At 74.9% G+C, this 55,993-nt stretch carries 48 protein-coding genes (2 of these 48 only partly in view); 29 read left to right on the top strand and 19 right to left on the bottom strand.

Annotated elements, in window-relative coordinates; genetic code table 11:
- The 4 genes from acs to AMPC_RS18840 form a co-directional block, all read left to right on the top strand.
- On the top strand, positions 1-525 hold the 3' portion of the coding sequence (acs, locus tag AMPC_RS18855) for an acetate--CoA ligase (RefSeq protein WP_248343086.1). It extends 1,371 nt beyond the left edge of the window; only the last 525 of its 1,896 coding nucleotides appear in the window; its start codon lies beyond the left edge, outside the window; its stop codon occupies positions 523-525.
- 20 nt (positions 526-545) lie between these two features.
- The gene (locus AMPC_RS18850) at positions 546-986 is read left to right on the top strand and encodes an FKBP-type peptidyl-prolyl cis-trans isomerase (protein WP_404800620.1); all 441 of its coding nucleotides are present in this window, start codon (positions 546-548) and stop codon (positions 984-986) included.
- A 104-nt stretch (positions 987-1,090) separates the two neighbouring features.
- Positions 1,091-1,729, top strand: a complete 639-nt coding sequence (gene yfcF, locus AMPC_RS18845) for a glutathione transferase (protein ID WP_248343085.1) — start codon at positions 1,091-1,093, stop codon at positions 1,727-1,729.
- Between the two features lie 33 nt (positions 1,730-1,762).
- The gene (locus tag AMPC_RS18840) at positions 1,763-2,455 is read left to right on the top strand and encodes a hypothetical protein (RefSeq protein ID WP_248343084.1); all 693 of its coding nucleotides are present in this window, start codon (positions 1,763-1,765) and stop codon (positions 2,453-2,455) included.
- Here AMPC_RS18840 and AMPC_RS18835 read toward each other — a convergent pair.
- Positions 2,412-3,017 (bottom strand): hypothetical protein, encoded by a 606-nt coding sequence (locus tag AMPC_RS18835; protein WP_248343083.1) that lies wholly within the window; start codon positions 3,015-3,017, stop codon positions 2,412-2,414. The two genes, AMPC_RS18840 and AMPC_RS18835, sit on opposite strands and share 44 nt — an antisense overlap.
- Before the next feature lie 144 nt (positions 3,018-3,161).
- Here AMPC_RS18835 and AMPC_RS18830 point away from each other — a divergent pair, with 144 nt between their 5' ends.
- Positions 3,162-3,638 (top strand): hypothetical protein, encoded by a 477-nt coding sequence (locus AMPC_RS18830; protein WP_248343082.1) that lies wholly within the window; start codon positions 3,162-3,164, stop codon positions 3,636-3,638.
- A gap of 35 nt (positions 3,639-3,673) precedes the next feature.
- On the top strand, positions 3,674-5,218 hold the full coding sequence (locus AMPC_RS18825; RefSeq protein WP_248343081.1) for a type IV pilus twitching motility protein PilT: 1,545 nt from the start codon (positions 3,674-3,676) through the stop codon (positions 5,216-5,218).
- Positions 5,219-5,235: 17 nt separating this feature from the next.
- On the opposite strand, the gene AMPC_RS18820 is transcribed toward AMPC_RS18825, so the two are convergent.
- The 3 genes from AMPC_RS18820 to AMPC_RS18810 form a co-directional block, all read right to left on the bottom strand.
- On the bottom strand, positions 5,236-6,690 hold the full coding sequence (locus tag AMPC_RS18820; RefSeq protein WP_248343080.1) for a B12-binding domain-containing radical SAM protein: 1,455 nt from the start codon (positions 6,688-6,690) through the stop codon (positions 5,236-5,238).
- A 79-nt stretch (positions 6,691-6,769) separates the two neighbouring features.
- Positions 6,770-7,945, bottom strand: coding sequence for a sensor histidine kinase (locus AMPC_RS18815; RefSeq protein ID WP_248343079.1), 1,176 nt, complete (start codon positions 7,943-7,945; stop codon positions 6,770-6,772).
- A gap of 91 nt (positions 7,946-8,036) precedes the next feature.
- Complete coding sequence (locus tag AMPC_RS18810) at positions 8,037-8,933, bottom strand: DMT family transporter (protein ID WP_248343078.1); 897 nt, start codon at positions 8,931-8,933, stop codon at positions 8,037-8,039.
- Between the two features lie 234 nt (positions 8,934-9,167).
- On the opposite strand from AMPC_RS18810, the gene AMPC_RS18805 reads away from it, so the two are divergent.
- Positions 9,168-9,941, top strand: coding sequence for an acetoacetate decarboxylase family protein (locus AMPC_RS18805; protein WP_248343077.1), 774 nt, complete (start codon positions 9,168-9,170; stop codon positions 9,939-9,941).
- A gap of 87 nt (positions 9,942-10,028) precedes the next feature.
- Positions 10,029-12,590, top strand: coding sequence for a DEAD/DEAH box helicase (locus tag AMPC_RS18800; protein WP_248343076.1), 2,562 nt, complete (start codon positions 10,029-10,031; stop codon positions 12,588-12,590).
- Positions 12,591-12,605: 15 nt separating this feature from the next.
- On the opposite strand, the gene AMPC_RS18795 is transcribed toward AMPC_RS18800, so the two are convergent.
- Both AMPC_RS18795 and AMPC_RS18790 read right to left on the bottom strand, forming a co-directional pair.
- Positions 12,606-13,340, bottom strand: coding sequence for a hypothetical protein (locus AMPC_RS18795; protein ID WP_248343075.1), 735 nt, complete (start codon positions 13,338-13,340; stop codon positions 12,606-12,608).
- 94 nt (positions 13,341-13,434) lie between these two features.
- Positions 13,435-14,025, bottom strand: a complete 591-nt coding sequence (locus AMPC_RS18790) for a DUF488 domain-containing protein (protein ID WP_248343074.1) — start codon at positions 14,023-14,025, stop codon at positions 13,435-13,437.
- Between the two features lie 95 nt (positions 14,026-14,120).
- Between AMPC_RS18790 and AMPC_RS18785 the strand changes: the two genes are divergently transcribed.
- On the top strand, positions 14,121-15,182 hold the full coding sequence (locus tag AMPC_RS18785) for an AI-2E family transporter (RefSeq protein ID WP_248343073.1): 1,062 nt from the start codon (positions 14,121-14,123) through the stop codon (positions 15,180-15,182).
- A 19-nt stretch (positions 15,183-15,201) separates the two neighbouring features.
- Here AMPC_RS18785 and AMPC_RS18780 read toward each other — a convergent pair whose 3' ends face one another.
- Positions 15,202-15,891 (bottom strand): HAD family hydrolase, encoded by a 690-nt coding sequence (locus tag AMPC_RS18780; protein ID WP_263009624.1) that lies wholly within the window; start codon positions 15,889-15,891, stop codon positions 15,202-15,204.
- Positions 15,892-15,985: 94 nt separating this feature from the next.
- Between AMPC_RS18780 and AMPC_RS18775 the strand changes: the two genes are divergently transcribed.
- Positions 15,986-16,348, top strand: a complete 363-nt coding sequence (locus AMPC_RS18775; RefSeq protein ID WP_248343072.1) for a hypothetical protein — start codon at positions 15,986-15,988, stop codon at positions 16,346-16,348.
- 6 nt (positions 16,349-16,354) lie between these two features.
- Here AMPC_RS18775 and AMPC_RS18770 read toward each other — a convergent pair whose 3' ends face one another.
- Complete coding sequence (locus AMPC_RS18770; RefSeq protein ID WP_248346360.1) at positions 16,355-16,735, bottom strand: peptide chain release factor family protein; 381 nt, start codon at positions 16,733-16,735, stop codon at positions 16,355-16,357.
- Between the two features lie 48 nt (positions 16,736-16,783).
- Between AMPC_RS18770 and AMPC_RS18765 the strand changes: the two genes are divergently transcribed.
- Together AMPC_RS18765 and kbl are read left to right on the top strand one after the other, a co-directional pair.
- Positions 16,784-17,950 carry a zinc-binding dehydrogenase gene (locus AMPC_RS18765; RefSeq protein ID WP_248343071.1) on the top strand — a complete coding sequence of 389 codons (1,167 nt, stop codon included), beginning with the start codon at positions 16,784-16,786 and terminating at the stop codon, positions 17,948-17,950.
- A 24-nt stretch (positions 17,951-17,974) separates the two neighbouring features.
- Positions 17,975-19,165 (top strand): glycine C-acetyltransferase, encoded by a 1,191-nt coding sequence (gene kbl / locus AMPC_RS18760; RefSeq protein ID WP_248343070.1) that lies wholly within the window; start codon positions 17,975-17,977, stop codon positions 19,163-19,165.
- A 2-nt stretch (positions 19,166-19,167) separates the two neighbouring features.
- Here kbl and AMPC_RS18755 read toward each other — a convergent pair whose 3' ends face one another.
- Positions 19,168-20,175 (bottom strand): LysR family transcriptional regulator, encoded by a 1,008-nt coding sequence (locus tag AMPC_RS18755; protein WP_248343069.1) that lies wholly within the window; start codon positions 20,173-20,175, stop codon positions 19,168-19,170.
- Between the two features lie 62 nt (positions 20,176-20,237).
- Between AMPC_RS18755 and AMPC_RS18750 the strand changes: the two genes are divergently transcribed.
- Both AMPC_RS18750 and AMPC_RS18745 read left to right on the top strand, forming a co-directional pair.
- Positions 20,238-20,555 (top strand): hypothetical protein, encoded by a 318-nt coding sequence (locus AMPC_RS18750; RefSeq protein WP_248343068.1) that lies wholly within the window; start codon positions 20,238-20,240, stop codon positions 20,553-20,555.
- Positions 20,552-20,884 (top strand): DUF2917 domain-containing protein, encoded by a 333-nt coding sequence (locus tag AMPC_RS18745; RefSeq protein WP_248343067.1) that lies wholly within the window; start codon positions 20,552-20,554, stop codon positions 20,882-20,884. The genes AMPC_RS18750 and AMPC_RS18745 overlap by 4 nt, the downstream gene beginning before the upstream one ends.
- A 93-nt stretch (positions 20,885-20,977) precedes the next feature.
- Here AMPC_RS18745 and AMPC_RS18740 read toward each other — a convergent pair whose 3' ends face one another.
- Positions 20,978-21,862: an alpha/beta fold hydrolase gene (locus AMPC_RS18740; protein ID WP_248343066.1), complete on the bottom strand. Its 885-nt coding sequence runs from the start codon at positions 21,860-21,862 to the stop codon at positions 20,978-20,980.
- A gap of 237 nt (positions 21,863-22,099) precedes the next feature.
- Here AMPC_RS18740 and ric point away from each other — a divergent pair, with 237 nt between their 5' ends.
- On the top strand, positions 22,100-22,780 hold the full coding sequence (gene ric / locus AMPC_RS18735; protein ID WP_248343065.1) for an iron-sulfur cluster repair di-iron protein: 681 nt from the start codon (positions 22,100-22,102) through the stop codon (positions 22,778-22,780).
- A gap of 66 nt (positions 22,781-22,846) precedes the next feature.
- Entirely contained in the window at positions 22,847-23,515 is a 669-nt protein-coding gene (locus AMPC_RS18730) for an alpha-ketoglutarate-dependent dioxygenase AlkB (protein WP_248343064.1), read from the top strand.
- A 3-nt stretch (positions 23,516-23,518) separates the two neighbouring features.
- On the opposite strand, the gene AMPC_RS18725 is transcribed toward AMPC_RS18730, so the two are convergent.
- From AMPC_RS18725 to AMPC_RS18710, 4 genes are read right to left on the bottom strand one after another with little or no spacing between them, the layout of a single operon-like run.
- On the bottom strand, positions 23,519-24,637 hold the full coding sequence (locus AMPC_RS18725; protein WP_248343063.1) for an ABC transporter permease: 1,119 nt from the start codon (positions 24,635-24,637) through the stop codon (positions 23,519-23,521).
- Positions 24,634-26,862, bottom strand: a complete 2,229-nt coding sequence (locus AMPC_RS18720) for an ABC transporter permease (protein WP_248343062.1) — start codon at positions 26,860-26,862, stop codon at positions 24,634-24,636. The genes AMPC_RS18725 and AMPC_RS18720 overlap by 4 nt, the downstream gene beginning before the upstream one ends.
- A complete protein-coding gene (locus AMPC_RS18715) occupies positions 26,859-27,614 on the bottom strand; it encodes an ABC transporter ATP-binding protein (protein WP_248343061.1) in 756 nt (251 codons plus the stop codon). The genes AMPC_RS18720 and AMPC_RS18715 overlap by 4 nt, the downstream gene beginning before the upstream one ends.
- A complete protein-coding gene (locus AMPC_RS18710; RefSeq protein WP_248343060.1) occupies positions 27,614-28,654 on the bottom strand; it encodes an HlyD family secretion protein in 1,041 nt (346 codons plus the stop codon). Before AMPC_RS18710 ends, AMPC_RS18715 begins: the two co-directional genes overlap by 1 nt.
- A gap of 303 nt (positions 28,655-28,957) precedes the next feature.
- Between AMPC_RS18710 and AMPC_RS18705 the strand changes: the two genes are divergently transcribed.
- From AMPC_RS18705 to AMPC_RS18695, 3 genes are all read left to right on the top strand, one after another.
- The gene (locus AMPC_RS18705; protein ID WP_248343059.1) at positions 28,958-30,262 is read left to right on the top strand and encodes a TolC family protein; all 1,305 of its coding nucleotides are present in this window, start codon (positions 28,958-28,960) and stop codon (positions 30,260-30,262) included.
- A gap of 64 nt (positions 30,263-30,326) precedes the next feature.
- Complete coding sequence (locus AMPC_RS18700) at positions 30,327-31,628, top strand: sensor histidine kinase (RefSeq protein WP_248343058.1); 1,302 nt, start codon at positions 30,327-30,329, stop codon at positions 31,626-31,628.
- Positions 31,625-32,980 carry a sigma-54-dependent transcriptional regulator gene (locus AMPC_RS18695; RefSeq protein WP_248343057.1) on the top strand — a complete coding sequence of 452 codons (1,356 nt, stop codon included), beginning with the start codon at positions 31,625-31,627 and terminating at the stop codon, positions 32,978-32,980. The genes AMPC_RS18700 and AMPC_RS18695 overlap by 4 nt, the downstream gene beginning before the upstream one ends.
- A 78-nt stretch (positions 32,981-33,058) precedes the next feature.
- On the opposite strand, the gene AMPC_RS18690 is transcribed toward AMPC_RS18695, so the two are convergent.
- Positions 33,059-34,603: an OmpA family protein gene (locus tag AMPC_RS18690; RefSeq protein ID WP_248343056.1), complete on the bottom strand. Its 1,545-nt coding sequence runs from the start codon at positions 34,601-34,603 to the stop codon at positions 33,059-33,061.
- A 137-nt stretch (positions 34,604-34,740) separates the two neighbouring features.
- Between AMPC_RS18690 and AMPC_RS18685 the strand changes: the two genes are divergently transcribed.
- The 8 genes from AMPC_RS18685 (at position 34,741) to AMPC_RS18650 (ending at position 46,425) form a co-directional block, all read left to right on the top strand.
- Positions 34,741-36,765 (top strand): ABC-F family ATP-binding cassette domain-containing protein, encoded by a 2,025-nt coding sequence (locus tag AMPC_RS18685; RefSeq protein WP_248343055.1) that lies wholly within the window; start codon positions 34,741-34,743, stop codon positions 36,763-36,765.
- A gap of 54 nt (positions 36,766-36,819) precedes the next feature.
- Positions 36,820-37,665, top strand: coding sequence for a formate/nitrite transporter family protein (locus AMPC_RS18680; RefSeq protein ID WP_248343054.1), 846 nt, complete (start codon positions 36,820-36,822; stop codon positions 37,663-37,665).
- Positions 37,666-37,678: 13 nt separating this feature from the next.
- Positions 37,679-38,539 (top strand): formate dehydrogenase accessory sulfurtransferase FdhD, encoded by an 861-nt coding sequence (fdhD, locus tag AMPC_RS18675; RefSeq protein WP_248343053.1) that lies wholly within the window; start codon positions 37,679-37,681, stop codon positions 38,537-38,539.
- Positions 38,540-38,616: 77 nt separating this feature from the next.
- Complete coding sequence (fdh, locus tag AMPC_RS18670) at positions 38,617-41,904, top strand: formate dehydrogenase (RefSeq protein ID WP_248343052.1); 3,288 nt, start codon at positions 38,617-38,619, stop codon at positions 41,902-41,904.
- A 99-nt stretch (positions 41,905-42,003) separates the two neighbouring features.
- Positions 42,004-42,930: a 4Fe-4S dicluster domain-containing protein gene (locus tag AMPC_RS18665; RefSeq protein ID WP_248346358.1), complete on the top strand. Its 927-nt coding sequence runs from the start codon at positions 42,004-42,006 to the stop codon at positions 42,928-42,930.
- Positions 42,927-44,093: an NrfD/PsrC family molybdoenzyme membrane anchor subunit gene (nrfD, locus tag AMPC_RS18660; protein ID WP_248343051.1), complete on the top strand. Its 1,167-nt coding sequence runs from the start codon at positions 42,927-42,929 to the stop codon at positions 44,091-44,093. The genes AMPC_RS18665 and nrfD overlap by 4 nt, the downstream gene beginning before the upstream one ends.
- On the top strand, positions 44,068-45,075 hold the full coding sequence (gene moaA / locus AMPC_RS18655) for a GTP 3',8-cyclase MoaA (protein ID WP_248343050.1): 1,008 nt from the start codon (positions 44,068-44,070) through the stop codon (positions 45,073-45,075). The genes nrfD and moaA overlap by 26 nt, the downstream gene beginning before the upstream one ends.
- Before the next feature lie 12 nt (positions 45,076-45,087).
- Positions 45,088-46,425: an OFA family MFS transporter gene (locus tag AMPC_RS18650; protein ID WP_248343049.1), complete on the top strand. Its 1,338-nt coding sequence runs from the start codon at positions 45,088-45,090 to the stop codon at positions 46,423-46,425.
- Between the two features lies 1 nt (position 46,426).
- Here AMPC_RS18650 and AMPC_RS18645 read toward each other — a convergent pair whose 3' ends face one another.
- Complete coding sequence (locus AMPC_RS18645) at positions 46,427-47,932, bottom strand: sensor histidine kinase (protein ID WP_248343048.1); 1,506 nt, start codon at positions 47,930-47,932, stop codon at positions 46,427-46,429.
- Positions 47,929-48,966, bottom strand: a complete 1,038-nt coding sequence (locus tag AMPC_RS18640; protein ID WP_248343047.1) for an ABC transporter substrate-binding protein — start codon at positions 48,964-48,966, stop codon at positions 47,929-47,931. Before AMPC_RS18640 ends, AMPC_RS18645 begins: the two co-directional genes overlap by 4 nt.
- Before the next feature lie 203 nt (positions 48,967-49,169).
- Between AMPC_RS18640 and AMPC_RS18635 the strand changes: the two genes are divergently transcribed.
- Positions 49,170-49,619 carry a glycosyltransferase family 39 protein gene (locus tag AMPC_RS18635; RefSeq protein WP_248343046.1) on the top strand — a complete coding sequence of 150 codons (450 nt, stop codon included), beginning with the start codon at positions 49,170-49,172 and terminating at the stop codon, positions 49,617-49,619.
- Between the two features lie 24 nt (positions 49,620-49,643).
- On the opposite strand, the gene AMPC_RS18630 is transcribed toward AMPC_RS18635, so the two are convergent.
- Complete coding sequence (locus tag AMPC_RS18630) at positions 49,644-51,131, bottom strand: glutamate synthase subunit beta (protein WP_248343045.1); 1,488 nt, start codon at positions 51,129-51,131, stop codon at positions 49,644-49,646.
- Between the two features lie 3 nt (positions 51,132-51,134).
- Positions 51,135-55,766, bottom strand: coding sequence for a glutamate synthase large subunit (gene gltB / locus AMPC_RS18625; RefSeq protein ID WP_248343044.1), 4,632 nt, complete (start codon positions 55,764-55,766; stop codon positions 51,135-51,137).
- A gap of 136 nt (positions 55,767-55,902) precedes the next feature.
- Between gltB and AMPC_RS18620 the strand changes: the two genes are divergently transcribed.
- Positions 55,903-55,993 carry the beginning of an ATP-dependent DNA ligase gene (locus AMPC_RS18620; protein ID WP_248343043.1) on the top strand. Its footprint extends 965 nt past the window's final position, so the window shows 91 of its 1,056 coding nt (coding positions 1-91); it begins with the start codon at positions 55,903-55,905; its stop codon lies off the right edge, out of view.

Raw genomic sequence — 55,993 nt, 5'->3', positions numbered from 1 at the left:
GGCGAGGAGGGCTACCTCGTCCTCAGGAACCCCTGGCCGGCGATGATGACCACCATCTTCAAGGACCCGGACCGGATGGTGAAGCAGTACTGGTCGAAGTACCCGGGGAAGTACCAGGCCGGCGACGCCGCCAAGCGGGACAAGGACGGCTACTTCTGGATCATCGGCCGCACCGACGACGTCATCAAGGTCTCCGGGTACCGGCTCGGCACCGCGGAGATCGAGAGCGCGCTGGTGGCCCACCCGGCCATCGCCGAGGCCGCCGTGATCGGCCTGCCGCACGAGGTGAAGGGGCAGTCGATCCACTGCTACTGCCTCCTGCGCCAGGGCTTCAAGCCGTCGGAGGACCTCGCCGACGAGGTGAAGAACCACGTGGCGCAGCACATGGGCCCCATCGTGCGGCCGGAGAAGGTGGTCTTCGTCGAAAGCTTGCCCAAGACCCGCTCCGGAAAGATCATGCGGCGCGTCCTCAAGGCGCGCGCCCAGGGCCTGCCCGAGGGCGACGTCTCCACGCTCGAAGAGTGAGCCTCACCGGAAGGAACCCCATGCGCCGACTCATCGCCCTCGCCGCCGCCGTCCTCGTCACCCTCCCCGCGCTCGCCCGCGCCGCCGCCGACTCGGCCATCGACGCCGCCGCCAAGGAGAAGGGCGCCGTGAAGACCGGCTCCGGCCTGGTGTACCTCTCCGTCAAGGAGGGCACCGGCCCGAGCCCCACCGCCAAGGACACCGTCAAGGTGCACTACGAGGGCAAGCTCCCCGACGGGAAGGTCTTCGACAGCTCCTACCAGCGCGGCGAGCCGGCCGAGTTCCCGCTCAACCAGGTCATCCCCTGCTGGACCGAGGGCGTGCAGAAGATGAAGGTCGGCGGGGTGGCGAAGCTCACCTGCCCGTCCACCATCGCCTACGGCCCCCGCGGCGCCCCGCCGGTCATCCCGCCGTACGCCACGCTCATCTTCAAGGTCGAGCTGCTCGGCGTGAAGAAGTAGGCCGGGAGCGCCGGCCCCCGGCCGGACGTCGTCTGAGCGGGGGCGCATGGCGAGAGCCGTCCGCCCCCGCTCCTTTTTTCGCCCCGCAACGCAGGAGGAAGGTCATGTCCGAGCTGGTCCTGTACGGCGACGCCAACTGGCACAGCCCCTACGCGTTCTCGTGCTACGTCGCGCTGCGCGAGAAGGGGCTCCCGTTCGAGTACCGCACCCTCTCGCTCGAGGCCGGCGAGCACCGGGCGCCCGACTACCAGCGCGAGTCGCTCACCGGGCGCGTGCCGGCCCTGCGCCACGGCGAGTTCTGGCTCTCCGAGTCGTCCGCCATCGACGAGTACCTGGAGGACGTCTTCCCGCCGCCCGGCCACGCCGGGCTCTACCCGGCGGAGCCGCGCCAGCGGGCCCGGGCGCGCCAGCTCCAGGCCTTCCTGCGCAGCGATCTCCTGCCGCTCCGGGTGGAGCGCCCCACCTCGACCGTCTTCGGCCGCGAGGCGGTCGAGCCGCTCACGCCCGCCGGCGAGGAGGCGGCGCGGAGGCTCGTGGCCGCGGCGGAGCGGCTCCTCTCGCCCGGCGCCGCCGCCCTGTTCGGCGACTTCGGCATCGCCGACGCCGACCTCGCGCTGATGCTCCAGCGGCTCGCCGCGAACGGCGATCCGCTGCCGGAGCGGCTCCTCGGCTACGCCGCCGGGATCTGGCAGCGCCCGTCGGTGAAGGGGTTCATCGCCCGCGAGCTGCCCCCGGGCCGGTAGCCCGGGACCCTGCCGCCGCGCCATCCTCCCGCCGTGGACCGCCCGCGCCCGCCTCGCGCCGCCGCCCTCGCCTGCGCCGCCGCGCTCGCCTGCGCCGCCGCGCTAGCCGGCTGCGGCCACGCCGCGCCCGTCACCCGCTTCCGGCCGGCCGCGGGGGGCGCGCCCGGCGACGCGGCGTCGGGCGAGGCGGCCGGGGCGCGCCTCCTCGCCCGCGCCGGTGGCTGGCACGGCTGGCCCGCCGACCTCGAGGAGCGGCTCACGCCGGTCTGGATCCGGCTCGAGAACCGGAGCCCGCGGGTGCTGCGGGTCGGCTACGAGGACCTCCGGCTCGAGACCGGCGACGGAGGGGCGTCCATCGCCCTGCCGCCGGAGGCGGTGAGCTACCTGCTCGGCCTGAAGGCGCAGGCGCCCTCCCCGGCGTTCCCACCGTCCGCGCCGCCCGGCCTCGTCGGGGCGCCCCCGGCCGCGGCGGCGCGCCCGAGCTCGCTCCCCACCCCGGAGGCCGACGCGCTGCCGCTCGACGCGCAGCTCCCGCCAGGCGGCACGCTCGAGGGGACGGTGTTCTTCCGCGCCGCCGCGACGCGGCTCGAGCGGATCGAGCTGCGGGCCGAGCTCGTCGAGGACGGCACCGGCGAGCGGCTGGGGCGGATCCGGCTCGCGTTCGACCGCGCCGGCCCGGGCGCTACGCCTCCACCTGCGCCCGCAGCTCCACCGCCAGGGCGTTGAGCGCCTCGGCCTGCTCGGCCACCTGGCGCGTCACCCGGGCCGCGTCCTCCACCGTGAGGAAGATCCCGTTCATCGAGCGCAGCACGCGGTCGATGCCCTGGTCCTGCTGCTGCGCCACGGTGGCGATCTCGCGGGCCGCGGAGGAGGAGTCGCGCAGCGCCTGGGTGAGCCGGCGGATGGTCTCCGCGGCCTCGGGCGAGTCGGTGGCGCGCCGGCCGCCCTCCACCCCCTGCAGCGCCGAGAGCGAGTGGAGCGCCAGCCCCACCACCGACTCCGCCGTCAGCGCGGCGCGCATGGCGGTGTGCGAGAGGAGCCCCATGGTCTCGGTCGCCTCCTTCACCGAGCCGGCGGCGTGGGCGCTGCGCTCGCCGTAGGCGGCGACGCTCGCGAGGATGGCGTGCGCGGCCGCGCCCAGCGCGTCGGCGGTCGCGAGCAGCCGCTCGGCCCGCCCGCGGCGGAGCGCGGCCTCGCGCCGGCCGAGGAGGAAGCCTCCGGCGCCGGCCGCGATGGCGACGAAGAGGGACAGGGCGGCGCCCGCCGCCCCCGGTGGAATCGCGGACATCCGGCTGACCTCGCTGCGGGGAGGCGCACATTCTCGCCCATGCGGCGCGCCTTGACCAGCCGGACCCACCTCGCGCGCGGAAACGGCGGCCGGCGCATTCCGCCGCTCGCCCCCGCGCGGCCGGGCGTGCGAGGATGGCGGGGCATGACGGAAGAGCTCAGGGTGCCCAAGCGGAAGGTGCCGGTCGAGGTCGGGCTCTCGGGCGGGGGGACGCGGCGGGTGGCGGTGTTCCTGGCGGAGTACGCCTCGCACCACACCGGCGCGGAGCGGCTCGGGGACCTCCTCAACGGCGAGGGCGAGTTCATCCCCGCGCTCGACGAGGAGGCGAAGGCGATGACCTTCGTGAACCGCGCCGGGGTGGCCTTCGCGCGCGTCTCGCGGGCCGTCGAGGCCGGCGGCGACGGCGAGCTCACCATCCCCACCGAGCACACCGTCGAGGTGGCGCTCGTGGACGGGCGGACGCTGCGCGGGCTGGTGAGCTACGTGCTGCCGCCGGAGCGCTCGCGCCTCGTGGACTACCTCAACGACGGCCCGCCGTTCTTCCCGCTGCTCGAGGCGGACGCGGTGGTGCTCGTGAACCGCCGGCTCGTCTCCCGGGTCGTCGCCCTCCGGGATCCCTGACCCGCCGCCCCACCGCTCCAGGACCACCCCCGCTCATGGCCAGGCTCGACCCGTTCTTCGATCGTCTCCAGCAGTCCCCCGCCGCCGAGCTGCTCTTCGAGAGCGGCGCCGGCGCGCTCCTCCAGCTCCCCGGCGCGGCGCCCCAGCGGCTCATCCAGCAGCCGCTCACGACCGCGCAGATCGCCGGCGCCTTCTCCGAGCTGGTCCCGCCCGAGCTGCGAGCCGGCTTCCCGCAGCCGGGGCTCACCACCTTCACGCACCGCGCGCCGGCCGGGCCGGTGCAGGTGACGGTCGAGAACTCGGGGGTGTCGCTCCGGGTCACCGTGGTGGCCGGCGCGGACGCGGCGGAGGAGCTCGCCGCCGCCAACGACCCCGACGACGGCGCGGACCTGGCCGGCGCCGCGGGCGCCCCCGCGCCCGAGCTCGCGGCGCCGCCCGCGGCCGCGCCGGCGCGGGCCTTCCCCGAGGCGCGGGCCGGGGACGCCGGCGAGCCGCGCCAGGCCATGGAGGCGCTCCTCCAGCTTATGCTCGAGCGGCGCGCCAGCGACCTCCACCTCACGAGCGGCTGCCGCCCGATGCTGCGCGTGGACGGCGACATCACCGTCCTCCAGGACCTCGCGCCGCTGCCGCACGAGCGGCTCAAGGAGCTGCTGTTCTCGATCGCGCCGGAGCGCAACCGGGAGGAGTGGGAGCGGCGCAAGGACACCGACTTCGCCCACGAGAACCCGGACGCGCGCTTCCGCGTCAACGTCTTCGCCGACCGCTCCGGCATCGGGGCGGTGATGCGCCAGATCCCGGCCAAGATCCTGTCTGCCGAGGACATGGGGCTCTCGAAGCACATCCTCGACCTCTGCTACCTGACGAAGGGGCTCGTGCTCGTCACCGGGCCGACCGGCTCGGGCAAGTCCACCACCCTCGCGGCGATGATCGACTTCATCAACCGCAACCGCGAGGACCACATCATCACCATCGAGGATCCGATCGAGTTCGTGCACCCCAACAAGCGCTGCCTCGTGAACCAGCGCGAGATCGGGGTGCACACCGACGGCTTCAAGAGCGCGCTCCGGGCCGCGCTCCGCGAGGATCCGGACATCGTCCTCGTGGGCGAGCTGCGCGACCTCGAGACCATCGCCATCGCCATCGAGACCGCCGAGACCGGCCACCTCGTCTTCGGCACCCTGCACACCAACACCGCGCCGTCCACGGTGGATCGGATCATCGACCAGTTCCCCACCGACCGGCAGGCCCAGATCCGGATGATGCTGTCGGAGTCGCTGAAGGGCGTCATCGCCCAGACGCTCTGCAAGAAGATCGGCGGCGGCCGCGCCGCGGCGCAGGAGGTGCTGCTCTGCCCCTCGTCGGTCTCGAACCTCATCCGCGAGGGCAAGACCTTCCAGATCCCGAGCGTCATGCAGACCGCCCGGGGCCAGGGGATGGTCACCCTCAACGACGCCCTCTTCGAGCTCGTGAAGGCGAAGAAGGTCGAGCCCAAGGAGGCCTGGATGAAGGCGGTCGCCAAGTCCGAGTTCAAGGCGCTGCTCGACCGCGGCGGGTTCCCGCTGGAGCTCGCCGGGGCGTAGCCGCCGCCGGACCGGCGCTAGGCGTCGCCGCGGTGCATCCTCGGCATCTTCAGGCCGAGGAAGGAGAAGTGCTGGCGGTAGCCCTTCATCATGGCCCGGAACGCGCTCAGCATGTAGCGCCGCTTGAAGCCGTCGGGCAGCGCGACGATCTGGGGCATCTTCCGGGCGTAGAACTCCATGTAGCACCGGCCCAGCGCCACCGAGACGTCCTCGAGCGACAGCTCGAACGGCTCGACGATGGGCGTCGCCAGGTTGTACTTCGACCAGTCGGTGACCCGGATCCGGTCCTTCATCTGCGCGTGGATGGGCGTGAAGGGCATCGGGGTCAGCACCGGGAAGACCGCGATGTCCGGATCGACCCGGATCGCCTCGGCGATGGTCCGCTCCACCGAGGCCCAGGTCTCGGTGGGGCCGCCGATCATGAACGACGCCTCGGTGACGATGTCGTGCGCGCGCGCCAGGTCCACGGCCCGCTTGTTCACGTCCACGGTGGTGCCCTTGTTCAGGCTGACGAGCATCTCGTCCGAGCTGCCCTCCGCGCCGAGGTACATGTGGATCACGCCCGCGTCCCGGTACTTGGGGAGGAGGGCCTCGTCCCGCAGCACGTCCTCCACGCGCGTCTCCATGAGGAGCTTCACCGGGAGCCGCGCGGCGATGAGCAGGTCGAGGATCCGCTCCCAGCGCTCGCGGTCGTGGGTCGGGTACGGGTCGATGAGCGTGATGAACTCCACGCCGTGGACGTGGACCAGCTCGCGCACCTCGCGCAGCACGTCCTCCGGGTGCCGCGCGCGCCAGTCGCCCCGCCAGAACTGGCGGTGGCTGCAGAACGAGCAGCCCATCATGCAGCCGCGCGAGGTGAGCATGGCCGCCATGCGCCCGTAGGGCTCCACCTTGTAGTGGTAGTCCCGCCAGTCCACGAGGTGCCAGGCCGGCCGCAGCGCGTCGAGCTCGGCGACGTGCGGCCGGAGCGGCGTGGCGACCACCTCGCCGCCCCGGCGGAAGGCGATGCCCTGCACGCCGTCGAGCCCGCCGGACGGCAGCAGCGGCACCAGCTCGGCGAAGGTCTCCTCCACCTCCCCCCGGAGCACCACGTCCACCCGGTTGGCCGGGTCCTTCAGGATCTCGGAGAACAGGAAGGTGGGGAGCGGGCCGCCCAGGACGGTCGTGACCCGGGGGTCGAGCTCCTTGGCGAGCCGGAGGGTCTCGAGGGCCGCCGGCACCGTCGCCGTGCTGATGGCCCCGGTGACCGGGAGGAAGTCGAAGGTCACCACCACGTCCGGCCGGTACGACGCGAGCTCGGCACGCACCTCGTCGAAGGTGGTCCCCTTGCTCATGGCGTCGTAGATGCGCGCCTCGCACCCGGCGCGCTCGGCCGCGGCCGCCAGGTACGCGATCTGCAATGGGGGCCAGGTGCCGATCACCTGGACACCCCAGCAGTCGTAGGGCGGGACGACGAAGAGGACCCTGCTCATGCCGTGGCTGCTCCCTCGGGCGGGGGCCGGCAGCTGGCCTGCCGAGCCCTTTTAGGGTCATACCACGACCGGTGGCCCGCTAGGCAGGGCGGGCCGGCGCGCGGCGAGGGAGCACCAGCTCGAACCAGGTCCCCTCCCCGGCCGCGCTGCTGAACCCGACGCGCCCGCCGAGGAGCTGCTCGCCGAAGAGCTTCATCGACCAGGTCCCCTGCCCGCGCCCCTCGCCCGGCTTGGTGGTGAAGTGGCGCTGGAAGATCCGCGGCGCCACCGCGGCCGGGACCGCGCCCGCGTTCCAGACCCGGAACGCGATCGACTCGGGCCCGGCGAGGGCGACGAGCCGGACCAGGCCGCCAGGCCGGGTGGCCTCGAGGGCGTTCACGAGCATGTTCGCGAGCACGTGCTGGAGCGGCACCGGATCGGTGACCACCTCCTCGCCCTCGGCCGCGGGCTCGACCGTCACCGTCTTGCCGGCCGCCGCGGGGTGGCCGGCCGCGGCCCGCCGCGCCAGCTCCAGGGCGGCCGCGACCCCGACCGCGGCGCGGCTCGCGACGTACCCCTCGGCGCCCCCGTCGAGCAGCGCCCGGTGGAGGCGCACCTCGGCCACGAGCTGGTGGCTGAGCAGCTGGACGTCGGCCGCGGCCGGCCCCGGCGCGCCGCCGCGGTCGAGGGCCCCGGTCGCGCCCTCCAGCCCGACGGCGAGGTTGGCGAGGTCGTGCAGGAGCACCCGCTGCACGTACGCCCGCTGGACGTCGCGGGTGACGTCGGTGAAGCTCACGAGCTGGAACCCCTGCGCGCCGTCGAGCTCCAGGGGCGCGGCGCGGACCCGGAAGGCGCGCTCCTCGGCGCGCCCGTCCCATCGGCGCGCCAGGTGGCAGAGCCGCTCCTCGACCTTCCCGCCGCGGTGGGAGACGAGCAGGGCCGCGGCGAGGCCGCAGCTCGCGCAGGCGGCGCCCGTCCCGCACCCGTCGGGCCCCTCGTCGGCGTGCGCGCAGGAGAGCGACTCGCCCGGCCGGAGCCCCAGCGCCTCCGACGGATCCTGGAACCCCAGGAGCTCGAGGTAGGCGCCGTTCAGCGTGACGATCTGCCGGTTCCCGTCGATCACGGCGGCGGCGCTCCCGATCGAGCGCAGCACCGCCGTGATCACCGGGCTCGCGGCGGCGCGCGCCACCTCCGACGCCAGGTCGCCGGGAGCGGTCCGTCCCGCGGGCAGGTACCGCGTCTCGGCGCGACCGCGACCCCACGGGATCCTGATCATGGCCCGGAGCGTAGCACCGGAGGCGCGCGGCGAGTACGGCCGGGACCGCGGGCGCCCCTCCCCCGTGGCCCCGAGGCGGCGCCGACCCCCTTCAGCGCCGCCGCAGGGTGAGCGCGATCCCGGCCAGGATGGCGGCGCCGGACGCGGCGACGCGCGGCGTCAGCCGCTCGCCCAGGAAGGCGGTCGCACCCAGGCCGGCCAGCACCGGGACCGCCAGCTGGACGGCCGCGGCGCGGGTGGCGCCGAGCGCGGGCACCACCGCGTACCAGAGGCTGTACCCGGCCCCCGAGGCGAGCGCGCCCGAGGCGGAGGCGAGCAGGACGCCCGGCCAGCTCAGGGTGAGCTCGCCGTGCAGCGCGGCGCTCACCGCGACCGCGAACGGCAAGGCGCGCAGGAAGTTGTCGGCGTTCTTGGCCACGGGATCGCCGTCCGACCGGCCCAGGAGCGAGTACGCGCCCCAGGCGGCGCCGGCCACGACCATGAGCAGCGCCGGGGCGAGCGGCGGCGCGCTGGCCCCCGGGAGCCCGAGCGAGGCCAGCCCCGCGAGCGCCACCCCGAGCCCGAGCCACTGGACCGCGCCGGGCCGGGCGCCGCGGGCCACGCTCCACCCGACCATGGTGACCTGCACCGCGCCGAAGAGGAGGAGCGCGCCGACCCCGGCGCCCATCCGGACGTAGGCCAGCGAGAAGGCGACGGCGTAGGCCACGAGCGCCACCGCGGCCGCGAGGCTCCCGCCGCGCGGGCGCTCGCGCCGCCGCGCCACGGCGATGAGCGTCAGGGCGGCGGCGCCGGAGAGGAGCCGGACGGTGGTGAAGGTGGCCGCGTCCAGGAGGCGGGGCCGGAGCGCGGCCCGGCAGAGGAGCGAGTTCCCGGCGAAGCAGACCAGCGTCGCCGCCGTGAGCGCGAAGGTGCGCCAGGGCGGCGGTGAGGCCGCCCGGGGGCCGCCAGGGCGGGCCGGCGCCGTCGCTCGCGTCTCGGTGAGGCTCATCGGCTCCCCCGCGCCTTCCAGGACCGTGGCGGGACCGGCCGCGCGCCGGGTGGCCGACTCGGGGCGGCCCGCTCCGCTCGGCGCCGGGCGAGTGCCCCGCCCGGCGGTGATTCCCGGACGCGTGGCGCGGCGCCGGTGACGCCTCCGGGCACTGGAGAGCGACCCGGCGAGCGAGTTCTAGCGGGGCGCGGCCCTCCGCGGCGGTAGGATGTCACCTCCGCCCAGGAGGGCTCCATGCTTCGAGGTCTCACGCCGCCGTTCACGCCCCGCGGGGCGGCCAGCCTGGTCGCCCCCCCTCCCTGGCACTACGCGGGGTGGCTCCTCAACGTCGAGTTCGAGTGCGACCGGGACCGGGCGGCGGCCTTCGTGCCGCGGGAGCTCGGGGCGGCGACCGGCCGGGGCACGGTCCACTTCGCCGACTGGCAGGCCACCACCGACGGCTCGGAGCTGATCGACCCGATCCTCTCGCAGTACCGCGAGACGATCGTCCTGCTCGAGCTCGCCCGCCCCGACGGTCCAGCCGCCAACTTCTGCCCGCTCATCTACGTCGATCAGGACGTGTCGATGCTGCGCGGGCTCCTCCAGGGCTGGCCCAAGAAGTTCGGCAGCACCTGGCTCACCCGCTCGTTGCCGCTCGACCACCCCGCCGCCGCGCCGCTGCGCGCCGGCACGCGGCTGGGGGCGTCGCTGGCAGTGAAGGACCGCCGGCTGGTCGAGGCGCGGCTGGAGCTGACCGGTCGCGAGGGAGCGCCCCTCGGCTTCCTGGCGCGCCCGACCTATGGCACCGTCGGCTGGGCCGACCTGACCGCCCCGGAGCGCCCGCCGGAGCTGCGGTACGTGCGGCCGGCGGTCACCGGCGCCGTGTCGACGGGGTGGAGCGAGGCGCGCGCCGAGCTCACCTTCCTGCCCGACGCGCGCGAGGAGCTCTCGGACCTGGGGCTCATCGGGGCCACCCGGGCGAGCGCCGGCTACGCCGGGGTGACCATCACCGGCGCCACGCCGGCCTGAGGGGTCCGCCAGGACGTCACGAGACCGCCTTCGTGCCCGCGGTCCCGGCCCGTGACCGGCCGGCCCGGATGCGGTACGTACTGCCCGATGCCGCCCCCCTCCACCGCGCCCCTCGCCGCCCGGCTGCCCGCGCCGGGCTCGCCCCCGCTCGCCCAGGACCAGGTCCTCGACGCCTTCGTCTCCTGGGTGACCGAGGCCGGGCTCGCGCTCTACCCGGCGCAGGAGGAGGCGCTCCTGGCCCTCCTCGAGGGCAACCACCTCGTCCTCTCGACCCCGACCGGCTCGGGCAAGTCGCTCGTCGCCACCTTCCTGCACTTCCTCGCGATGTCGCAGGGGCGGCGCTCGTTCTACACCTGCCCCATCAAGGCGCTCGTGAACGAGAAGTTCTTCGCGCTCTGCCAGATCTTCGGCCCGGAGAACGTGGGCATGATGACCGGCGACGCGGCCATCAACCGCGACGCGCCCATCGTCTGCTGCACCGCCGAGATCCTGATGAACCTCGCCGTCCGCGAGGCCCGGCCCTCGGCCGACTACGTGGTGATGGACGAGTTCCACTACTACGCCGACAGGGAGCGCGGCGTGGCCTGGCAGGTGCCGCTCCTCCTGCTCGAGCAGAGCGTGTTCCTGCTCATGAGCGCCACCCTCGGCGACACCTCGAGCATCGAGGAGGGGATCCGCGGGCTCACCGGCCGCGAGGTGGCCCGGGTGAAGAGCGCCGAGCGCCCGGTGCCGCTCTCCTTCGAGTGGCGGGAGACCCCGCTCCACGAGACCATCGAGGAGCTGGTCTCCGCCGGCCGCGCGCCGGTCTACCTCGTCAACTTCACCCAGCGCGCCGCGGCGGAGCAGGCCCAGAACCTCATGAGCGCCAACTTCTCCAGCAAGGAGGAGAAGGAGGCGATCAAGCAGGCCCTGGACGGCGTCCGCTTCGACAGCGCGTACGGCAAGGACTTCCAGCGCTTCCTGCGCCACGGGGTGGGGCTCCACCACGCCGGCCTCCTCCCGCGCTACCGGCTCCTCGTCGAGAAGCTGGCGCAGGGCGGCCTCCTCAAGGTGGTCTCCGGCACCGACACGCTCGGCATGGGCGTGAACATCCCCATCCGCACCGTGCTCTTCACGCAGCTCTGCAAGTTCGACGGCGAGAAGGTGGCCATCCTCTCGGCCCGCGACTTCCACCAGATCGCCGGCCGGGCCGGCCGCAAGGGCTTCGACGAGCAGGGCTGGGTGGTGGCGCAGGCGCCGGAGCACGTGGTCGAGAACAAGCGGCTCGCCGAGAAGCACGCCGTCTCCGGCAAGAAGTTCGTGAAGAAGCAGCCGCCGCAGAAGGGCTACGTCCACTTCGACCAGGCCACCTTCGCGCGGCTGCAGGCGAAGGAGCCCGAGCCGCTCGAGTCGCGCTTCGAGGTCACCTTCCACCTCCTGCTCGGGCTGCTCCAGAGCGAGACCACCCAGCGCGGCGGGGGCTACGGGCGGCTCGTGGAGATGATCGCCCGCTCTCACGGGACCGAGTACGGCAAGGCGAAGCTCCGGCGCACCGCCGCCGAGCGCTTCCGCACGCTCCGGGCCGCGGGGCTGGTGGAGCTGCACCGGGTGGGCGGCGGCTACCGGGGCGCCTTCGTGCGGCCGGCGGCGAGCCTCCAGCGCGACTTCTCCATCCACCACACGCTCTCGCTCTACCTCCTCGACTCGCTCCCGCGCATCGACCCGGCCCGCGAGACCTTCGCCCTCGACGTGCTCTCGCAGGTGGAGTCGATCCTCGAGAACCCCGACGTGGTGCTCTGGAAGCAGCTCGACAAGGCCCGCGGCGACGCGGTCGCGGAGATGAAGGCCAGGGGGATGGAGTACGACGAGCGGATGGCGGAGCTCGAGCGGGTCGAGTACCCGAAGCCCAACGCCGACTTCGTCTACGCCACCTTCAACGAGTTCGCCGCCAAGCACCCCTGGGTCGGCCAGGAGAACATCCGGCCCAAGTCGGTGGCGCGCGAGATGATCGAGCGCTGCGCCACCTTCAACGACTACGTGCGCGAGTACGGCCTGCAGCGGTCGGAGGGCGTGCTCCTGCGCTACCTCACCGACGCCTACAAGACGCTGGTGCAGACCGTCCCGGAGCGCTACCGCGACGAGGCGATGGACGACGCCATCGCCTTCCTGCGCGCCACCGTGCGCGGGGTGGACTCCTCGCTCCTCGACGAGTGGGAGCGGCTGCGCGATCCCGAGGCGGCGGCCCAGCGCCAGGCCGGGCCGGCCCCGTCCCTGCCCGCGCCGAGGCCGCGCGCGCTCGACGCCGACCCGCGCGCCTTCGCCGCCCGCGTCCGGGCCGAGCTGCACCGGCTCCTCGGCGCCCTGGGGCGCAAGAGCTTCGAGGAGGCGGCCCAGGCCCTCTTCGACCCCGAGGGCGCCTGGACGCCGAAGCGGCTCGAGGAGGCGATGGCGCCCTACTTCGCCGCGCACCCGAAGGTGGACCTCACCCCGGCGGCGCGCCGGCCCCACAACACCTTCCTCGAGAAGGGCGCCGACGGGCGCTACGCGGCGGTGCAGCGGATCGTGGACGAGGCGGGCGAGGTGGACTGGGCGCTCCACTGCGAGGTGGACCTCGCGGCGGAGCGGGCCGCCGACGCGCCGCTCGTCGCGCTCGTGCGGATCGGGGAGTGACGGGGGCGGGACGGCTCAGATCCGGCTCGACGCCGACCCGCCCGGCTTGAAGGCGTTGGCGGGGGCGGCCGGCAGGATCTCCACCTGGTCGAGCAGGGTCTCCCCGGTGCGCACCCCGTTGGCGAGGTTCTCCTCCTTGAACGCGAAGAGGAGCCCGTTCACCTTGCGGAAGTCGGAGTAGTCGGTGTCGAAGTAGATGCGCATCCCGCCCGGCAGCGCGCCGGCGCCGGTGGTGTGCAGCACCTGGCCGCTCTCGGGGTCGATCTCGGCCGTGAGCGAGAGCCCGTTGCCGAGGTCCACGGCGACGGCCCGCAGCTTCTTCCCGCCGCGCTCCACCGGGCCGGCGTCGGCCACGCGGTCGGGGGCCTCGGCGAAGACGCGCGGCAGCTCGAGCCGGGCCGCCTGCAGCACCATGGCCGCGAGCTGCATCCCCTCCACCTTCTCGCCCTCGCGCCACCCGGCGGCGCCGTCGAGGACGCGCGCCTCGCCCTTCCCCCCGGGGTAGGTGATGTCCACGCGGAGCCGGCCCGGCGGCGCGAAGGTGCGGACGAGGGCGCCGGCGGCGTTCCCGCGCATGACCGAGGTGACGTGCCCGGTCTCGCGCACCGCCACGGCGCGCTTCAGGGCCTGCGCGCCGCCGTAGGCGTCCACGCACCGGCGCAGCACGCGGGAGAGGTCGTCGGCGCCGCGCGCCGGCGCGGCCAGGCAGAGGGCGAGGGCGGCGGCGGCGGCGACCTGCGGCTTCGACATGGGCTCCTCCCGCCGGACCCGCCGGCGCCCGGGGAGGATCGCACCCCGGCCGCGGGGGGCGCAAGGGCGCGCGGCGATGCGCCCGGCCGGCGGCTCAGCCGGGGTAGAGCACCCGCCGCCCCTCGAGGCGCGCGAACGGCGTGAGCCGGTGCGGCCGGGTGCGGCCCCGCCCGACGATGTGCTGCACCACCACGCCGCGCGCGAAGAGCGCGTCGGCGATGAGCGAGCGGTGGCAGCGCCAGGGGACCGCCTCCGCGCAGAGGAGCGCCACCGGCCCCTCGGCGGCGAGCGCGCGCAGCTCGGTGAGCCCCTCCTCGAACCCGGGCGTCAGCATGTAGTCGGCGTAGCCCCGGAAGCTGGCGTTGCGCCAGGCGCCGTTGGGCGAGTCCTTGCGGGCGTGGCGCAGCCCGCCGAGCCTGGAGAGGTGGACGTAGCCGATCCCGGCCTCGGCCAGCCCCGCCGCGAGCGCGGGCCCCTCGAACTGCGGGTTGGCCCGCGACCGCGGGATGGTGCGCACGTCGGCGAGGGTCCGGACGCCGGCGGCGCGGAGCAGCGCCACGAGCTCGGCGAGCGGCCGGGTGGAGTGGCCGACCGCGAGGACGCGGGCCTTGCCCCAGCCGGGCGCCGCCCGCGGGCGGGCCGCCGGCGCGCCGGTCGAGGCCTGCACCGCGGGCGCCCGCGCCATGCCCGGTACTTGCCGCGGGCCGCCCGGGCGCGCCACCGGCCCGGCATCCCTGGCGGGCCGGCGAGCCCGTGGGCAAGCTTCTGCCGGGGGGGCCCGTGCCCGAGACGATCTCGCGCAACTCGCTCGTGACCGAGCGCTCGCTCGCCATCCTGGCCATCGGCGCGGTGCTCGGCTTCTGCTGGCTGGCGCGCGAGCTGCTCCTGCCGACGGTGCTGGCCCTCTTCCTCGCCTTCACCCTGCAGCCCCTCGTCGCCTGGCTGGAGGCGCACCGGATCCCGCGGCCGCTCGCGGCGCTGCTGGGGACGCTCCTCGCGACCCTCGTCGTGGCGGTGATCGCCGCGCTCCTCTACGACCGGATCTCCTCCTTCGTGCAGGAGCTGCCCGGGTACGAGGACCGGATCCGGGCCGCGACCCAGGCGCTCTTCCGGCGCTACACGCACCTGCGCGCCCAGTCGGACCAGCTCGCCGCGACGAAGCCGCAGCCCGGCACGGTGAAGGTGCAGGAGAGCGTGCCGCTCGGGCAGCTGCTGCTCGGCACCGCCCAGGGGGCGCTCGCCGCGGCGGCCGCGGTGACGCTCGCGGTCTTCGTCCTCTACTTCGCCCTCGCCGAGGGGCCCCGCTACCGGCGCAAGCTGCTCGAGCAGGCCGGCGAGACGGCGGGGGGGCGCGAGCGGCTCGCGGCGGCGCTGGCCGAGATCCAGCGCGACCTCTCCTCGTACCTCGTGAACCGGATCGTGCTGAACGCCATCCTGGGGGCGGTGATGGCGGGCGTGTACGCGCTCTACGGGCTCGAGCACGCGGTGGTCTGGGGGCTCACCACCGCCCTGCTCCACTTCGTCCCCTACGTCGGCCCGGCGCTCGGCATCGTGCTGCCGAGCGCGATGGCGCTCCTGCAGTACGGGACGGCCGGGCACGTGCTCGCCGTGGCCGGCATCTACACGGCGCTGGTCGGGCTGCAGGGGAACGTGGTGGACCCGATCTTCCTCGGGAAGCAGCTCCGGCTCAACTCGCTGGCGGTGTTCCTGGGGTCCATCTTCTGGTTCTGGATCTGGGGGCCGGTCGGGCTCTTCCTGGCGGTCCCGCTCCTCTCCACCCTCCGGATCGCCTGCAGCCACATCCCGCGCGCCCGGTTCGTGGCGGCCTTCCTGGCGGAGTGAGCGCGGGACCCGGGGCCGCTCAGGCTCCCGGCTGCGCCGGCGCCTCGTCGAGCGCGAGCGGGGAGCCGTCGAGCCGCTCGAGGAGGTCCGACGGGTCCCGGTACAGCGCCACGCACCCCGCGGCGCGCAGGTCGTCCGGGTCGAAGCCCCCGCAGAGCAGCCCCACGGTGGGCACGCCGGCGCGCCCGGCCGCCAGGGCGTCGTAGGGGCTGTCCCCCACCGCCATGGCGCGCCGGGCCGGGACGCCGAGCCGGCGCAGGCAGGCGAGGAACACGTCCGGGCAGGGCTTCGAGTGGCCCACGTCGTCGGCGCTCGTCGCGAGGTCGAGGAGATCCCTCACGCCGAGGACCCCGACGTAGACGGCGAGGTCGTCCTTGTTGCTCGAGCTCGCGAGCGCGATCCGCGCCCCGAGCCGGCGCAGCCGCTGGAAGAGCTGGCGCACCCGCGGGAGCGGGCGGACGAGCGGCAGGTACTCGCGCCGGAAGCGCTCGGCCCGCCACGCCTCGAGCTCCTCCCCGTAGTCCTCGATCTCCTCCGAGGAGAGGAAGACCGGCATGAGCTGGTCGCCGCCCTTGCCGATCTGGGAGCGGACCGACTCGTAGGGCAGGTCGTGACCGAAGCGGAGGAACGCCTCCCGCCAGGCCTCCGCGTGGAGGTCGACGCTGTCCACGAGCGTCCCGTCCACGTCGAAGAGGCCGGCGGCCACCATCCTGGGAACGTGGACGGCCCGGCGGCCCGGCGCAACCGAGCGCCCCGCCCGCGGCTGTTGACACCACCCCCTCGGCAGGCGCATCACGTGCCCCATGCTCGAGAGTTGGAAGTCCCGCGGGGGCAAGCGCTGGCCCCGCGGCCAGCGGTTCAGCCTCACCCCCGCCGGCCGCGCGGCCGCGGAGGCCTACGATGACGCGGTGCGCCACGCCCGCGCGCAGGGGCGGGACACCCTCGAGGCGGCGCAGCGCGCCTGGGCCGAGCCGCTCGCGCTCCAGCCGGCGGACGGCGTGGTGCTCGCGGAGCTGCGGCCGGGGCGCAAGGGAGTGCAGGAGCTGGCGCGCGGGCTCGAGGACTGCGGGGTCGCGCTGGCCGAGGTCCGGAGCGCCGTGGACCGGCTCACCGACGCGGGGCTGGCGGAGCCGGCCACCAGCGCGTCGCAGCAGCCGGCGCTGTAGACCGCCTCAGTCGCCGCGCTCGCGCCGGGCGGCCTTCTTCTCCGAGACGATCCGCTTGCCGGCGAGCCGCCGCTCGCGCGACCCGCGCGTGGGCCGGGTGGCCCGCCGGGGGCGCGGCACGTGCGACAGGGCCTGGAGCCGCTCGCGCAGCCGGACCAGCGCCGCCGCCCGGTTCTGCGGCTGGCTGCGCCGCTCGGTCGCGGTCACGGTGACCCCGGTCGGCCGGTGCACCAGCCGCACGCCGCTCTCGGTCTTGTTCCGGTGCTGGCCGCCCGGCCCGCTCGCGACGAAGAAGGTCTCCTCGCACTCGGCGAGGAGCGCCTCCCCGGGCAGCGCCAGGGCGCGCCGCGCCGCGGCGCGGATCGCCGGATCGACCTGGGGCTCCATGCTCACGGAGAGTAGCCCGGGGCGGGCGCCCCCGCTAGATTGCCGGCCATGAGCGACTCCATGTGGGCGCTGGTCTTCGATCGTTCGAAGGACGCCTGGTCCACCTCGCGCGGGCTGCGCAAGCAGCAGGTGCCGCGCCCCCGCCTCGACGTCTCGAAGGACTACCGCGACGCCGGCGAGGTGATCGTGAAGACCCGCTTCGCCGGGTTCTGCGGGTCGGACCGGGGCATCTGGTTCCGCCGCGCCTTCGGGGACATGATCGCGGAGTCGCTCGACCGGGAGCAGAAGGACGTCCGCGTGGTGGGGCACGAGCTCCTCGGCGAGGTGGTCGAGGCCGGGCCCGAGGCCGAGCGCGACTACGGCTACAAGCCGGGGGACGTGGTCTCGACCGAGAGCCACATCATCTGCAACACCTGCTACCAGTGCCGGATCGGCGACAACCACGTCTGCGAGACGGCGCGCATCATCGGCATCAGCCACGACGGCTGCTTCGCCGAGTACGTGAAGCTCCCGGCCCAGACCCTCTGGCCCACCGACCTGCGCAAGATCCGGCCGGAGGTGGCGGCGCTGCAGGAGCCGTTCGGCAACGCCGTGCACGCCTGCACCAAGGTGAACCTGCGCGGCAAGTCGGTCGCGATCATCGGCTGCGGCACCATCGGCCTCTTCGCGGTGGCGGTGGCGCGGGCGCTCGGGGCCCGGCAGGTCATCGGGGTCGAGCCGATGCCCACGCACATCCGCATGGCCCGCGCGCTCGGCGCCGACGCGGTGGTGGAGCCCTCGCAGCAGACCGAGAGCTCCTACGTCCACGACGCCGCCATCACCGAGCAGGTGCTCGCGCTCACCGGCGGCGTCGGGGTGGACGTGGCCATGGAGATGTCGGGCTCGAACGCGGCGCTCAACACCGCCCTCTCGGCGGTGCGGCGCGGCGGGCACGTCATCATGTTCGGCCTCAAGAGCGGCGACGCGGTCATCGAGCAGATCGACCGGGTCATCGTCGAGGGCATCACGCTCCACTCGGTGGTGGGGCGGCGCATCTTCGAGACCTGGCACATCACCCGGAACCTGCTCGAGTCGCGCGAGCCGAACCTGCAGGACCTGGTCTGGAAGGTGATCCTCGACGAGGGGCGCGGTACGGTGCTCCCGTTCTCCGAATACGAGCCGGGCCGGTTCGAGGAGGCCATCAAGGTGCACCCGAAGGTGCTCCTCCGCTTCTGAGCCGGCCCGAGAGCGAGCGACGCCATGAACGAAGAGGCCAGCGCGATCTTCCGGTCCCAGCTCGACGCCATCCGGGCGGCCGGCACCTGGAAGGAGGAGCGGATCCTCGCCTCGCCGCAGGGGGCGGCCATCCAGGTGGGCGGGCGCGAGGTGCTGAACTTCTGCGCCAACAACTACCTCGGGCTCTCCTCCCACCCCGCGGTGCTCGCCGGGGCGCGGCGGGCGCTCGACGAGCGCGGGTTCGGCCTCTCCAGCGTCCGCTTCATCTGCGGCACCCAGGACCTGCACAAGGAGCTCGAGGCGCGGCTGGCCCGCTTCTTCGGCTTCGAGGAGGCGATCCTCTTCGGCTCCTGCTTCGACGCCAACGGCGGCGTCTTCGAGGCCCTCCTCGGCGAGGAGGACGCCATCGTCTCCGACGCGCTCAACCACGCCTCGCTCATCGACGGCATCCGGCTCTGCAAGGCGGAGCGCCACCGCTACCCGTCGGGCGACCTCGCCGAGGCGGAGCGGCTGCTCCGGGCGACGCAGGGCAAGCGGCTCCGGGTGGTGGCGACCGACGGCGTCTTCTCCATGGACGGCCACCTCGCGCCGCTCGACCGGCTCGCCGACCTCTGCCAGCGCCACCGCGCCCTCCTGCTCGTGGACGACTCCCACGCGTCGGGCTTCGTGGGGCGCACCGGCCGCGGCACGGCCGAGCACCTCGGGGTGCAGGGCCGGGTGGACATCCTCACCTCCACGCTCGGCAAGGCGCTCGGCGGCGCCGCGGGCGGGTTCGTGGCGGCGCGCCGCGAGGTGGTGGAGCTCCTGCGGCAGCGGGCCCGCCCCTACCTCTTCTCGAACACCCTCGCCCCCGCCATCGCGGGCGGCAGCCTCGCGGCGCTGGGGCTGCTCGAGGAGAGCACCGCCCTGCGCGACCGGCTGATGGAGAACGCCCGCCGCTTCCGCGACGGGATGACCGCCGCCGGCTTCGCGGTGCCGCCCGGCTTCCACCCCATCGTGCCCATCATGCTGGGCGAGGCCCGGCTCGCGGTGGCGATGGCGAAGGACCTGCTCGACGAGGGGATCTACGTCATCGGCTTCAGCTACCCGGTGGTGCCGCAGGGGCAGGCCCGCATCCGCGTGCAGCTCTCGGCCGCGCACACCGAGGCGCAGGTGGACCGCGCGGTGGCGGCCTTCGCCGCGGTGGGCCGGCGCCACGGGGTGCTGAAGGCCTGAGCTCAGGCGAGCGAGGCCCGCGCCCGGACCACGAGCTCGTCCACCCACTCGATGACCGCCCGCACCCGCGGGGTGCGGCGCAGGTCTCCGTGCACGAGCAGCCAGAGCTCGTGGTCGGGCGGCTGCGGCCCCTCGAGCCGCACCAGCCCCGGCTCGAGCTCGGCCACGAACCGCGGCAGCACCGCCACCCCCACCCCGATGCGCGCCGCCGCCACCAGCGAGGCGGTGCTGTTGCAGCGGAACACCACCTGGCGCTCCGGCGCCACGCGCCCGAGCCACCGCTCCTGCGGCGTGCTCGCGAGGCTGTCCTCGAAGCCGACGAACGGGTCCTGGGCGAAGTCCACCGTCCCGCGCCGGCCCGCCGGGGAACCCCGGGCCGCGTAGAGCCGGTAGCCCACGTCGGAGAGCTTGCGGGTGACGAGCCCCGCGTCCCGGGGGCGGCCCATCCGCAGGGCGAGGTCGGCCTCGCGCCGGGTGAGGTCGAAGGTCCGCTGGTCGGCGACCACCTCGACCACCAGCCCGGGGTGGCGCTCGCGCAGCGCCGGCAGGCCGGGGACGAGCAGGTAGGCCGAGAGGTGGAAGGCGGTGGTGAGCCGCACCGTGCCGCTGGGCGAGCGATCGCGGGCCTCGGCGTGGCGGGCCAGCGCGAGCACGTCCTCCTCGACGCGCGAGGCCAGCTCCGCGAGGTCCTGGCCGGCCGCCGTGCAGCACCAGCCCTGCGGGCCGCGCTCGAACAGCGGGAGCCCGAGCTCCGCCTCGAGCGCCGCCACCCGGCGCGCCACCGTGTTGCGGTCCACGCCGAGCCGCTGCGCCGCGCGGGCGTGGCTGCCGGTGCGGGTCAGCTCGAGGAAGAAGCGCAGGTTGCCCCAGTCGAGGCCGCGCTCGCGCGCGGAGGGCAAGCTCGCGGCGGCGGGGGCGCGTTCCTGCGCGGGGGCGGCGCGCGCTCGCGCCCGGGCGCGTTCTTGCGCGGGGTCGGCGCTCGCCTGCGCCTTCAACGGGCTCTTCGCCATCGGTAGCTTCCTCCTCGCAGTGAGCGCGATCCGCCGGCGGCGCCGGCGAAAGGAGACGGACGATGACCTCGCGAGTCGGGACCCTGGTTGCAGCGCCCGGGTGGGGCGCGCCGGAGCGGGCGCTCCTCGCGGAGCGGTCGCGCGGCGAGGCGGCGCGAACGCCGGCCGCGTGGCGCCCCCGCGGCGCGAGGCGGGACGCCGGAGCGGCGGCCGTCCTCCTCGGCGGCTGGATCCTCGCGACCGCCTTCTTCGTGCTCGGCGTGGCCGCGCCGGCGGCGCGCCTGGGCGCGCCCACCGCGGCGGCGCTCGAGGGCGGGACCCCGTCCGCGCCGGGCCTCGCCTGCGTCGTGAACCCTGGAGCCGAGAGGAGCCTGCCGTGAGCACTGGAACGTGGACGGACGTGGAGCTGGAGACGAGGGGCCGCGAGGCGCGGCCGGGATCGCTCGCGAGGGTGCTCGGCTGGGCGCGGGCCGGCGGGCGCGCCGCGCAGCGGGCGGAGGTCCGGCGCGAGCTGCGCCGCGACGCCACCTGGCGGCTCCAGCCCGGCGCGGGGGCGCGGGTGCGCTGCGAGTCGGGCGAGCTCCTCGTCACCCAGGCCGGCGACCCGCGCGATCACGTGCTCCAGGCCGGTCAGGAGGTCCGGCTGCGCTCCCGCGGGCTGGTGGTCGCCTGGGCGCTCGCCGACTCGGTGCTGATCGCGGGCGCGTGAGGGGTCTCGGGCCGCAGCCGGCCGGCGCGAGGCCGACGAGGATGCGCGCCGCCTGGGCCAACGACCGCTCCGGCGGCCCGGCGGCCCGCTGGCTCACGCCGGCGGCGGGGCCGGGAGCTCCCCGGCTCGAAGCGGCCTGCGCTCGCAGTGCTCCATGAACTCGGCGACCACCTCGGCGAAGCGCTCGGGGAACTCGGCGTGAGGGAAGTGCCCGGCGCCCTCGAAGATCTCGAGGCGGCTTCCGGAGATGGCCTCGTGCGCGGCGCGGCCGTGGCTCAGGGGGATGATGGGATCGCGGTCGCCCCAGACGATGAGGGTCGGCAGCCCGGCCGTGAGAGGGAGCCGGTCACTCGCGCTCACCACCTGCCCGCCGTACCCGACCACCGACCGCAGCTCGCGCACGAAGGCGCGTCGCGACTCGGGGTCCGCGAGCGAGGTGTAGGCCTGCCAGCCCTCGTGGATGCGGGGCGAGCGGATCCCCTGGTCCCGGATCCACGCCAGGAGCGCGTTGCCCCGGTCGCGAACGAACGCCGGGGCGATGAGCGGCAGGAGGAGCTCGGCCCCAGGCAGGGCCAGCAGGCGGAGCGCGGCGTTGAGCTCGCGCCCGAGCCCTCCGCTCGACACGAGGATCATGGCCTGGCAGATCTCCGGGTGCTGGTAGGCGAGCTGCATGGCGATGCCGCCGCCCAGGGAGTGCCCGGCGACCGTCACCCGCGGTATCCCCAGGCTTCCCAGCAGATCGCGAAGCATCGCCGCGTGGGCGCCCAGCGAGTAATCCCCCTCCGGCTTGTCCGAGGCCCCGTGGCCGAGCAGGTCCGGCGCCAGCACCCGGTGCCTGGACGCGAGCCGCTTCATGGCCTCGAGCCAGGTGGCCGACGTCCCAGCGATGCCATGGACGAGCAGGAGGGTGGGCCCCTCCCCTTCGAGCAGGTAGGCGAGCTGGTGGCCGTTGATCGATCGCTGTTTCAGCTCGAACATGCAACTCCCCGTCGAGGGAACGGCGCCGCCCCTCGCGACCGGGTCTTACTGCCGCCTTCGCCCGGCCGCCGGGGAGTCTTGGTCCGCCGGCCGCACACACCCAAAAGCCGTTGCGCCCCGCAACCGCCATTCGGTGACGCAACGGGATTTCGGTGAGCCCGCCGGGTCGCCCTCGCGCTTCTCCGCGGCGGCACGCGGGATTCCACTCGCGGCACGCCCGCTGCACAGGGACTTCCCATGACCATGATCGACCGGAACGAGACCATCGCCCAGATCGTCACCGCGCACCCGGCGGCGGCGCGCGTCTTCCAGAAGCACGGACTCGACTACTGCTGCCACGGGAACGTGAAGCTCCCGGAGGCCTGCGAGCCCAGGGGGCTCGACCCCGAGCGGCTCTTCGGCGAGGTCGAGGCGGCGCTCTCCGCGAGCGACGCTCCCGCGGAGGACCCGCGCACCCTCTCCACGCCGGCGCTGCTCGCCCGCATCATCGACCGGCACCACGGCTACCTCCGGCGCACGCTGCCGTACGTGGCGCCCATCTCGGCCAAGGTGGCCAAGGTGCACGGCGCGCACGACCCGCGGCTCGTCGAGGTGGACCGCGCCTTCACCGAGCTCTCGGCCGCCCTCCTGCCCCACCTCGACGAGGAGGAGCAGGTGCTCTTCCCGGCGCTGGCGTCGCGCGCCCCCGACCCGGCGCTGCTCGCCCGCGAGCTCGACAAGATGATGACCGACCACCTCGCGGTCGGCGACCTCCTCGCGCGCATCCGGACGCTGACCGACGACTTCACCCTCCCGGAGTGGGGCTGCAACACCTACCGCGTCCTCCTGTCCGAGCTCGACGCCATCGAGGCCGACACCCTCGCGCACGTGCACCTCGAGAATCACGTGCTGATGCCCCGCTTCGTGCCGGGGAACTAGGCGCCGGGGGGAGGCCGGGGCGGGGCGCCGCGGCGCGGCGGCAGGCGCGCGGTTATCGCCCCCGGCATGACCGACGACCTGGGCTTCCAGCCCACCCTCTTCGACGGCGGCGCCCCCGGCTTCGACCGGAGCTTCGCCGGGCTGCGCCGGATCGCGCTCGACGAGGCGTCGTGGGTGGACCACGCGCCGGGCTGGGTCTCGGGCTCCGACCGGCTCTTCCTCGAGGTGCTGCGCGCCTGCCGCTGGGACCAGCGCTCCCGCTGGATGTACGAGCGCGAGCTGGCCGAGCCGCGCCTCACCGCGCCCTGGGAGCTCTCCTCCGGCGCGCCGCTCCTCCCGCCGCTCGTGGACGAGATGCGCCGCTGCCTCTCGGCGCGCTACGGCGTCCTCTTCGACTCGGCCGGCTTCAACCTCTACCGCGATGGGCGCGACGGCGTGGCCTGGCACGCCGACCGGATCCGCCCGGAGGTGGCGGCGCCCGTCGTCGTGCTCGTCTCGCTGGGCGAGCCGCGGAGGTTCCTGCTGCGGCCCCGGGGCGGCGGCCGCTCGCTGGCCTTCCGGCTCGGCCGCGGCGACCTCCTCGTCACCGGCGGCGAGGCGCAGCGGGCCTGGGAGCACGCGGTGCCGAAGGTGGCGCGCGCCGGGCCGCGCGTCAGCATCGCCTTCCGGCACGGCCTCGACCCGAGCGTCTACGGGCGCCCCATCCCGCCGCCGGCGCCAGGGGACGCCCCCTGACGCTCAGGCGAGCCGCCGCCGGAACCGCAGCGCCGCCGCGCCGAAGATGGCGAGCCCGAACACCGCCAGCGCGGCGAGCTGCGGCCAGAGCTCGGCCGCGCCCGCCCCCTTCTGCAGCACCGCCCGCGAGACCTCGGCGTAGTAGCGGAGCGGGTTCGCGAAGGTCACGAGCCGCAGCGGGGGCGGCATGCTCGAGATGGGCGTCACCACGCCGGCCAGCAGCACCGCCGGCAAGGTGAAGAGGAACCCGCCCAGGAAGGCCTGCTGCTGGTTGCGGCTCATCGTCGAGATGAGGAGCCCGACGCCGAGCGTCGTGAGCAGGTAGAGCAGCGTCCCGGCGGCGAGCACGGCGAGGCTGCCCCGCAGCGGCAGGTCGAAGACCAGCGCGCCCACGGTGAGCACGAGCAGCACGTCGAAGAGCCCGACCACGAGGAAGGGCACCATCTTGCCGGCGAGGAGCTCGGCCGGCGCGAGCGGCGTCACCAGCACCTGCTCGAGCGTGCCCGACTCGCGCTCCCGCGCGAGCCCCATGGCGGTGACGATGGTGGTCACCACCACGAGCAGCATCGCCAGCACGCCCGGGATCATGAAGGGCGGCGTCCGGAGCGAGGGGTTGTAGGCGATGCGCGGCACGAGCCGCAGCGGGAGCTCCCGCCCGGCGCGGGCCGCGGCCAGCTCCGCGCCGCGCTCGCCGAAGTAGCGGCTCACCGCCCCCCCGGCCACGGTGGCGCGGTTGGGGTCGGTGCCGTCGAGCACCACCTGCGCACGGGCCGTCCGGCCGGCCAGGAGGTCCTCGCCGAAGCCGGGGCGGAGCACCACCGCCAGCGCCGCCTCCCCGCGGTCGAGGGCGTCGAGCGCCGCCGCCCCGTCGCCGAGCGTCCGCGCGCGCGAGAGCGTGCCGTCGGCGAGCAGCCGGCGCAGGTGCAGCCGGCTCTCCGGCGTCCGGTCGGCGTCCACCACCGCCGCCGGCACCCGGTCCACCTGGAAGTCCACCGCGAAGCCGAAGAGGATGGTCTGGACGAGGGGGGCCACCACCAGCATGAAGACGATGCGCCGGTCCCGCGCCGTCTGGAGCCCCTCCTTGCGGGCCACCGCCGCGAGCCGCACCCAGGCCGGGCTCACGCCAGCCTCCGCTGGAAGCGCGCCGTGGCGAGCGCCACCACCGCCACGGCGAACACGGCGAGGGCGAGGAGGTCCGGCCAGAGCACCGCGAGCCCGTTCCCCTTCAGCATCGCCCCGCGCAGCCCGTGGACGAGGTAGCGCGCCGGGACCACGCGCGAGAGCGCCCGCAGCGGCGCCGGCATGTTCTCGATGGGGAAGAGCATGCCGGAGAGGAGCATCGAGGGCAGCAGGGAGGAGAGCGCGCCGGCCTGGGTGGCCACGAGCTGGTTGCGGGTGACGACCGAGATGAGGAGCCCCTGCGCCAGCATCCCGGCGAGGAAGAGGAGCCCGAGGGCGAACAGGAGCGCCACGCTCCCCACGATCGGCACCTCGAAGACCACCGCGCCCACCGCGATGACGAGCAGGAGCTGCACGAGCCCGATGGCGAGGTAGGGCAAGAGCTTCCCGAGCACGATCTCGAGCCGGCTCACCGGCGACGCGAAGAGCTGCTCCATCGAGCCGCGCTCCCACTCGCCCGCCACCGTGAGCGCGGTGAGGAGCACCGCGGCGATGGCGAGCAGGTAGGCCGCGAGCCCGGGCACGAGGTAGACGGCGGACCGGCCGCCCGGGTTGTAGCGCGTCAGCACCTGGACCTCGAGCGGCGGCCGGGCCGCGCCGCCGGCGAGCCGCCGCGCCTCGTCCCGGGCGATGGCGTCGGCCTTGGCCAGGATCTGGTTGGCGGTGTTCCCGTCCGAGCCGTCCACGAGCAGCTCCGCCTGCGCCGGCCGGCCGCCCGCGAGCCGCTCCTCGTAGCCGCGCGGGACCACCAGCACCGCCGCCGCGCGCGCCCGCCGGAAGACGTCGTCGGCCCGGTCCGGGTCCACCTCGGCCACCCGGTCGAACTCGCCGGCGGTGGTGAAGGCCCGGACGAGCGCGCGCGAGGCGGCGGTCCGGTCGGCGTCGGCCACCGCGAGCCGCAGGTGATCGACGTCGAAGCTCACCCCGTAGCCGAAGAGGAGGAGCATCACCACCGGCATGACCAGCGCGAGGTAGAGCGTGCGCGGATCGCGCCGGATGTGGAGCGCCTCCTTGAAGGACATGGCGGCGACGCGTCCGAGGAAGCGGGCCGCCCGGCCCGGCGCGGCGGGCGTCGCGGCGCCTGCTGGCCGCCCCTCCCCTGCCCTCCCCGCCCGGCGGGGAGGGAGGTCCGCGGGGCGCAGCCCACGCTCGGTCCCCGCTGCGTCCTCCTCGCTCCCCGCGCCGCCCTCTTCCCCTCTCCCGCGCAGCGGGGGAGGGCCAGGGAGGGGGCGCGGCGCCTCGGGGCCGGCGCCACCGCCGACCACCGCCAGGAACACGTCCTCCAGGCTGGGCGCCGCCGGCGCGAGCACGAGCCCCTGCGCCCCGGCGCCGCGGAGCGCCGTCTCCACCTGCGCCGGCGCGAGCCGCGCCGGGTCGATGCGCACGTGGAGGCCGGCCCCGAACGGCTCGGCGGCGAGCACGCCGGGCAGCCGCCGCAGCGCCTCCGGCGCGAGCCCGCGCCCGCGGGCCACCAGCACCACCCCGGGCACCCAGCGCGCCTTGAGCGCCGCCGGGGAGTCGAGCGCCACGAGCCGGCCGTCCACCATCAGGCCGATGCGGCGGCAGTACTCGGCCTCGTCGAGGTAGTGGGTGGTGACGAAGACGGTGGTGCCCCCGGCGGCGAGCTCGCGGATGAGCGCCCAGAAGTCGCGGCGGGCGAGCGGGTCCACCCCAGCGGTCGGCTCGTCCAGGAAGAGCACCTCCGGGCGGTGGAGGATGGCGCACCCGAGCGCGAGCCGCTGGCGCGCGCCACCCGGAAGCGCGCCGGTCGGCTCCGCCTCGCGGCCCCGCAGCCCCACCCGCTCGAGCACCTCCTCGGCGCGGACCGCCCGGGCGCGGCCGGCGAGCCCCTGCGCCCCGGCGAAGAAGCGCAGGTTCTCGCCCGCCGGCAGGTCGAGGTAGAGCGAGAACTTCTGCGACATGTACCCGATGGCGCTCTTCACCCGCTCCGGCTGGGCGAGCACGTCGTGCCCCGCCACCCGCGCCTCCCCGCCGCTCGGGGCGAGCAGGCCGGTGAGCATCCGGATGGTGGTGCTCTTCCCGGCCCCGTTCGCGCCCAGGTAGCCGAAGATCTCCCCGCGCTCCACCTCGAACGAGACCCGGTCCACGGCGGTGAACCCGCCGAACCGGCGCGTGAGGTCGCGCGCCACCACGGCCGGGCCGCTCACGCGCGCCCCTCCACCCGGGCGACGAACAGGTCCTCGAAGTCGGGCGCCCCGCCGTGGCGCCCCGGGCGCCCCTCGGCGGCGTAGCGGTCCACGAGATCGCGCGGCGCGCCCTCCTCGAGGAGCCGCCCCCGGTGGACCAGCCCGACCCGGTCGCAGCGCTCGGCCTCGTCCATGTACGGCGTGGTCACCAGCACCGCCATGCCGCCGTGCACGAACTCGTGGAGCAGCGCCCAGAGCTCGCGCCGGCTCACCGGATCGACGCCGGTGGTCGGCTCGTCGAGGAGCAGCACCGCCGGCTCGTGCAGGAGCGCGCAGGCGAGGGCGAGCTTCTTGTACATGCCGCCCGAGAGCGCCTCGGCGCGCCGCTCCCGGAAGCGGTCGAGCCGGGTGAGGGCGAGGAGCCGCCGGGCGCGCTCGCGGAAGGTGGCGCGCGGCAGGGCGTAGAGGCGCGCGAAGAAGGCGAGGTTCTCCGCCACGGAGAGATCGCCGTAGAGGCTGTACTGCTGCGGCATCATCCCGAGCCGCTCGCGCACCTCGCCGCCGCCCGCCGGGTCCTGCCCGAGGACGCGGACCTCGCCGGCGTCGAGCCGCACCAGGCCGGCGAGGGCCCGCAGCGCGGTGGTCTTGCCGGCGCCGTCCGGGCCGACGAGACCGTAGAGCTCCCCCGCCGCGACCTCGAAGCCGAGCCCGGCGAGCGCCTCCACCGGCCCGAAGCGCCGGCGCAGCTCCCGGGCCACGAGCGCGGCCGGCATCAGCGCTCCGTGCCGGGGAGGATCACCTCGACCGGCATGCCGGGCCGGAGCTTCAGGCCCGGGTTCGGGAGCCGGACCTCCACCGGGTAGACGAGCCGGTCGCGGTCGGAGCGGGTCTGGATGTTCCTCGGCGTGAACTCGGCCTCGGCGGCGACCGAGGCCACCCTCCCCTCGAAGGCCTCGCCCGGGAAGGCGTCGGCGCGCACCTGCGCCCGCGCGCCGGGCCGCGCCGCGCCGACCTCGGCGTTGGGCAGGTAGAAGGTGGCCTTCACTTCGGCCAGATCGACGAGCCGCGCCACCACCTGCCCGGGGGCGAGGAGCTCGCCGGGCTCGTGCGGCAGCTCGGACACCACCGCGTCGCGGGGGGCGCGCAGCTCGCACTCGGCCGCGAGCAGCCGGGCCCGCTCCGCCGTGCCTCGGGCGGCGGCGAGGCTCGCCTCCGCCGCCCGGACCTGCCCGGCCGCGCCGGAGGCGGTGCTCCGGGCCGCCGCGGCCTGCCGCCGCGCCGCTCCGGCCTGGGCGCGGGCCGCCTCGAGCTGGGCCGCGAGCCCGTCGGCCTGCGCCCGGCTCTGGTCCCGCGTGGCGAACGGCACGTCGTCGCCGAGCTTCTCGAGCCGGGCCGCCTGCCGGCTCGCCGCGTCCCGCTGCGCGAGCAGCGAGGCCGACTGGGCGTCGGCCGCCGACGCGGCGGCCTGGGCGGCGCGCTCGGCGTCCCCGGAGGAGCTCTGCTGGGACCGGGCCACCTCGGCCTGGGCCGCCGCGAGCGCCGCGCGCCCCTCGGCCTCGGCGAGGGCGGCCCGGGTGTCGGCGCAGTCGAAGGTGGCGACGAGCTCGCCCTGTCGGACCACCTGCCCCTTGCGGACCGCCACGGCGGCGAGGCGGGCGGTGAGGCGCGAGGCGAGGTCCACGGCGGTGCCCTCGATCTCCCCCGTGCCGCCGGCCGGTCCGTGCGCCGCGCGCGACTGGGCGCGCAGCCGCCAGGCGAGGACCCCCGCGAGCACCCCGACCAGCACGAGCCCGACGACCAGCATGCGCCGCATGCGACCTCCTCCGGGGCGCCCGCGCCGGCGGGTGCCTCGCGCCCCGCAGGAGCAAGCGGCGCGCCAGCGCGGGGGCCGCGGCGGGCGAGGTGATGCGGCGGCGCGGCGGAAGGTCGCGTTCGGTTTTCCGACGCCGCGTTCGGACGGCCGACGATTCCGGGCGCGGCTCCACGGCGCCGCGCCCCCTCCCTCACCCTCCCCCGCTTCGCGGGAGAGGGGAAGAAGGCAGCGGGGTGGGCAGCGCCCGCGAGCGGCTCGCCCTTCCCGGACGGTCCGGCATCCGGCTTGCTCCCTGCGCCGCGCATGAGCTCCCTGCCCGCGCTCCTCGCCCTCCTCGCCGCCGCGGAGCCACCCGCGCTGCCGCTCGAGGAGGCGCTCCGCTCCCTCGAAGCCGGCAACCTCACCCTCGCCCAGGCCCGCGACCGGGCGCGCGAGGTGGAGGCGGCGCGCGGGCTGGCGCGGGCGCCGCTGCTCCCGGCGCTCACCGCGTCCGGCAGCTACGTCCGGAACAGCGACGCCGCCGAGGTGCCGATCGGGGAGCTCTTCGCGCGCACCCTCCCGGCCGGGGCGGCGCTGCCGGCGGGGCTGCCGGCGCGGCTCGTCATCCAGCCGGGCGAGGCCTGGAGCGCCGCGGCCGCGCTGCGGGTCCCGCTGGCGGCCCCGAGCCAGTGGGCCGAGCTCTCGGCGGCCTCCGCCCAGGCGCGCGCCTCGGCGGCGGGGGCCGAGACGGCCCGGCAGGAGCTCCGGACCGCGCTCGTCGCCACCGGCTGGTCGGCGGACGCCTCGGAGCAGGTGGCGCTCGCCGCGGAGCGCGCCCTCGCCACGGCGCGCACCCACGCCGAGAGCGCGCGGCGGGCCCGCGCCGCCGGCACCGGCACGCCGCTCGCGGTGCTCCAGGCCGAGACCGAGGCGGTGCGGCGCGAGAGCGAGCTCACCCGGGCCCGGGCCGAGGTGGAGCGGCTGCGGCTCGCGCTCGGCGTGCTGCTCGGGCGCGAGGGGCCGGTGCGGATCGCGATGGGCGAGCCGCCCGCCGGCGCCGGCCCCGACCGGGCGGCGCTGCGCGAGGAGGCCCTGGGGCGCCGGCCGGAGGTGCGCGCGGCGCGCGCCACCGCCGAGGCCGCCCGCGCCGGGGTGACGGCGGCCCGCCTGCGCTGGCTGCCCACGCTCTCCGCCTCCGGGACCGCGTTCGCGTCCGACGTCGCCTACCCCACCGGCAAGAAGGACGGCTGGCGCGCCTCCCTCGACCTCTCGTGGGCGCTCTTCGACGGCGGCGCCCGCGAGGCCTCCTCGGCCCGCGCGCGGGCGGCCGCGGAGGAGGCCGAGGCGGCGGAGCGGCAGGCGGCCCTCGAGGTGGCGCAGCAGGTGGCCGACGCCGCCCGGGACCGCGAGGTGGCCCGCGAGCGGCTCGCCCTGGCGGAGCGCGAGCGTGCCCTCGCCCAGGAAACCCTCGCCACCGCCGAGCGGGCCTTCGCGGGGGGCGCCGCGAGCGCGCTCGACCTCCTCGACGCCTCCGACCGGCTCTACCAGGCCGACGCCGGGCTGGCCCAGGCGCGCGCCCGGCTCGGCGCGGCCGGCGCGGCGCTCGACCGGGCGGTGGGGCGGCCCTGAGCCGGTGAGACGCCCGGGACGGGAACGCGCTATGTTCGGCTGGAGCGCCAGGGACGAGGGGCCCGTGCCGACGGGGTTCGAGGAGATCCAGCATCAGGAGCTGTCGCGCCTCTTCGGGCGGATGGTCTGGGCGCGGCTGCTCCTGATCCCGGTGCTGCTCGCCCTCCTCTGCTGGGCGGCCTTCACCGACCCCGCGCCGTGGCGCCGTCTCGCCGCCGCCCCGCTCGCCCTCGCCATCTCGGCCTTCGTGCTGTTCGAGGTGGCCCGGTACGAGCGGCGCGGCTTCGACCGGCGCTCGATCCCGGCGAACCTCTCGGTCGCGGTGGCGGCGCTCGCCGCGGTCTGCGTCGTGACCGGCGGCCTGCAGAGCCCGGTCATCCCGGTGCTCTTCCCGGTCGCGACCTTCGTGGGCATGTTCCTCGCGCCCCGGCTCGCCGCCGCGCTCCTCGCAGCCCAGGTGGCGTTCGTCTGGGGGCTCTGGGCGCTCCAGGCCCGCACCGCCCTCGGGGCGGCGCTGCCGCTGCGCGCGCTCGAGGCCCCGCGCGACCCGGCGACCCGCCTCCTCGCGACGGCGCTCTTCACCTCGCTCGCGCTCCTCGTGGGCGCGCTCTTCGCCCGGGCGGCCCGCTGCGCCTTCGACGCCATGCTGCGCCGGGCGCTCGCGGCGCAGGAGGAGTGGCTGCGGGCCCACGCCGATCGCGCCGAGGAGCTCACCGCCCTCTCCGGCGAGATCGCGCACGAGCTCAAGAACCCGCTCGCCAGCGTGAAGGGGCTGGCGGGGCTGCTCGCGCAGGGCGCGCCGCCGGGGAAGCCCGCCGAGCGGCTGGCGGTGCTCCGGCGCGAGGTGGACCGGATGCAGGTGATCCTCGACGAGTTCCTGAACTTCTCGCGCCCGGTGGTGCCGCTCACGCTCGCGCCGGTGGAGCTCGGCGCGCTCTGCCGCGAGGTAGCGGCGCTGCACGAGGGGCTGGCGGGGCAGCGCGGCGTCCGGCTCGCCGCCTCGGGCCAAGCGGTGGCCCGCTGCGACGGCCGCAAGGTGAAGCAGGTGATCGTGAACCTCCTGCAGAACGCGCTCGAGGCGAGCCCGGCCGGCGCCGAGGTGGCGCTCGCGGCCTCGGCCGAGGGCGGCGAGGCGGTGGTGCGGGTGAGCGACCGCGGCCCGGGGCCGGACCCGGCGCTCTCGGCGCGGCTCTTCGAGCCCGGCGTCACCACCAAGGCGAGCGGCTCCGGGCTCGGGCTCACCATCGCGCGGGCGCTGGCGCGGCAGCACGGCGGCGAGCTCGCCTTGAGGCCGCGGCCCGGCGGCGGCGCCGAGGCGGAGCTCCGGCTGCCGGCCGGCTCGGATCGCGAAGGGAGGGCCGCGTGAGCGAGCGCCCGCTGGTGCTGGTGGCCGACGACGACCCCGGGGTGCGCTACACGCTGCGCGAGCTGCTCGAGACGCTCGGGGCGGAGGTGGCCGAGGCGGCCGACGGGGAGGAGGCGCTGCGCCGCTTCGAGGCGCGCCCGCCGGCGCTCCTCGTCACCGACCTGCGCATGCCCGGCATGGACGGGCTCGCCCTGCTGCGCCGGGTGCGGGAGCGATCCCCGGCGGCGCGGGTGGTGGTGGTGACCGCGCACGGGTCCGAGCGGCAGGCGGTCGAGGCGATGAAGGCCGGCGCCTTCGACTACTTCCGCAAGCCCTTCGAGACGGAGGAGCTGCTCGCGGTGGCGAGGCGCGCGCTCGAGGCGGCGCGGCTCGCGGCCGAGAACGAGCGGCTCGCCGCCGAGCTGGCGCTCTCGCGCACCATGGTCTTCGCCTCGCCCGCCATGACCCGGCTCGCCGGGCTGGTGGCCCGGGTGGCGCCGCGGGACGTGAACGTCCTCATCACCGGCGAGAGCGGCACCGGCAAGGAGCGGGTGGCCGAGGCCATCGTGCGCGCCTCACGCCGCGCCGCCGCGCCGCTCGTCCGCTTCAACTGCGCCGCGCTCACCCCCGAGCTCGCCGAGGCGGAGCTCTTCGGCCACGCCCGCGGCGCCTTCACCGGCGCGGTGCGGGCCCGCCCCGGCCTCTTCGGGGAGGCGGACGGCGGGACGCTGCTCCTCGACGAGGTGGGGGAGCTCGCGCCGTCGTCGCAGGGCAAGCTCCTGCGCGTGCTGCAGGACGGCGAGGTCAGGCCGGTGGGCGAGGAGCGCGCCCGCCGGGTGGACGTGCGCGTCCTCGCCGCGACCCACCGCGACCTCGCGGCCGAGGTGGCCCGCGGCGCCTTCCGGCAGGATCTCTACTACCGGCTCAAGGTGGTGGAGCTCCGGGTGCCGCCCCTGCGCGAGCGGCCGGAGGACGTGCCGCTCCTGGCGCGCCACTTCCTGGCGCGATACGCGGCCCGGTTCGGCGTGCCGTCCCCGCCGCCCTCGGAGGGGCTCCTCGCCCGGCTCGCCGCCTGGACCTGGCCCGGGAACGTCCGCGAGCTCGAGAACGCGGTCGAGTCGCTCGTCGCGCTCTCCCGCGACGGCGAGCTCGACCCGTCGCTGCTGCCGGGCGGCCCGGTCGGCGCGGCCCGGCCGCCGCTCGGGCTCCGCGAGCGGGTGGAGGCCTACGAGCGCGGGCTCCTCGTCGAGGCGCTCCGGGCGGCGCGGGGGAACCAGAGCGAGGCCGCGCGCGCCCTCGGGCTCCCGCGGGTCACGCTTCACGACAAGCTGCGCCGCCTCGGGCTCGCCGCCGACGGCGAGGGCGAGGGCTGAAAAAGAGAGCGGCGGGCTCCCCGGAGGGAGTCCGCCGCCTTCAGGCCTGCCGGAGACGAGCCGGCGCCGCGGGTCGCGCTACTTCGCGATCCGGAGCTCGACGCGCCGGTTGGCCTCGCGGCCGGCCGGCGTGTCGTTCGGCTGCACCGGCTGGTCGGGGCCGAAGCCCTTCGACGCGAGCCGGGCGGCGTCCACGCCCTGCTTCACGAGGTACGCCTTCACGGCCTGCGCCCGGGCCGCGGAGAGCTTGCGGTTCTTGGCGGCGCTGCCGGTGTTGTCGGTGTGCCCCTCGACCACCACCTTGCCGATCTCGGGGTGGGCGTTCATCACCTTCGCCACCTCGTCGAGGATGGGCTGCGAGCGCGGCTCGATGGCCGCCTTGCCGGTGGCGAAGAAGACCTTCTCGGCGAGCTCGATCTTGTTCTCCTTCACCTGGACCTTGGGGCAGCCGCCGTTCTCGGCCGGGCCGGGCTCGTTCGGGCACTTGTCGAGCCGGTCGGGGACGCCGTCGTTGTCGCTGTCCTTGTCCGGGCAGCCCTTCAGCTCGGGGATGCCGGGGACGGTCGGGCAGGCGTCCTGGCCGTTCGGGATGCCGTCGCCGTCGTCGTCGAGGGCCGGGCACTGCTCGGGGGTGTGGCTCTGCCCGGGCGCGCACGGGTCGGCCTTGGGGGCCGGCGGCGGCGGGGGCGGCGGAGGAGGAGGCGGCGGCGGGGGCGGCGGGGCCGCCTTCTTGGCCGTGGTGGAGGTGTCGATCGCGAAGCCCACGATGCCGCGGTACTCCGGGTTGCCGAGCGCGTCGGCGAAGCCCGGGCCGCCCATCACGAAGAGCTCGAACGGCGCCGCGACGTAGCGCAGGCCGGCGAGCAGCTCGCTCTCGATGCCGCGCCCGAAGGTGTGGGCGCCGAGGTACGAGAGCTCGGCCCGGAGCTGGCCGGTGGTGGCCACGGTCACGCCGTACTGGATCTCAGACTTGAGCGTCTGCGTCCCGACCGGCACCTCCTTGCGGATGAGCCCGCCGCCGAAGCCGCCCACGACGAAGCGCTCGAAGCGGTGGCCGATCTCGAGCCGCGGCGCGAAGGTCACGCTGTCGGCGCCGGCGATGGCGCCGGCGTTGCCGAACATCGGGTAGAGGTCGCCGGCGAGGGCGACGTTGACCGGCATGCCGGCGTCCTGCTGGAGCACGCCGAGGCGAAGGCCGATGGACGGGCTGCCGAGGCCGGTCTGCTCGGCCTTGCCGAAGCCGCCCACCGCCGCGGTGTCCTGCCACGGGATGTACGGGATGCGGAAGTCGAGCTCGAGGTTGGGCAGCAGGCCGATGGCGATGCCGGCCTGCAGCGTGAGCCGATCCCGGACCAGGAACTTGGCGTCCCCCTGGTCCAGGAGCCCGTAGCCGGCGACCCGCCCGCTCGGGAACACGGCCAGCGGCTCGTGCTCGTAGTTGAGGCCGAGCGAGACGCGAATCGACTCGGCGGGCTGCGTCTCGCCGTCGCCGACGAGGAGCGAACCGCGGGCGGCCGGGTCCAGGCGGACCCTTTCGAGATCGAACTGCGGAATGGCCTGGGCTCCCGCTCGGGTTGAAGCGAGCAGGGCCACGGCGGCCAGGAACCAACGTCCTCTTGTCATGTGGGCCATCCTTTTCCCGGTCCCCTCTGCCAGGATCGGAGGTACAGGGGTGTCCTTGCTGCCCGGCCCGGGCAGTCGACTGCCGGCCGGCCCCACCCACCTACCACCCCTGAGTCAGGGCGTGACAGAAATCTGACATGAGCATCATCCGAGCCAGCCAGCTCTCGCTCGCCTTCGGGCCGAAGGTGCTCTTCGAGGGTGCCTCCTTTTCCGTGGGTCCCCACGATCGGGTCGGCCTGGTCGGGGCCAATGGCACCGGCAAGTCCTCGCTCCTGAGGATCCTGGCGGGCGAGCAGTCGCCCGATTCGGGGAGCCTCACCTTCCGCCGCGGCTGCCGGGTCGGCTACCTCCCGCAGGACGTGGCGGCCCTCACCCCCGGGGAGCTCATCGAGGTGGTCCTGGCGTCGGTGCCGGGGCGGGGCGAGGTCGAGGCGCGGCTCGCGGCCACCGAGGCTGCCCTGGCCCAGGCCGCCGAGGCGGAGGAGCAGCTCGAGCTGTCGCAGGCGCTCGCCGACCAGCACGCCGAGCTCGAGCACTTCGAGGAGCGGCACGGGCGCCACCAGGCGGAGCGGATCCTGGCCGGCCTGGGCTTCTCCACCGCCGACCTGCGGCGCTCCACCGCCACGCTCTCCGGCGGCTGGAAGATGCGGGCGGCGCTGGCCGGGCTCCTCCTCACCGACCCCGACCTGCTGCTCCTCGACGAGCCGACGAACCACCTCGACATCCCCACCCTCACCTGGTTCGACGCCTTCCTGCGCGGCTCGGGGAAGGCCTTCCTCCTCATCAGCCACGACCGGGAGTTCCTCGACCGGCAGATCGACCACGTGCTCGCCCTCGAGCCGGAGGGGCTGCGGGCCTTCACCGGCAACTACGCCGGCTACAAGGTCGCGCGCGCGCAGGAGGAGGAGCGGCTGCTCGCGCAGGCGCGCAAGGTGGAGTCCCGCCGCGCCGAGCTCGAGGGGTTCATCGAGCGGTTCGGCGCCAAGGCGACCAAGGCCCGCCAGGCCCAGAGCCGGCAGAAGATGCTCGACAAGCTCGAGGACGTGCAGGTGCTCGAGCACCGCGACACGCTGCGCTTCCACTTCGCCGAGGCGCCGCGCTCCGGCCGCGAGGTGCTCCGGCTCGAGCGCGTGAACAAGGCGTTCGGGGCGCGCGCCGTCTACCGCGACCTCTCCGCGTCGGTGCTGCGCGGCGAGCGCGTGGGGGTCATCGGCCCGAACGGCGCCGGCAAGTCCACGCTCCTCAAGCTGGTCGCCGGGGAGCTCGCGGCCGACTCGGGCGAGGTGCGGCTCGGGCACGGCGTCGTCCCCGGCTACTACGCCCAGCACCACTTCGAGCCGGAGGAGCGGGACCTCGAGGCCCGCGCCAACGGGACCGCTCGCACCTTCGGCGCGCTCGACCCGAAGCAGACGGTGCTGGAGGCGCTCTGGGACCTCGTCCCCGACAAGGGCGAGGCCTACGTCCGCGGCGTCGCCGGCTCGTTCCTCTTCTCGGGCGAGGACGCCGACAAGCCGCTCGGGGTGCTCTCCGGCGGCGAGCGGGCCCGCGTGGCGCTGGCGCGGCTCCTGCTCGTGCCGGCCAACCTCCTCATCCTCGACGAGCCGACCAACCACCTCGACCTCGACTCGTCGGAGGCGCTCATCGAGGCCCTGAAGGGCTACGAGGGGACGCTCCTCTTCGTCTCGCACAACCGCAGCTTCCTGAACCAGCTCGCCACCCGGGTCTGGGAGGTGAAGGACGGCGGGATCGAGGACACGCCCGGGAACCTCGACGACTGGCTCCACCACCAGAAGCTCCTCGCCGAGGCGGCGGCGCTCGAGATCGGCGGGGCCGGCGGCGCGGCGGCCGGCGGCGGGACCGCGGCGCCGGCCTTCCGCTCGGAGAAGGAGCGCAAGCGGCTCGAGGCGGAGGCGCGCAACGCCCGCTACGCCCGGGAGAAGCCGCTCCGCGACGAGATCGCCCGGCTCGAGGCGCGCATCGCCGCGGTCGAGGGGCAGGAGCGGGAGGCCACCGCCGCGCTCGCCGACCCGGCCCTGTACGCCGACTTCGCCCGCGCCCGGCCGCACGTGGACGCGCAGCGCCAGGCGCGCGAGGAGCTGGAGCGGCTCTACGCCGACTGGGAGGCGCGGCAGGCCGAGCTCGAGGCGCTCGCCCCGGCCTAGCGGCCTGGCCCGCGCGGCGCTCCGCCTCCACCTTCCCTCCCGGGGAGGCGAGGGATGGCGGAGAAGGGGCCGGTCGAGGCGCCGACGGTCGAGATCTCCCGGGGCGAGCGGGAGCGGGCGGCCGAGCGGAAGGCCATCGGCCCGCTGGTGGTCCACGAGGCGATCCGGATCGAGGGCGCGGAGGAGCTGGAGCGGCCGGTCCCGGCGCTCGCCTGGTCGGCCGTGGCGGCCGGGCTCTCGATGGGCTTCTCGCTGGTGGCCGAGGGGCTCTTGCGCCACGGGCTCCCCGACGCGCCCTGGCGGCCGCTCGTGAGCCGGCTCGGCTACAGCATCGGCTTCCTCGTGGTGGTGCTCGGGCGCCAGCAGCTCTTCACCGAGAACACGCTCACCGTGATGCTCCCCTTCCTCGACCGGCCCACCCTCCCGACGTTCGGGCGGGTGGCGCGGCTCTGGGCGGTGGTGCTGGCCGGGAACGTGGTGGGGGCGCTCGGGTTCGCCTGGCTCTGCGGCCGCGGCGACGTGTTCCCGGCCGACGTGCGCCAGGTCTTCGCCCAGATGGCGCGCGAGGCGGTGGCCCCGGGGTTCGGCACGCTGCTCCTGCGTGGTATCTATGGCGGGTGGCTCATCGCCCTCATGATCTGGCTGCTGCCCGCGGCGGAGAACGCGAAGCTCTTCGTGGTGATCATCGTGACCTGGCTCGTGGGGGTGGGGAGCTTCGCCCACGCCGTCGCCGGCTCGGTGGAGGCGCTCTACCTCGTGACGAGCGGCGAGCTCTCGCCGGGCGCCTACCTGGGCGGCTTCCTCCTGCCGGCCTTCCTCGGGAACTCCATCGGCGGGGTGTCGCTCGTGGCGGCGCTCAACCACGCCCAGGTGCGCGCCGGCGCAGCCCGGGCCGCCTGACCGGGAGGGCCGCGTGAGCCGCCCTCCCCTGCCGCGCGGCGCGGTCGAGCGGAAGGTGCTGCGCCTCGGGCGCGGCGCGCCGGAGGAGCTCCTCGACGCGGTGGCGGAGGAGGAGCCGCTCGAGATCCGGGTGGACGGCGAGGCCGTCGCGGTCACCATGCGCACCCCCGGCCACGACGGCGAGCTCTCGCTCGGCTTCCTCTTCGCCGAGGGGATGATCGCCTCCGCCGCCGACGTCGGCAGCGCCGCCCACTGCGGCCGCCCCGGCGAGGAGGGGTACGGGAACGTCATCGACGTGCGCTCCGCGGCCGGTCAGCCGATCGTGGTGGAGCGCGTCCTCGAGAGCCGGCGCTGGGCGGTCACCACCTCCGCGTGCGGCGTCTGCGGGCGGCAGAGCGTGGACGGGCTCGTGCAGCGCTGCGGCGTGGTCGGCCGCGCGGTCCGGCTCGCGCCCGAGGTGGTCTCCACGGCGCTCGCGGCGCTGGCGCGCTCGCAGCCGGTCTTCGCCCGCACCGGCGGGCTCCACGGGGCCGCCGCCTTCGACGCGAGCGGGCGCCTCCTCGCCGCCCGCGAGGACGTCGGGCGTCACAACGCCGTGGACAAGGTGGTGGGGTGGCTGCTCCGCGAAGGGCGGCTCGGGGCCGGCGGCGAGGGCGCCCCGGCCCTCCTCGCGGTGAGCGGCCGCTCGAGCTTCGAGCTCGTCCAGAAGGCGGCCGCCGCCGGGATCCCGGTCCTGGCGGGCGTCTCCGCGCCGTCGTCGCTGGCCGTCGACCTGGCCGAGCGCGCCGGGGTCACGCTGGTGGGCTTCGTGCGGGGCGCGGCGCTCAACGTGTACGCCCACGCCGAGCGCATCGCCGTGCCGCCGCCCGCCTGACCGCCCTGCGCCGCCCCGCGTTGCCGCTCCGCCGCGCCCGCCCCCACATTTCGGCGAGCGTGAGGAGGGGTGAGACCATGGCGAGGCTTCCGGTGCTGGGGGAGTGGCCGGTGCTGCGGCAGCTCGCGGCGCGGGACGCGACGGGGCTCGACGGCACGGCCGCGAGCGCGCGGACCCGCGAGCTCGCGCCGCGGACCGCCCGCGCGGACCGGGTGGCCCGCTCGATCTGCCCGTACTGCGCCGTCGGCTGCGGACAGCTCGTCTACGTGAAGGACGAGCGGATCATCGACGTCGAGGGAGACCCCGACTCGCCGGTGTCGCAGGGCTGCCTCTGCCCGAAGGGCGCCGCCACCTTCCAGCTCGTCACCGGCTCGCACCGCGAGAAGCAGGTGCTCTACCGGCGCCCGGGCGGGCGCGAGTGGGAGACCCTCCCGCTCGAGCGGGCCATGGAGATGGTGGCGGAGCGGGTGAAGCGGTCCCGCGACGAGACCTGGCAGGAGCGGGTCGAGGAGGAGGGGGCGGAGCACCAGGGCGACCTCGTCCGGCGCACCCTCGGGATCGCCCACCTCGGCGGCGCCACCCTCGACAACGAGGAGAACTACCTGCTCAAGAAGCTCTACACCGCGCTCGGCGTGGTCCAGGTGGAGAACCAGGCGCGGATCTGACACAGCTCCACGGTCCCCGGTCTGGGGATCTCCTTCGGCCGCGGCGGCGCCACCACCTTCCCCTCCGACCTGCAGAACTCCGACTGCGTGGTGGTGCAGGGCTCCAACATGGCCGAGTGCCACCCGGTGGCGTTCCGCTGGGTGATGGAGGCGAAGAACCGCGGGGCGACCATCATCCACGTCGATCCCCGCTTCACGCGGACCAGCGCGGTCGCCGACCTGCACGTCCCCATCCGCCCCGGCTCGGACATCGCCTTCCTGGGCGGGATCATCCGCTACGCCATCGAGAACGACCGCTGGTTCCACGAGTACGTGGCGAGCTACACCAACGCGGCGACGATCATCGACGAGGGCTTCCGCGACACCGAGGACCTCGAGGGCTTCTTCAGCGGGTTCGACGCGGAGAAGAACAAGTACGGCTGGGAGACCTGGTCCTACGAGGGGGTGGACGGCGTGGTCCCCGCCGCCGGGCACAAGGAGGTCTACGGCGAGAAGGGCGCCGGCCGGCACGACCTGCGCGGCGTGAAGATGACGGAGCGGAAGAACGACCCCACGCTGCAGCACCCGCGCTGCGTCTTCCAGCTCCTGCGGCGGCACTTCTCCCGCTACACGCCCGAGGTGGTCGAGGAAACCTGCGGCATCCCGCGGGCCCTCTTCCTCGAGGTGGCCGAGACGCTGTGCCGGAACTCCGGGCGCGAGCGGACCGCGGCCTTCTGCTACGCCGTGGGCTGGACCCAGCACACGGTCGGGGTGCAGTACATCCGCACCGCGGCCATCCTCCAGCTCCTGCTCGGCAACATGGGCCGGCCGGGCGGCGGGATCATGGCGCTGCGCGGGCACGCCTCGATCCAGGGCTCGACCGACATCCCCACCCTCTTCGACCTGCTGCCGGGCTACCTGCCCATGCCGCACGCGGTGCTGCCCGAGCGCGGCCTCGACCAGTACGTGAACAACAACGCCTCGGCCACCGGCTGGTGGAGCGAGTTCCGCAAGTACGTCGTCTCGCTCCAGAAGGCCTGGTTCGGCGACGCCGCCACCCGGGAGAACGACTACCTGTTCGACCTCCTGCCGCGCCTCACCGGCAACCACTCGCACATGACGACCGTCTCCGAGATGGCCGACGGCAAGCTCAAGGGCTACTTCGTGATGGGCGAGAACCCCACGGTCGGCTCCATGCACGGCGCCCTCCACCGCGAGGGGCTGCGCAAGCTGGAGTGGCTGGTGGTGCGCGACTTCGCGCTCACCGAGACCGCGGAGTTCTGGCGCACCGCGCCCGAGATCGATCGCGGCGAGGTGCGGACCGAGGAGATCCAGACCGAGGTCTTCTTCTTCCCGGCGGCCACCCACACCGAGAAGAGCGGCTCCTTCACCAACACGCAGCGGATGCTGCAGTGGCACCACCAGGCCCTCGCGCCGCCGGGGGACTGCCGCAGCGAGCTCCACTTCACCTACCACCTCGGGAAGCGGCTCAAGGCGCTCTACGCCGGCTCCGCCGACCCGAAGGACCGGGCCATCCAGGCGCTCACCTGGGACTACGGCGAGTCGGGGCCGCACGCCGAGCCGGACGCGGAGCGGGTGCTCCTCGAGGTGAACGGCTTCACCGTCGCCGACGGCGAGCCGGTGCCGGGCTTCGCGAAGCTCGCCGACGACGGCTCCACCGCCTGCGGCTGCTGGATCTACTCCGGCTGCTACGCCGGAGGCGTGAACCAGGCCGCGCGGCGCAAGCCGCAGGGCGAGCAGCACTGGGTGGCGCCGGAGTGGGGCTGGGCCTGGCCGTCGAACCGGCGCATCCTCTACAACCGGGCCTCGGCCGATCCGGATGGCGTGCCCTGGTCGGAGCGCAAGCGGCTCGTCTGGTGGGACGCGGCCCAGGGGAGGTGGACCGGCCACGACGTGCCGGACTTCCAGCTCGACAAGCCGCCCAGCTACCGCGCGCCGGAGGGGGCCGTCGGGCTCGCCAGCATCGGCGGCACCGACGCCTTCATCATGCAGGCCGACGGCAAGGGCTGGCTCTTCGCGCCCTCCGGGCTCCTCGACGGGCCGCTCCCGACCCACTACGAGCCGGAGGAGTCGGTGGTGGAGAACCCGCTCTACCCGCAGCAGTGCAACCCGGCGCGCATGGAGTGGCACCGCCGCGAGAACCCCTACCACCGGGCCTTCGGCGACCGGCGGTTCCCCTACGTCCTCACCACCTGGCGGCTCACCGAGCACCACACCGCGGGCGGCATGAGCCGCTGGCTCTCCTGGCTCTCCGAGCTTCAGCCGGAGATGTTCTGCGAGGTCTCGCCCGAGCTCGCCGGCGAGAAGGGGCTGCGCAACGGCGGCTGGGCCACGATCACCACGGCGCGCGGCGAGATCGAGTGCCGGGTGCTGGTGACGCGGCGGCTGCGGCCGCTCACGGTGCGCGGGCGGACCGTCCACACCATCGGCCTGCCGTACCACTGGAGCTACGTCGGGCGGGTGCGCGGCGATCCGGCCAACGAGCTCATCGGGTTCGTGGCCGATCCGAACGTCTCGATCCAGGAGTCGAAGGCCCTCACCGGCGACATCCGCCCGGGCCGCCACTCCTTCGGCCGGCGCGCCGCGACGGGCGGGGCGTCGCTCCAGGAGCCGCGCCCGGCCGAGGGCGAGGCGCCGCGCGACCTCCCGGGGCTCCACGCGAAGCACCGCCAGCCGCCGGTCGAGCCGAGGAGGACCTAGGCCATGACCGGGAACCTGGGACGCGACTACCAGCTCGGCGCCGCCGAGGCCCGCGACCTCGAGCGCCGCGCCGGAGGCCAGCAGCAGGGGCCGCGGCAGATGGGCTTCTTCACCGACTCCACCCTCTGCATCGGCTGCAAGGCCTGCGAGGTGGCCTGCAAGCAGTGGAACCAGCTCCCCGACGACGGCTTCCGGCTCACCGGGATGAGCTACGACAACACCGGCCACCTCGGCGCCTCCACCTGGCGGCACGTGGCCTTCGTGGAGCGGGAGTCGCCGCTGCCCGGCCAGGGCAGCCCGCGCGACGGGGTGGAGGCCGGGGCGCGGGCCTTCGAGCCCCTGCGGCCGCTCGGCCAGGCCGGCACCACCAGCCCGCTCGCCGACGACGTGTCGCCGAGCCACATCGAGACGCCGGTGGCGCTCGGGCCGACGGCGCAGGCGATGGGGAAGTTCTCCTGGCTCATGCTGTCGGACGTCTGCAAGCACTGCGAGCGGGCCGGCTGCCTCGAGGCCTGCCCCACCGGCGCGATCATCCGGACGGAGTTCGGCTCGGTCTACGTGCAGCCCGACGTCTGCAACGGCTGCGGCTACTGCGTCTCGGCCTGCCCGTTCGGCGTGGTGGACCGGCGCGCCGACGACGGCCGGGCCTGGAAGTGCACCCTCTGCTACGACCGGCTCGAGGGCGGCATGGTGCCGGCCTGCGCCAAGGCCTGCCCGACCGCCTCGATCCAGTTCGGCCCCATCGACGAGCTGCGGGAGCGGGCGGCGCACCGGGTGGAGCAGCTGCGGGCCCGCGGCGTGCCGCAGGCGCGGCTGTACGGGGAGAGCGCCGCGAGCCAGCCCGGCACCGCCGGCCTGCGCGCCTTCTTCCTCCTCTGCGACGAGCCCGAGGTCTACAACCTCCCGCCCGACCCGGTGGTGCCGACGAAGAAGATCGCGGACAGCTGGTGGGCCATGGCGGCCGGCATCGCGGGGCTGGGGCTCGCGGCCGTCGGCGTGGTCCTCTCGGCGCGGAGGGCGGCATGAAGACGCTCCTGGAGCGGCGCGAGGCGGCGCGGGACGGGCGGAACGTGGACCCCGGGCTGGGGACCCTCGCCGGCGAGGGGGCGGAGCAGCGGGTGCGGCGGCTCGACGCCGGCCACTCGGAGCGGCGGGTGATGGCGCCCCCGGAGCCGGAGCTCGAGGGCCGGCCCAGCTACTACGGCATGCCGCTCCTCAAGGAGCCGGTCTGGAAGTGGTTCATCCCCGCCTACTTCTACGTGGGGGGCGTGTCCGGCGCCTCGGCGGTCCTCGGGGCGGCGTCCGACCTCCTCGGCCCGCGCGGCACCCGCGCCCTCTCGCGCCGGTGCCGGCTCACGGCCGCGGCCGGGGCCGGGGCGAGCGCCGCGCTCCTCATCGCCGACCTGGGCCGGCCGGCCCGGTTCCTGAACATGCTGCGGGTCTTCCGGCCGACCTCGCCCATGAACGTGGGGACCTGGATCCTGTCGGGCTTCGGCGCGGCCACCGCCGCCGCGGCCGGGGCGGCGCTCCTGCCGGTCGGCCCCGGCGCGCGCCGGGCGGGCGACGCCGCGGCGGCCGTGGCCGGGCTCTGCGGGCTCGGGCTCACCGGCTACACCGGCGTGCTCATCGCCAACACCGCCGTGCCGCTCTGGCAGGGGACGCGCCGCGCGCTGCCGGTGCTCTTCTCCTGCTCGGGCGCGGCCGCGGCCACCGCCCTCCTCGAGCTCTTCCCGCCGGGCGACCGGAGCGAGCCCGTGGTCCGCCGCTTCGGGGTGCTCGCGAACGTGAGCGAGCTCGTGATGACCGGCGTCCTCGAGGCCGAGGCGGGGGTGGTGCCGCGCGTGGCGCGCCCCCTGCGGACGGGGATCTCGGGAGCGCTCTGGCGCGCGGGCCAGGCCCTCTCGCTCGCGAGCCTGGCCCTCACCCTCGGCTCGCGCGGGCGCCGCTCGCTCCGCCGCGCCGCCGGGCTCTGCGGCACGGCGGGGTCGCTCGCCCTCCGCTTCGCCATCTACCAGGCCGGCCGCCGCTCGGCCCTCGACCCCCACGCCTCCTTCGAGCAGCAGCGGCGCGGCCGCGGGGCGGCCGACGTGGTCCGGGCCCAGCCGGGGCTCGATCGGGCCCTGGGCGAGAAGGGGGCAGAGCCGCCCGCTACACCCACCCTCCATGACCCCGGCCTCGCACATCCCTGACCTCCCCTCCCCCGGCGGCCTCCAGGACCGGCAGGGACGCTCGATCCGCTACCTGCGGCTCTCGCTGACCGATCGCTGCAACTTCCGCTGCGACTACTGCTCGGCCGCCGGCCTCGAGGCGCCGGAGGCGCTCCTCGGAGCGGGCGAGCTCGCCCGGCTGGTGTCGCTCTTCGCCCGGCTCGGCGTGCGGCGGGTGCGGCTCACCGGCGGCGAGCCGACGTTGCGCCGGGACGTGGTCGAGGTGGCCGCCGCGGTGCGCGCGGTGCCCGGGATCGAGGAGGTGGCCCTCACCACGAACGGCCACCGGCTCGCCGAGCTCGCCGGTCCGCTCCACCGCGCCGGGGTGGGCGCGGTCAACGTCTCGCTCGACACGCTCGACCCGGCGATGCTCGAGCGCGTCAGCGGCCGGGGGGCGCGGCTCGCAGACGTGCTCGCCGGGCTCGACGCCGCCGCGGCCGAGGGCTTCGCCGCGCTGAAGGTGAACACGGTGGTGATGGGCGGCGTGAACGACGGGGAGCTCGCGGCGCTCACGCGCCACGCCTGGAGCCGCGGCGCCACCCCGCGCTTCATCGAGCTCATGCCCTTCGGGTCCGGACGCCCGGTGCCGAGCGCCGAGGTGGAGCGCCGCCTGGGCGAGGCCGGGGTGGCGCTCTCGCCCGACCCGGCGCGCGGCTGGGGGCCGGCGCGCTACCTGCGCGGCCGCTGCGCCGACGGGGCGGGCGGGCTCGTCGGCTTCATCGGCGCCCTCACCGAGAACTTCTGCGCCTCCTGCAACCGCGCCCGGATCTCCGCCGACGGGGCCTTCCAGGCCTGCCTGGGCGGCCACGAGCGCGTGCCGCTGCGCCAGCTCCTGCGCGAGGGCGCGAGCGACGCGCTCCTGGAGGACCGGGTCCGCGGCGCGCTCTGGCGCAAGGAGCCGCGCCACCACATGGACGACCCCGCGCGGCTGGTGCTGCTGCCGATGCGGGGCATCGGGGGATAGGGGGGACGTACCGTGACGAACAACCGCTGGCTCATCGCCTTGGCCGGGACCATCACCATGATCTGCCTGGGGACGGTCTACTCGTGGAGCCTCTTCACCCAGCCGCTCATCGCCAGCTTCCGCTGGAGCAACACCACCACCACCTGGACCTTCGCCCTGGCCATCTTCTTCCTGGGCGTGGGGGCCATCGTCGGCGGGCGGTGGCAGGACCGCGCCGGGCCGCGCTGGCCCACCGTCACCGGGGTGGCGCTCTGGGGCGTGGGCAACATCCTCGCCGGGCTCCTCACCACCTCCCTCGGCGCCTGGTGGATCTACCTGACCTACGGCCTCGTCGGCGGGATCGGGCTCGGCATGGCCTACATCACGCCGGTGGCCGTGGTGACGAAGTGGTTCCCCGACAAGCGCGGCCTCGGCAGCGGCATGGTGGTGATGGGGTTCGGCCTGGGCGCGTTCTTCTACAACAACCTCCTCAAGGCCATCCCCTCCTTCTCGGCCGCCTCCCGCCAGGCCGGCGCGGTGCTCGCGGAGCGGGCGCGCGGCGTCGAGGCGGCGATGACGCCGGACGCGGTCTCCACCATCATGCAGACCTTCCTCTGGTCGGGGGTGGTCTACCTCCTGCTGGGAGGCGCCTGCGCCCTCCTCGTCCGCAACCCGCCGGCCGGCTTCGCCCGCCCGGGGGCCGTCGCCGCGGCCGCCGCGCAGGGGCGCGACTACCCGCCGTCGGAGGCGGCGCGCACGCCGCAGTTCTACGCCCTCTGGTTCATGCTCTTCCTGAACGTCACCGCCGGCATCCTCTTCATCTCCAACGCGGTGCCGATCATGCGCGAGCTCACCGGCGCCAGCCCCGGCGTGGCGCTCGCCATCTACGGCTTCATCGCCCTCTTCAACGGGCTCGGCCGCTTCTTCTGGGGCGCGGTCTCGGACCGCATCGGCCGGAACCTCGCCTACCTGCTCATCTACGGCTCGCAGGTGCTCATCTTCTTCCTGGTGGGCGGCATCCACTCCCTCGCGATCGTCACCATCCTCTTCGCGGTGGTGCTGCTCTGCTACGGCGGCGGCTTCGGGACCATGCCCTCCTTCACCGCCGACTACTTCGGCACGAAGTACATGGGCGTGAACTACGGCTGGATCCTGCTCGCCTGGGGCGTGGGCGGGATCGTCGGCCCGATCTTCGTGGCCCTGGTGAAGGACCACACCGGGAGCTTCTCCGGCGCGCTGCCGTGGATCGGGGGGCTGCTGCTCGCGGCCACCCTGCTGCCGCTCGTCACGCGCAAGCCGGGGGCCCGGCGCGCGGGCGAGGCCTGGGGGGAGGCGCTGCACCTGCACCACCGGGGCGCGCGGGCGAGCTGAATCAGGCCGGCGCGCCGCCCCCGCCCTCGCTCACCTGCCCGCAGGCGGCGGCGGGCAGCTCCACGACGAAGGTGGCGCCCTGGCCCGGCGCGCTCCGCACCGCCACGCTCCCGCCGTGCGCCTCGACGATCTGGCGCACGATGTAGAGCCCCAGGCCGAGCCCGGCGATGCCGCGCCGGCCGTCGGCCCGCTCGAAGCGCTCGAAGATGCGCTCCTGGACCTCGGGCGGGATCCCCGGCCCGTCGTCCTGGAGCTGCAGCCGCCCGCGGCCGTCCGGCAGCCGGTCCACGCGGAGCGTCGCCGCGCCGCCGGGGGCGTACTTGATGGCGTTCGCGAGCAGGTTGCTCACCACCCGGTCGAGCCGCTCGCCGTCCCACTCGCCGACCACGCCCGGCTCGACCACGACGTCGAGGGCGATCCCGCTCCGCTCGAGCTCCGCCGCGAAGCGGGCCGCCACCGCGCGGGCCACCTCCCCGAGGTCCACCCGCTCGCGCGCGAGCTGCAGCTTGCCGGCCTGGATCCGGCTCACGTCGAGCAGCTCCCCCACGAGCCGCTCCAGCCGCCGGACCTGCCGGAGGGCCGACTCGAGCCCGCTCCGGGCGCGCTCGTCGCCCGGCTCGGAGGCGAGGGCGCGCCGCTGCAGGAGCGCGAGCTGCAGCTCGAGCGAGGTGAGCGGCGTGCGCAGCTCGTGGGAGGCGATGGAGAGGAACTCGTCGCGCGCCTTGACCGCGCCCTCGAGCCGGGCCCGGGCCCGGAAGAGGTGGCCGGTCATCCGCTCGAACGCCTCGGCGAGGACGCCGATCTCGTCCCGCCGCCCCCGCCCCGGCACCGGCAGGACCACCTCCTCGCGCGCGATCCGCTCGGCGGTGGCGGTCATGCCGCGCAGGGGCCGGACCACCTCGCGGCTCACGAAGAGCGAGTAGGCGAGGGTGAGGAGCGCGCTCGTGCCGAGCAAGGTCCCGAGCAGCCACACCACCCGGGACCGCCGCGCGTCGATCTGGTCCACCGCCGTGTCGAGCTGGCGGCTCGTGAGCGCGGCGAGGTCGGCCAGCACCGCGCTCGAGAGGTCGGTCGCCATCACCCACTTCTCGAACCGGCCTCCGATGAGCGCCTCGTCGCCCTCCTTCACCGTCCGGAGCAGGTCGTTCCGGAGCGACGACTGGACCTGGCGCGCCGCGAGGCACTCGCCCCAGATCTCGGCGGTCCGGTAGCCGCTCGGGAGCCGGGCGAGGGCGGCCTCGATCTGCTCCGTCTCGAGCTCGGCGTGCTCGATGGCGTCGAGCCGCTCCGGACGCGGGTCGAAGCGGTAGGCCTGGGTGGCCCGCTCGGAGATGCCCGAGAGCTCCTGCAGGCGGGCCACGAGCTGCGTCTCGGTCCGGACCTGGTGCGCCCGCCGCTGCAGCACCTCGAGCTGCCGGGAGGACTCGACCGCCATGCCGGCGAGGCCGAGGAGGGCGATGCCCCCGAGGAGCAGCTGGGGGACGACCAGGGTGCGCCGGAGGCTCACGGGGCGTCGCCCTCCTCGAGCGGCGGCGGCAGCGCCGGGTAGACGGTCACCGCCTCCGGGTCGGCCGCCGTGAGCGGGCCCTGCGCGAAGAGCTCGCGGAAGTCGGGGCCGGGACCGGGCCGGCCGCGCTCGCGCAGCACCCAGCGCGCCTCCCGCTCCAGCACCGCCAGCATCGCGTTGCGCAGCCCGAGCTCGGGGCGGGCCCGGGCCCAGTCCTCGCGCAGGTCGTCCTCCCGCTCCCCCGGGAAGGCGCGGCGGAGCGCCGCGAAGGCCTCGTCGGGCCGCCGCTGAACCAGCCACTCCGCCTCCGAGAGGGCGCGGACCACCGCGCGCACCTCGGCGTCCCGGGCCGCCAGCACGTCGGCGCGGACGACCAGCATCGAGACCTCGGTGTGGACGTCGGAGGTGATCTCGAGCGCCTCGCCGGGAGGGAGCGCCTCCCGGACCTTGCGCGCCTGGGGGTACCAGATCGCCACCGCCGCCACCTCGCCGCGGGCCAGCGCGGCCGCGGCCGCCTCGGGCGCGAGATCCACCCGCTCGACCTCGCCGGTCGGCACGCCGGCGAACCTGAGCAGCGTCTCGAGGAAGAAGTCGGCGCTCGTGTCCCGCGGCACGCCGACCCGCCGGCCGCGCAGGTCCTCCGGCCGCGCGACGCCGCCGCCCCGCCGGGTCACGATCACGGTGCCGGCCGAGGCGTGGTGGAGCGAGGTGAGGACGCGGAGCTCGGGGTGGGAGAGCGCGGCGACCACGAACGCCATGTCGTAGCAGGCGGCCAGGTCCACCTGGCCCGCCAGCAGGGCGTCGAGGGCGGCCCGTCCGCTCTGGTAGGCGCGCCGCTCGACGCGCGCGCCGGCGCGGCCCCGCTCCCCGCCGAAGCGGGCGACGTCGAGGAGCCCCAGCGAGGGGAGCGTGGGCGCGCCGAGCACCAGCGGGCGCGACGGCGGCGGGCCGGGCCGGCAGGCGGCGAGCAGGACGAGGGCCAGCGTCGCCAGGCGGCGCGCCGGACTGCCCCGCTCTCCCGATGCCAGGGTCATGCGTCCCCTCGGCGGCCCCCTCGCCTACCCCCCGCGAGCATAGCAGGCGCGACGGCGTTCTTCCTCTTCGGAGCGACCCGGGGTCGGCGGGTCGGCTCGATGCCCGGCCGCGACCCGGGGCGCCGCGCCCCCCCCCCGCGACGCTCGCAGCCACCCGGAATCAGGACGGTCCGGGCGGCCACCGGCGCGTAGCTTGCCGCGCCATGTCCCAGCCCGGCGCACGCACTCCACCGTGGGCGAGCCGGGCCGCGCTCCTCGCGCTCCTCGCGCTCGGCCTCGCCGTGCGGCTCTGGCACCTCGACGCGCCGCTGCTCGGGTTCGGCTCCTGGCGCGAGTGCGACACGGCCGCGATGGCGCGCAACTTCGCCGAGGGCGGCCACCGGCTCCTCTACCCGCAGATCGACTGGGCCGGTGACGGGCCCGGCTACGTCGAGACGGAGCTCCCCGCCTATCCCTGGTCCGTCTCCTGGCTCTACGCGCTCTTCGGCGTGCACGAGGCGCTGGGGCGGCTCGTCTCCGCGCTCCTGGCGGTAGCGATGCTGTGGGGGCTGCACGCCCTCGTGCGCGACCGGATCGACGAGCGGACCGCGCTCTGGTCGACCGGGCTCCTCGCCGTCCGGCCGCGCTCCGGAAGCCCGGAGCGCGGCCCGTGAACCGCGGAGCGTCGAGGGCGCCGCCTACGGCAGCACCGTCTCCCCGTACATGAGGTACTTGTCCACGCCGCGGGCGGCCTTGCGCCCCTCGTTGATGGCCCAGACCACGAGCGACTGGCCGCGGGACATGTCACCGGCGGAGAACACGCCGGGGACGCTCGTCATCTTCTCGGCGTCGGTCCAGACGTTGCCGCGCTCGTCGAGCTTCACGCCGAGCTCGGCGAGCATGCCGCCCTTCTCGGGGCCCACGAAGCCGAGGGCGAGCAGGACCAGGTCGGCCGGGAGGGTGCGCGCGGTGCCCGGCTTCTCCTTCGGCACGAAGCGGCCCTTCTCGTCCTTGGCCCACTCCACGTCGAAGACCTCGATGGCCTTCACGCGGCCCGCCTCGTCGCCCGCGAAGCGGCGGGTGTTGACGAGGTACTGGCGCGGGTCGGCCCCGAAGAGCGCGGCGGCCTCCTCCTGGCCGTAGTCCATCTTGTAGACCTTGGGCCACTGCGGCCACGGGTTGCCGGGCGCGCGCTTGTCGGGCGGGCGGGGCATGATCTCGAGCTGCGTCACGCTGGCGGCGCCGTGGCGGAGCGAGGTGCCGACGCAGTCGGTGCCGGTGTCGCCGCCGCCGATCACGATGACGTGCTTGCCCTTGGCGCTGATGTACGCGCCGTCGGCGTGCCTCGAGTCGAGGAGGCTCTTGGTGTTGGCGGCGAGGAACTCCATCGCGAGGTGGATGCCCAGGAGGCCGCGGCCGTCCACCTGGAGGTCGCGGGCCTGGGTGGCCCCGCCGCAGAGGACGGCGGCGTCGAAGTCGGAGAGGAGCCGGCTCGCCGCGAAGGACTTGCCCACCTCGGTCCCGGTGATGAAGCGCACGCCCTCGTCGGCCATCAGCCGGACGCGCCGCTCCACCACGCCCTTGTCGAGCTTCATGTTCGGGATGCCGTACATGAGCAGGCCGCCGATCCGGTCGGCGCGCTCGAACACGGTCACCATGTGCCCGGCCCGGTTGAGCTGGGCGGCGCAGGCGAGGCCGGCGGGGCCGGAGCCCACCACCGCCACCCGCTTGCCGGTGCGCGCCTGCGGCGGCTCGGCCCGCACCCAGCCCTCCTCGAAGGCGCGGTCGATGATGCTGACCTCGATGTTCTTGATGGTGACGGGATCGCCGTCGAGCCCCACCGTGCAGCTCCCCTCGCAGGGCGCCGGGCAGACGCGCCCGGTGAACTCGGGGAAGTTGTTGGTCTTGTGGAGCCGGATGAGCGCCTCGCGCCACTGGCCGCGGAAGACGAGGTCGTTCCACTCCGGGATGAGGTTGTTCACCGGGCAGCCGGAGGCCATCCCGCCGATGAGCACGCCGGTGTGGCAGAAGGGCACGCCGCAGTCCATGCAGCGGGCCGCCTGGGTGCGGAGGGTCTCCTCGGCGTACGGCGGGTGGGCCTCGCTCCAGTCCTTCACGCGCTCCGTCGGCGGGCGCACGTGGGCGGCCTCCCGCTGGTACTCCATGAATCCGGTCGGCTTTCCCATGATCTAGTTCCCACCCACCCGCATCGCGTCGTGCGTGTTTTCCTCGAAGGCGGCCATCTCGGCCTCCTCCGGCGAGAGCCCCTTCTCGCGCATCCTGGCCTGCGCCTCGAGGACCCTCCGGTAGTCGTTCGGCATCACCCGCACGATGCGCGGGAGCCACTCGTCCCAGGCCTCCAGGACGGCGCGGGCGCGGGTCGAGCCGGTGAAGAGCGCGTGCTTGGACACGAGCCCCTTCACGAAGGCGATCTCGGCCTCGTCCTCCATCCGGGAGAGCCCGACCAGCTCGCGATTGCAGCGCTTCGCGAAGAGGCCGTCCTCGTCCACCACGTAGGCGATGCCGCCCGACATGCCGGCGGCGAAGTTGCGCCCGGTCTGCCCGAGCACCACCACCCGGCCGCCGGTCATGTACTCGCAGCCGTGGTCGCCGACCGCCTCCACCACCGCGTGGGCGCCGGAGTTGCGGACCGCGAACCGCTCGCCGGCCACGCCGCGGATGAAGGCCTCGCCGGAGGTGGCGCCGTAGAGGGCCACGTTGCCGACGACGACGTTCTCCTCGGCGACGAAGGTGCTCTCCTGCGGCGGGAACACCACCAGCTTGCCGCCCGAGAGCCCCTTGCCGATGTAGTCGTTGGCGTCGCCCTCGAGCGTGAGCGTCATGCCCTTCGGGATGAAGGCGCCGAAGCTCTGGCCCGCCGAGCCCTGGAAGTGGAGCCGGATGGTGTCCTCCGGCAGCCCCCCGGGCCCGTGGCGGCGGGTCAGCTCGCTGCCGACCATGGTGCCGACCACCCGGTTCACGTTGCGGATGGGCAGCGTGGCCTGGACCGGCTTGCCGTGCTCGAGCGCCGGGCGGCAGAGCTCGAGGAGCGTGGTGGTGTCGAGCGCCTCGTCGAGCCCGTGGTCCTGCGGGATCTGGCAGGTCCGCCCGTAGTGCTTCGGCACGGTGGGCTTGAAGAGGATGCGCGAGAAGTCGAGGTTGCGCGCCTTCCAGTGCTCGACGGCGCGCCGCATCTCGAGCCGCTCGGAGCGCCCCACCATCTCGTCGATGGTGCGGTAGCCGAGCTCGGCCATGTACTCGCGGACCTCCTGCGCCATGAAGCGCATGAAGTTGACCACGTGGGCCGGATCGCCGGTGAAGCGCTTGCGCAGGAGCGGGTCCTGCGTGGCCACGCCCACCGGGCAGGTGTTGAGGTGGCACTTGCGCATCATCACGCAGCCCATGACCACCAGCGGCGCGGTGGCGAAGCCGAACTCCTCGGCGCCGAGCAGGGCGGCGATGACCACGTCGCGGCCGGTCTTGAGCTGGCCGTCGCACTCCACCGCGATGCGGCTGCGGAGGTTGTTCATCACCAGCACCTGGTGGGTCTCGGCGAGCCCGAGCTCCCAGGGGATGCCGGCGTGCTTGATGGAGGTGAGCGGCGAGGCGCCGGTGCCGCCGTCGTAGCCCGAGATGAGCACCACGTCGGCGTGCGCCTTGGCGACGCCGGCGGCGATGGTGCCCACGCCGACCTCGGCCACCAGCTTCACCGAGATGCGGGCCTGGTGGTTGGCGTTCTTGAGGTCGTGGATGAGCTGCGCCAGGTCCTCGATCGAGTAGATGTCGTGGTGCGGCGGCGGCGAGATGAGCCCCACGCCGGCGGTGGAGTGCCGGGTCTTCGCGATCCAGGGGTAGACCTTGGTGCCGGGGAGCTGGCCGCCCTCGCCGGGCTTCGCCCCCTGGGCCATCTTGATCTGCAGCTCCTTGGCGTTGACGAGGTAGTGGCTCGTCACGCCGAAGCGGCCGCTCGCCACCTGCTTGATGGCGCTGTTCTTGGAGTCGCCGTTCGGCTCGCGCTGGTAGCGCGCCGGGTCCTCGCCGCCCTCGCCGGTGTTCGACTTGCCGCCGATCCGGTTCATGGCGATCGCGAGGGTCTCGTGCGCCTCCTTGCTGATCGAGCCGTAGCTCATGGCGCCGGTCTTGAAGCGGCGCATGATCGCCTCGACCGGCTCCACCTCCTCGATGGGCACCGGCTTGGGCGGCGGCACGAAGTCCATCAGGCCGCGCAGGGTGGCGAGGCCGGTGGAGATGCCGTTCACGAGCCCCGAGTACTCCTTGAAGACCTCGTAGCTCCCGGTGCGGCAGGCGAACTGCAGCTTGTGGATGGTCTCGGCGTTGAAGAGGTGCTGCTCGCCGTCGGCCCGGTACTGGTACTGGCCGCCGGTGCCGAGCTGCTTGTGGACGATGGGGCGCTTCGGCGGGTAGGCGCGGTCGTGCCGGAGCTTGACCTCCTTCGCCACCACGTCGATGCCCACGCCGCCGATGCGGGTGGCGGTCCAGGTGAAGTACTCGTCCACGAAGTCCTGGTTGAGGCCGACGGCCTCGAAGACCTGGGCGCCGTGGTAGCTCTGGATGGTCGAGATGCCCATCTTCGAGCAGACCTTCACGATGCCCTTGTTGATGGCCTTCACGTACTTCTTCTCGGCCGCCTCGGCGTCCACGCCCTGGATCATCCCGAGCCGGATCTGGTCGTGGATGGTCTCGAAGGCGAGGTACGGGTTCACCGCCGACGCGCCGTAGCCGATGAGGAGCGCGAACTGGTGCACCTCGCGCGGCTCGCCGGTCTCGAGCACGAGGCCGACGCGGGTGCGCGAGCCCTCGCGCAGCAGGTGGTGCTGCACCGCCGCCACCGCCAGCAGCGCGGGGATGGGGGCGCTCTCCTCGTCCAGGCCGCGGTCGGACAGGATGATGAGGTTGTGCCCCTCGGCGATCGCCTCGGAGCAGGTCCAGCGCAGGTCCTCGAGCGCCTTGCGGAGGCCGGCGCCGCCGTCCTTCACCTTGAAGAGCGCCGGGAGGGTGATGCTCTTGAAGCCGTGCGAGGCGGCCCCGCCGTCGAGCTGGCGGAACTTCTCGAGCTCCTCGTTGCGGAGCACCGGCGAGGGCAGCCCGATCTGCCGGGCCGAGGCCGGGCCGGGCTCGAGCAGGTTGCCCTCGGGCCCGATGGCGGTGTCCACCGCCATGATGAGCTCCTCGCGGATGGCGTCCACCGGCGGGTTGGTGACCTGCGCGAAGAGCTGCTGGAAGTAGTTGTAGAGCAGCTGCGGCTTCTGCGAGAGGACCGCCGGCGGGGTGTCGGTGCCCATCGAGCCGATGGGCTCGGTGGCGCTGGTCGCCATCGGGGTGATGAGCATCCGCACGTCCTCGGCGGTGTAGCCGAAGGCTTCCTGGCGGCGGAGCACGGTCTCGTGATCGGGCTCGATCACCGAGGGCGGCGGCGGCAGGTCGGAGAGGTCGACCAGGTTCTCGTCGAGCCACTGCCGGTAGGGGTGCGCCGTCGCGACCTTGTGCTTCACCTCGTCGTCCGAGACGATGCGCTTCTGGTCGAGGTCCACGAGGAACATGCGGCCCGGCTGCAGCCGGCCCTTCTTCAGGATCCGCTCCGGCGGGAGGTCGAGCACGCCCACCTCGGACGCCATCACCACCATGTCGTCCTTGGTGACGTAGTAGCGCGAGGGGCGCAGGCCGTTGCGGTCGAGCACCGCGCCGATGCAGCTGCCGTCGGTGAAGGCGATGGAGGCCGGGCCGTCCCAGGGCTCCATGAGGCAGGAGTGGAACTCGTAGAAGGCCCGCTTCTCCGGGCTCATCGACTCGTGCCGGCTCCAGGGCTCCGGCACCATCATCATCATGGCGTGCGGGAGCGAGCGGCCGGAGAGCGCCAGCAGCTCGAGCACGTTGTCGAACATGGCCGAGTCGCTGCCCTCGGTGTCGACGACGGTGAGCACCTTCTTGAGGTCCTCGCCGAAGAGGCGCGAGGAGACCATGCTCTGCCGCGCGTGCATCCAGTTGATGTTGCCGCGCAGGGTGTTGATCTCGCCGTTGTGCGAGATGAAGCGGTACGGGTGGGCGCGCGACCAGGACGGGAAGGTGTTGGTCGAGAAGCGCGAGTGCACCATGCCGAGCGCCGAGTCCATCGCCGGGTCCGAGAGGTCCGGGAAGAACGAGGCGAGCTGGGTGGCGTTGAGCATCCCCTTGTAGACGAGGGTGCGCGCCGAGAGGCTCGGGACGTAGAAGGCGTCGCGGCCCGGGATGGCGGAGCGCGAGACGGCCTTCTCCACGAGGCGGCGGATCACATAGAGCTTCCGCTCGAAGCCGAGCCCGTCCTGGGCCGCGCCGAGCGCGCCGCCGAGGGCGCCGGGGCGGACGAAGAGCTGCCGGACGACGGGCTGGCTCGCCCGGGCGGTCTGGCCGAGGGTGCCGTTGTCGGTCGGCACGTCGCGCCAGCAGAGGACCTCCTGCCCCTCCTCCCGGACCACCTGCTCGAACCGCTGCTCGCAGGCCCGGCGGCTCGCCGGGTCGCGCGGCAGGAACACCATGCCGACGCCGTAGGCGCCGGGCTCGGGCAGGGCCACCCCCTGCTTCGCGAGCTCCTGCTCGAGGAAGCGGTGCGGGATCTGGATGAGGAGGCCGGCGCCGTCGCCGGAGTTCTTCTCGCTCCCGGCGGCGCCGCGGTGCTCGAGGTTCACGAGCACCTGGATCGCCTTCTGGACGATGGCGTGCGACCGCCGGGCCTGGAGGTCGACCACGAACCCGAAGCCGCAGGAGTCCTTCTCGTTCTGCGGATCGTAGAGCCCTTGCTTCTGGGGATACCCGGTCTGTGTCATCTCACCTTCGTCCATCGTGTAGTTACCCGTGAGGCGGGATCTGCCAGTTTTCACGAAGAGGGACCGCCGGGTCAAGCGGGACGGTCCCCGGAAGGGCGCTCCCGGCCGCCCACCGGCCCAGCCCGTAACGTAGGGCATGGACTGGCCGCCGCTCGCGCTCCCCATCCAGCCCCCCTTCCCGCCCATGGAGGCGCGGCTCGAGGACGACCTGCCGGCGGGCGAGGGCT

This window comes from Anaeromyxobacter paludicola (genome assembly GCF_023169965.1).
In the GTDB taxonomy this organism is placed as follows: domain Bacteria; phylum Myxococcota; class Myxococcia; order Myxococcales; family Anaeromyxobacteraceae; genus Anaeromyxobacter_B; species Anaeromyxobacter_B paludicola.
This window is presented reverse-complemented; position numbering and strand designations above follow the sequence as displayed.

Excerpts from the sequence above, each read along its gene's own strand:
- AMPC_RS18780 (WP_263009624.1), bottom strand. The coding sequence starts at position 15,891 with ATGGTGGCCGCCGGCCTCTTCGACGTGGACGGGACGCTCGTGGACAGC.
- AMPC_RS18835 (WP_248343083.1), bottom strand. The coding sequence starts at position 3,017 with ATGTCCGCGATTCCACCGGGGGCGGCGGGCGCCGCCCTGTCCCTCTTC.
- yfcF (WP_248343085.1), top strand. The coding sequence starts at position 1,091 with ATGTCCGAGCTGGTCCTGTACGGCGACGCCAACTGGCACAGCCCCTAC.
- ric (WP_248343065.1), top strand. The coding sequence starts at position 22,100 with ATGACCATGATCGACCGGAACGAGACCATCGCCCAGATCGTCACCGCG.
- AMPC_RS18730 (WP_248343064.1), top strand. The coding sequence starts at position 22,847 with ATGACCGACGACCTGGGCTTCCAGCCCACCCTCTTCGACGGCGGCGCC.
- AMPC_RS18805 (WP_248343077.1), top strand. The coding sequence starts at position 9,168 with ATGCTTCGAGGTCTCACGCCGCCGTTCACGCCCCGCGGGGCGGCCAGC.
- AMPC_RS18685 (WP_248343055.1), top strand. The coding sequence starts at position 34,741 with ATGAGCATCATCCGAGCCAGCCAGCTCTCGCTCGCCTTCGGGCCGAAG.
- AMPC_RS18705 (WP_248343059.1), top strand. The coding sequence starts at position 28,958 with ATGAGCTCCCTGCCCGCGCTCCTCGCCCTCCTCGCCGCCGCGGAGCCA.
- AMPC_RS18635 (WP_248343046.1), top strand. The coding sequence starts at position 49,170 with ATGTCCCAGCCCGGCGCACGCACTCCACCGTGGGCGAGCCGGGCCGCG.
- AMPC_RS18750 (WP_248343068.1), top strand. The coding sequence starts at position 20,238 with ATGACCTCGCGAGTCGGGACCCTGGTTGCAGCGCCCGGGTGGGGCGCG.
- AMPC_RS18850 (WP_404800620.1), top strand. The coding sequence starts at position 546 with ATGCGCCGACTCATCGCCCTCGCCGCCGCCGTCCTCGTCACCCTCCCC.
- AMPC_RS18800 (WP_248343076.1), top strand. The coding sequence starts at position 10,029 with ATGCCGCCCCCCTCCACCGCGCCCCTCGCCGCCCGGCTGCCCGCGCCG.
- AMPC_RS18795 (WP_248343075.1), bottom strand. The coding sequence starts at position 13,340 with ATGTCGAAGCCGCAGGTCGCCGCCGCCGCCGCCCTCGCCCTCTGCCTG.
- AMPC_RS18815 (WP_248343079.1), bottom strand. The coding sequence starts at position 7,945 with ATGATCAGGATCCCGTGGGGTCGCGGTCGCGCCGAGACGCGGTACCTG.
- AMPC_RS18710 (WP_248343060.1), bottom strand. The coding sequence starts at position 28,654 with ATGCGGCGCATGCTGGTCGTCGGGCTCGTGCTGGTCGGGGTGCTCGCG.
- AMPC_RS18680 (WP_248343054.1), top strand. The coding sequence starts at position 36,820 with ATGGCGGAGAAGGGGCCGGTCGAGGCGCCGACGGTCGAGATCTCCCGG.
- nrfD (WP_248343051.1), top strand. The coding sequence starts at position 42,927 with ATGAAGACGCTCCTGGAGCGGCGCGAGGCGGCGCGGGACGGGCGGAAC.
- AMPC_RS18770 (WP_248346360.1), bottom strand. The coding sequence starts at position 16,735 with ATGGAGCCCCAGGTCGATCCGGCGATCCGCGCCGCGGCGCGGCGCGCC.
- AMPC_RS18715 (WP_248343061.1), bottom strand. The coding sequence starts at position 27,614 with ATGCCGGCCGCGCTCGTGGCCCGGGAGCTGCGCCGGCGCTTCGGGCCG.
- AMPC_RS18640 (WP_248343047.1), bottom strand. The coding sequence starts at position 48,966 with ATGACCCTGGCATCGGGAGAGCGGGGCAGTCCGGCGCGCCGCCTGGCG.
- AMPC_RS18820 (WP_248343080.1), bottom strand. The coding sequence starts at position 6,690 with ATGAGCAGGGTCCTCTTCGTCGTCCCGCCCTACGACTGCTGGGGTGTC.
- AMPC_RS18775 (WP_248343072.1), top strand. The coding sequence starts at position 15,986 with ATGCTCGAGAGTTGGAAGTCCCGCGGGGGCAAGCGCTGGCCCCGCGGC.
- AMPC_RS18790 (WP_248343074.1), bottom strand. The coding sequence starts at position 14,025 with ATGGCGCGGGCGCCCGCGGTGCAGGCCTCGACCGGCGCGCCGGCGGCC.
- moaA (WP_248343050.1), top strand. The coding sequence starts at position 44,068 with ATGACCCCGGCCTCGCACATCCCTGACCTCCCCTCCCCCGGCGGCCTC.
- AMPC_RS18825 (WP_248343081.1), top strand. The coding sequence starts at position 3,674 with ATGGCCAGGCTCGACCCGTTCTTCGATCGTCTCCAGCAGTCCCCCGCC.
- AMPC_RS18830 (WP_248343082.1), top strand. The coding sequence starts at position 3,162 with ATGACGGAAGAGCTCAGGGTGCCCAAGCGGAAGGTGCCGGTCGAGGTC.
- AMPC_RS18665 (WP_248346358.1), top strand. The coding sequence starts at position 42,004 with ATGGGCTTCTTCACCGACTCCACCCTCTGCATCGGCTGCAAGGCCTGC.
- kbl (WP_248343070.1), top strand. The coding sequence starts at position 17,975 with ATGAACGAAGAGGCCAGCGCGATCTTCCGGTCCCAGCTCGACGCCATC.
- AMPC_RS18810 (WP_248343078.1), bottom strand. The coding sequence starts at position 8,933 with ATGAGCCTCACCGAGACGCGAGCGACGGCGCCGGCCCGCCCTGGCGGC.
- AMPC_RS18630 (WP_248343045.1), bottom strand. The coding sequence starts at position 51,131 with ATGGGAAAGCCGACCGGATTCATGGAGTACCAGCGGGAGGCCGCCCAC.
- AMPC_RS18765 (WP_248343071.1), top strand. The coding sequence starts at position 16,784 with ATGAGCGACTCCATGTGGGCGCTGGTCTTCGATCGTTCGAAGGACGCC.
- AMPC_RS18755 (WP_248343069.1), bottom strand. The coding sequence starts at position 20,175 with ATGGCGAAGAGCCCGTTGAAGGCGCAGGCGAGCGCCGACCCCGCGCAA.
- AMPC_RS18690 (WP_248343056.1), bottom strand. The coding sequence starts at position 34,603 with ATGACAAGAGGACGTTGGTTCCTGGCCGCCGTGGCCCTGCTCGCTTCA.
- AMPC_RS18740 (WP_248343066.1), bottom strand. The coding sequence starts at position 21,862 with ATGTTCGAGCTGAAACAGCGATCGATCAACGGCCACCAGCTCGCCTAC.
- gltB (WP_248343044.1), bottom strand. The coding sequence starts at position 55,766 with ATGACACAGACCGGGTATCCCCAGAAGCAAGGGCTCTACGATCCGCAG.